Source organism: Pseudomonas sp. 1 (genome assembly GCF_056626735.1).
Genome location: NZ_JBWXMQ010000018.1, coordinates 57,672 through 115,342 on the forward strand (window position 1 = coordinate 57,672; position 57,671 = coordinate 115,342).

Here is a 57,671-nt window from a genome sequence, read left to right on the forward strand (position 1 = left end):
CTGAGCCCGGAACAGATGGGCGAATGGGGCTGGCGCGTGCCGTTCCTGATCGGCTGCATGATCGTCCCGGTGATTTTCGTCATCCGTCGCTCGCTGGAGGAAACCCCGGAGTTCCAGGCGCGCAAACATCGCCCTACCGTGCAGGAAATCGTCCGTTCGATCGGTCAGAACTTTGGCATCGTCATCGCCGGCATGGCGCTGGTGGTCATGACGACGGTGTCGTTCTACCTGATCACGGCGTACACGCCGACGTTCGGCAAGGCGGAATTGCACCTGTCTGACTTCGATGCGTTGCTGGTGACCGTGTGCATCGGTCTGTCGAACTTCTTCTGGCTGCCGGTGATGGGCGCAGTGTCTGACAAGGTGGGGCGCAAACCCCTACTGTTGGCGGCGACGATTCTGGCGATCCTGACCGCTTATCCGGCGTTGTCGTGGCTGGTAGCGAACCCGAGCTTCAGCCATCTCCTGGTTGTCGAATTGTGGCTGTCGTTTCTGTACGGCTCATACAACGGGGCAATGGTGGTGGCGCTCACCGAGATCATGCCGGTAGAAGTTCGTACGACCGGCTTCTCGCTGGCCTACAGCCTGGCCACCGCAACCTTTGGTGGTTTTACGCCGGCGGCCTGCACTTATCTGATCCATGTGCTGGACAACAAGGCGGCACCGGGGATCTGGCTCAGTGGTGCAGCGGTACTGGGCCTGATCGCCACACTGGTGCTGTTCCGTGGCAACAAGCACGAATTGCGCACGGCACAAGCCGCTATCCCCCGCTAAGGCAAATCGCGCACAAACAAAAACGCCCCGACCAGAGTCGGGGCGTTTTCATTTGCGGCTAAGGCTTAGCGCGGGAACGCTGGCGGATTTACACCGGCCATGTCTTCCATCACGCGAACCACCTGGCAGCTGTAACCGAACTCGTTGTCGTACCAGACATACAGAACAACGCGGTTGTCCTGGGTAATGGTTGCCTCGGCATCCACGACACCAGCGTGACGCGAGCCCACGAAGTCAGTGGAAACCACTTCCTGCGAGCTGACGTAGTCGATCTGCTTGTGCAAATCCGAGTGCATGGCCATCTGGCGCAGGTACTCGTTGATTTCTTCGCGAGTGGTGGCCTTTTCCAGGTTCAGATTCAGAATGGCCATCGACACGTTTGGCGTAGGAACGCGAATCGCGTTACCGGTCAGCTTGCCCTTGAGCACTGGCAACGCCTTGGCGGCTGCAGTGGCAGCACCGGTCTCGGTGATTACCATGTTCAGCGGCGCGGCGCGGCCACGACGGCTGCCCTTGTGGAAGTTGTCGATCAGGTTCTGGTCGTTGGTGAACGAGTGAACGGTTTCAACGTGGCCGTTGACGATGCCGTACTGGTCGTTGACAGCCTTGAGCACCGGCACGATGGCGTTGGTGGTGCAGGACGCCGCCGAGATGATCTTGTCGTCAGGCGTGATGTCGCCATGGTTGATGCCGTGAACGATGTTCTTCAACGCGCCTTTACCCGGAGCGGTGAGAATCACGCGGGCAGCGCCCGGGCAGGCCAGGTGCTGTCCCAGACCGTCGGCATCACGCCATACACCTGTGTTGTCCACGATCAGAGCGTTTTCGATGCCGTACTGGGTATAGTCGACTTCGCTCGGGCTCTTGGCGTAGATCACCTGAATCAGGTTGCCGTTGGCGGTAATGGTGTTGTTTTCTTCGTCGATGGTGATGGTGCCATCGAACGGGCCGTGAACCGAATCACGACGCAGCAGGCTGGCACGTTTGACCAGGTCGTTTTCAGAGCCCTTGCGTACCACGATGGCGCGCAGACGCAAGCCGTCGCCACCACCGGTTTTTTCGATCAGGATGCGCGCCAGCAGACGGCCGATACGACCGAAGCCGTACAGCACGACGTCAGTGCCTTTACGCGCCGAAGCGTTCTGCTGACCAACGACATCGGCCAGTTCTTCGCGAACGAATTGTTCAGCGGTGCGGCCATTGCCTTCAGCGCGGAACTTGAACGCCAACTTGCCCATATCCACCGAAGCCGCGCCGAGCTTCAGCTCGCTCATGGCCTTGAGAAGAGGGAATGTTTCGTGGACGGAGAGTTCGCTGTCGTCGGAAGAGCGGTGGCGAGCAAAGCGGTGGGCTTTGAGAATCGCGATGACAGACTGGTTGATCAGGCTGCGGCCATAGATCGAGCTCACCACGTTGTTGTTGCGGTAGAGCTGACCGATAAGCGGAATCATCGCTTCTGCGAGTGCTTCACGGTCGATCCATTCACCAAGACACTGGTCGGGCTTCTGAGTCACGGTAACCTTCCACATGTAGGGGCAGAAAAAAGGGGCTACATTATGCCGCCGAGAACCTCTCGTAGCAATGCGCGCCTGTCGCGCAATCGGTAACAAAATCCCGTCCAAAAAAATAACGCTCTGCGCCAGCCCAGTAAAACCGGGGCTTCCAGCGCAGTCAGTTTTTCGACGACTGTTAGACGATGTCTGTAACCCTCCGTAACACCTCCGACTTTTGGCACTACATAACCGTAAAAAAAGCGCTGGTTTTTATGGTTACCACTACATTTTTCCCAAACAGCGCAGATAGACGCATCCTGCAACTGACAGGCGGCACCGGACGCCGCTACAATTACCGACTTTGTCGCAACGCCTGGAGCTCAACCTTCCGTGCCTGTTCTGCGTCTACCGCTTCTCCCTGCCGCGGCAGGTAAACAGCACTGGGGCAACCTCCCCGGTGCCGCCCTGAGCCTGGCAATTGCCGAGGCTGCCAGCGCTGCCAAGCGCTTCACGCTGCTTTTGACCGCCGACAGCCAGAGTGCCGAACGGCTGGAACAGGAGCTGAGCTTCTTCGCCCCGGATTTGCCAGTGCTGCATTTCCCGGACTGGGAAACCCTGCCCTACGACCTGTTCTCGCCACACCAGGACATCATCTCCCAGCGCATTGCCAGCCTTTATAGACTGCCTGAACTGGAACATGGCGTGCTGGTGGTGCCGATCACCACCGCCCTGCATCGTCTGGCGCCGACCAAATTCCTGCTCGGCAGCAGTCTGGTGCTGGATGTCGGGCAGAAGCTCGATGTCGAGCAAATGCGCTCGCGCCTGGAAGCCAGCGGCTATCGCTACGTCGACACAGTTTACGAACACGGCGAGTTCACGGTGCGTGGCGCGTTGATCGACCTGTTCCCGATGGGCAGCAAACTGCCGTATCGCATCGATCTGTTCGACGATGAAATCGAAACCCTGCGCACCTTCGATCCGGAAACCCAGCGTTCCATCGACAAGGTCGATTCGGTCAAGCTGCTGCCGGCCAAGGAATTCCCGCTGCAGAAAGAAGCGGTCACTCGCTTCAAGGCACGCTTTCGCGAGCGTTTCGACGTCGACTTCCGTCGCTGCCCGATCTTTCAGGACCTGAGCAGCGGCATCACGCCGGCCGGCATCGAGTACTACCTGCCGCTGTTCTTCGAAGAAACCTCGACCCTGTTCGATTACTTGCCGCAGGACACTCAAGTGTTCTCGCTGCCAGGCATCGAGCAAGCGGCGGAAAATTTCTGGAACGACGTACGCAATCGTTATGAAGAGCGCCGCGTCGACCCATCGCGTCCTTTACTGCCGCCGGCCGAACTTTTCCTGCCGGTGGAAGACTGTTTCGCCCGCCTGAAGAACTGGCCGCGCGTGGTCGCCAGTCAGCAGGATGTGGAAACCGGTGCCGGCCGGGAGCGCTTCCCGGCGCAGGCATTGCCGAATCTGGCGATCGAAGCCAAGGCCACGCAACCTCTGGCCGCGCTTTCGGCATTCCTCGACGAATTCCCGGGGCGCGTGCTGTTTACCGCCGAATCCGCAGGCCGTCGCGAAGTGTTGCTGGAGTTGCTGGATCGCCTGAAGCTGCGCCCGAAAACCGTCGACAGCTGGCCGGACTTCGTTGCAAGCAAGGATCGCCTGGCGATCACCATCGCCCCGCTCGACGAAGGCTTGATGCTGGATGACCCGGCGTTGGCACTGGTCGCGGAAAGCCCGCTGTTCGGCCAACGGGTGATGCAGCGTCGTCGCCGCGAAAAACGCGCCGACGCCAACAACGATGCGGTGATCAAGAACCTCACCGAGCTGCGCGAAGGCGCGCCGGTGGTGCACATCGACCACGGTGTCGGTCGCTATCTCGGCCTGACGATTCTGGAAATCGACAATCAGGCTGCCGAATTCCTGACCCTCGAATACGCCGAGAACGCCAAGCTCTATGTGCCGGTGGCCAACCTGCATCTGATCGCCCGTTACACCGGTAGCGACGATGCGCTGGCCCCGCTGCACCGCCTCGGCTCCGAGACCTGGCAGAAAGCCAAGCGCAAGGCCGCCGAGCAAGTGCGTGACGTCGCTGCCGAATTGCTTGACATCTATGCCCGCCGCGCCGCCCGCGAAGGTTATGCCTTTGCCGACCCGAAGGCCGATTACGCGACTTTCAGCGCCGGCTTCCCGTTCGAGGAGACTCCGGACCAGCAATCCACCATCGAAGCCGTGCGTGAAGACATGCTTGCGCCGAAACCGATGGATCGCCTGGTCTGCGGCGACGTCGGTTTCGGCAAGACCGAAGTGGCCATGCGCGCCGCGTTCATCGCTGTACACGGCGGCAAACAAGTGGCGATCCTGGTGCCGACCACCCTGCTCGCCCAGCAGCATTACAACAGCTTCCGCGACCGCTTCGCCGACTGGCCGGTGACCGTGGAAGTGATGAGCCGCTTCAAGTCGGCCAAGGAAGTGAACGCTGCGGTGGCCGAGCTGGCCGAAGGCAATATCGACATCGTCATCGGCACCCACAAGTTGCTGCAGGACGACGTCAAAATCAAAAACCTCGGGCTGGTGATCATCGACGAAGAGCACCGCTTCGGTGTCCGTCAGAAGGAACAGCTCAAGGCCCTGCGCAGCGAAGTCGACATTCTTACGCTGACGGCCACGCCGATTCCGCGCACGCTGAACATGGCAGTGTCGGGCATGCGCGACCTGTCGATCATCGCCACGCCGCCGGCGCGACGCCTGTCGGTGCGCACGTTCGTCATGGAGCAGAACAAGAGCACAGTCAAAGAGGCTTTGCTGCGTGAGCTGCTGCGTGGCGGCCAGGTTTACTACCTGCACAACGACGTGAAGACCATCGAGAAGTGCGCCGCCGAACTCGCCGAACTGGTGCCGGAAGCGCGGATCGGCATCGGCCACGGGCAGATGCGCGAACGCGAACTCGAACAGGTGATGAGCGACTTCTACCACAAGCGCTTCAACGTGCTGATCGCCTCGACCATCATCGAGACCGGCATCGACGTGCCGAGCGCCAACACCATCATCATCGAGCGTGCCGACAAGTTCGGCCTGGCGCAGTTGCACCAGTTGCGCGGTCGTGTTGGTCGTAGTCACCACCAGGCTTACGCCTACCTGCTGACCCCGCCACGCCAGCAAATTACCGGTGATGCGGAAAAACGTCTGGAGGCGATTGCCAATACTCAGGATCTGGGTGCCGGCTTCGTACTGGCCACCAACGATCTGGAAATCCGTGGCGCCGGCGAATTGCTAGGCGACGGTCAGAGCGGGCAGATTCAGGCTGTCGGCTTCACGCTGTACATGGAAATGCTTGAGCGCGCAGTGAAGTCGATCCGCAAGGGCGAGCAGCCGAACCTCGATCAACCGCTCGGCGGCGGCCCGGAGGTCAACCTGCGGGTGCCGGCGCTGATTCCGGAAGATTATCTGCCGGATGTTCACGCGCGCCTGATCCTGTACAAGCGCATCGCTTCGGCCACCGACGAGGAAGGCCTGAAGGATCTGCAAGTCGAGATGATCGATCGCTTCGGTCTGCTGCCGGAGCCGACCAAGAATCTGATGCGCATCACGGCGCTGAAATTGCAGGCCGAGCAGCTGGGCATCAAGAAAGTCGATGGCGGCCCGCAAGGTGGGCGCATCGAGTTCGCGGCGCAGACGCCGGTCGACCCGATGACCCTGATCAAACTGATCCAGAGCCAGCCAAAACGCTACAAATTCGAAGGCGCCACCGTGTTCAAGTTCCAGGTGCCGATGGAGCGCCCGGAAGAGCGCTTTAATACTGTGGAGGCGCTGTTCGAGCGCCTCATCCCGAAAACTGCTTGAAGGACGCCGCATGCGCCTGTTTCGCTCATTGACCTTGCTACTGACACTTGTAGCACCGACGGCGTTTGCCGATGACCTGTATCAGGTCGAAATGATTCTGGTACGTCAGAACGCCGTGCCGGCGATAGTCAGCCGCGCCGCACCGGAAGACTGGGCAGCCGGCGCCCAACGCTTAGGCGATGACAGCAAACGCACCCCGGCATTGAACGATGTTGTGAGCAAACTCAACGCCAGCGGCGAGTACAGCGTGCTGATGCACAAAGCCTGGCAGCAGACGCTGGGCGAGACTCCAGCCAAGGTCGCAGTCAGCGAAGGTCAGGAGCAGTTCGGCCAATTCCCTATCGAAGGCACCATAGAAATGAAGCTCGGGCGCTTTACCGACGTGAACGCCGACTTCTGGGTCAACCAGATCGACGCCAACGGCATGGTCACCGCCAGCGAGCGCCTGAAACAGAACAGCCACACCAAGAACGGCCAACTCAACTACCTCGACAACGGCCACCTGGCCCTGCTGATCAAGATCACTTCACTGACGGCACCCGCGCCTCGGGAAGCGCCTGAAGTCGTTCCGGACTGATCGAAGTCCTTATGCCCCCGCCCCTGAGTAAACCGCTGGCCTCCTCCTGGGTCAGCCGATTCAAGGAACAGAGCCTGGAGCGTGGCCGCCGCTACGCGCTGGAAAACCGGGTGCGATTCGTGCAGGTCGGCGACGCGACCATCACCGCCCGTTGCGAAGGCTCTGGCGGTAACGTCTATCGTCAGACGATTCACCTGCGTGAGTCGGCCAAAGGCACCCTGCTGATGGTCGACGCGACCTGCACCTGCCCGGTACACAGCAACTGCAAACATTGCGCGGCGGTGTTGCTGCAAGTGCAGGAAACCCTCGAATACCCAGCCGCCGCCAAAGACGCCGAACTGCTGGAAAAACTCCAGGCCGTGCTGGAAAACCGCAGCCCGAAGGCACCGCCGCAAGTGCTGGTGGATAACGTGCAACCGGTGCCACGCCTGTGGCTGGCGAGTGTCGAGTTCAGCGCGTTCGAACCACGCAACGGCAAGATGCAGCGCTACATCCAGCATCGCGCAGCGCTGTCCTTCAGTTACCTCGACGAATACGTCAGCGGCCAGAAGAACAGCGACATCCTGATTCGCCAGGAAGCCCAGACCCTGCGGGTGAAACGCCATCCGGACATTGAACAAAGCTACCGCGAGCAGCTGCGAATCCTCGGCTTTCGCATCGCCACCCGGCAGAGCAAGGCTCTGCCGGAAAGCGCCGGCGAACTTTATGAGATGGTCAACGACAGCGCCTGGCTGACGTTCACTCTCAATGATCTGCCGAAGCTGCGCACCCAGGGCTGGGAGCTGTTGGTCGACGATGAGTTCGGCTTCGACCTGACCGCCGTCGACGACTGGTACGCCACCGTCGAGCAGGCGCCGGAGCGGGACTGGTTCGATCTGGAGCTGGGAATCATCGTCAACGGTGAGCGCCTGAGCCTGCTGCCGATCCTGCTCAACCTGATGCGCTCGCATACGGAAATCCTCAATCCGGAACGTCTCGCCCGCCGTCGCGATGATGAGCTGATTCTGGTGAACATCCCGCAACGCAACAGCGAGCATGGACCGCTGCAAGTCGCCCTGCCCCTCGGCCGGCTTAAGCCGGTGCTGGCGACCCTTGGCGAGTTCTATTTGCAGGAGCCGGGCGAAACCACCCTGCGCCTGAGCAAGGCCGACGCCACGCGCCTGAATTCGCTGGAAGGCATTCCGCTGCTGTGGGAGGGTGGCGAGCAGATTCGCAGCTTCGCCCAGCGCTTGCGTGACATCCGCGGTTACAGCGCCAAGCCACCCAAGGGGCTGAATGCGACACTGCGTCCTTATCAGCTCGAAGGCTTGAGCTGGATGCAGTCGCTGCGGCAACTGGAAGTCGGCGGGATTCTCGCGGATGACATGGGACTGGGCAAAACCCTACAGACTCTGGCGCACATTCTCAGCGAGAAGAACGCCGGGCGCCTGGATCGGCCGTGCATGGTGGCGATGCCTACCAGCCTGATTCCCAACTGGCTGGACGAAGCGGCGCACTTCACGCCGCAACTCAAGGTTGTCGCCCTGTACGGTGCCAGCCGTAAAAAGCATTTCGAGCATCTGGCCGAATACGACCTGATCCTCACGACCTATGCATTGCTTCCCAAGGATGTCGAACGTCTGGCGCAACAGCCGCTGCATGTACTGGTGCTGGATGAAGCGCAGTACATCAAGAACCCGAACAGCAAAGCCGCGCAGGCAGCCCGAGAATTGAACGCTCGTCAGCGCCTGTGCCTGAGCGGGACGCCGCTGGAAAATCACCTGGGCGAACTGTGGTCGCTGTTTCACTTTCTGCTGCCTGGCTGGCTCGGCGACGTCAAAAGCTTCAACGCCGATTACCGCGTGCCGATCGAAAAGCGCGCGAGCGAAGTCAGACTTCAGCACCTCAACGGTCGGATCAAACCGTTCCTGTTGCGCCGCACCAAGGAACAGGTCGCGACCGAGTTGCCGCCAAAAACCGAGATCATCCATTGGGTCGAGCTCAACGAGGCTCAGCGCGACGTGTACGAAACCATGCGTCTGGCCATGGACAAGAAGGTGCGCGACGAGATCACCCGCAAAGGCGTGGCGCGCAGTCAGATCATCATTCTGGAAGCACTGCTCAAACTCCGGCAGGTCTGCTGCGATTTGCGCCTGGTCAACGACGCCACCCTGCCCGCTCGCGGCAGCACCTCGGGCAAGCTCGACAGCCTGATGGAGATGCTTGAGGAATTGTTTGAGGAAGGCCGGCGGATTCTGCTGTTTTCGCAGTTCACTTCGATGCTGTCACTGATTGAGGACGAGCTGAAAAAACGCAATATCTCCTATGCGCTGCTGACGGGACAGACCCGGGATCGGCGCACACCAGTGAAGGAATTCCAGAGCGGCAAGCGTCAGATCTTTCTCATCAGCCTGAAGGCTGGCGGTGTGGGTCTGAACCTGACGGAAGCGGACACGGTGATTCATTACGATCCGTGGTGGAACCCGGCGACCGAGAATCAGGCAACTGACCGCGCGTATCGCATTGGCCAGGAGAAACCGGTTTTCGTCTACAAGATGATTGCCCGAGGCACGGTCGAGGAGAAAATTCAGCATCTGCAGCGGGAAAAATCCGACTTGGCGGCTGGCGTGCTGGACGGGCGAAAGGCCGGGGACTGGAAGTTGCAGAGTGATGATATCGAGGCGCTGTTTGCGCCGTTGCCGGACAAGTTCGACAAGCGCTGAGATCCATGTCGGCTTGCAGATCGATTCGCGGGCAAGCCCGCTCCCACAGAGATAGCGCTCAACCTGTGGGAGCGGGCTTGCCCGCAAATGACTCGACTCGGTTTTGAGCCCGAATCAGCCCTTGAGCACCCGCGCCAACGTCGACTTCACCTTGCCCATGCCGTCGTGCAACGCCTGTTCGATTTCAGCCATGGTAATCACTTCAGTGGTCTTGCCCGCTGCCGGATTCACCACCAGCGACAAGCAGGCGTAATCCAGATCCAGTTCGCGAGCCAGCGCCGCTTCCGGCATGCCGGTCATGCCGACGATGTCGCAGCCGTCACGCTCCAGTCGTACGATCTCGGCCACGGTTTCCAGACGCGGGCCCTGAGTGCAAGCGTAAACGCCTTGATCGCTGTACTCGCAACCTTCGGCAGCCAATGCAGCAATCAGTTGCTGACGCAGCGGTTCGCTGTAGGGAAAGCTGAAGTCGATGTGTGTGACATGTTCCAGGTCATCGGCGAAATAGGTGTGCTCACGACCACTGGTGTAGTCCACGATCTGATGCGGTACGCAGAAATGTCCGGTGCCCATTGCAGGATGAATCCCGCCCACGGCATTGACCGCGATGATCGCCTCGGCCCCGGCCTGCTTCAACGCCCACAGGTTGGCGCGGTAATTGACTTTGTGTGGTGGAAAGCGATGCGGATGGCCGTGGCGAGCGAGGAACAGCACTTCCTTGCCGGCGTATTCACCAATCTGAACCTCGGCCGATGGCGCACCATAAGGCGTATCCACCGCCAGCGACTGACGAATGCTCAGGCCTTCCAGCTGGGTCAGGCCAGTGCCGCCGATGATTGCGTAAACCGTCATAGCGAAAAAATCCTTAATCGATCAGTTGAGCGTCTTTGAGCGCGCCGACAGCGGTCAGCCAGCGCGGATCCTGACGGTATTCGGTGCTGGCGAACGCCTGACCGCGCATGCGCGCGATACGCGGCGACGGCTTGACCTTCATGCGCTGCGCGGCGCTAAGGGCCAGCTCGGCGGCCGCGCGGTCATTGCAAACCAGACCCATGTCGCAACCGGCACTCAGCGCCGCCTCGATACGACTGGCAGCATCGCCGACCACATGCGCGCCAGCCATCGACAGATCATCGCTAAAGATCACGCCGTCGAACTGCAACTCGCCACGCAGGATGTCCTGCAACCAGCGCCGGGAGAATCCGGCGGGCTGTGCGTCGACTTGCGGATAAATAACGTGGGCCGGCATGACGGCGGCCAAATGCTTGCTGAGCCTGGCGAACGGCACGAGGTCGTTGGCGCGGATCTCTTCAAGACTGCGCTCGTCGTTGGGGATTGCGACGTGGGAATCGGCTTCCGCCCAGCCATGGCCAGGAAAATGCTTACCGGTGGCGGCCATGCCGGCGCTGTTCATGCCTTTTATAAACGCACCGGCGAGCAGCGCGGCGCGCTCCGGATCGCCTTCGAATGAACGGGTACCGACGACGGCACTGCGCTGGTAATCCAGATCCAGCACCGGCGCGAAGCTCAAGTCGAGGCCAACGGCCAGAACCTCAGTAGCCATGATCCAGCCGCATTGCTCGGCCAGGTATTCGGCATTTGGATTGTCAGCGATGGCGCGCATGGCCGGCAGGCGTACGAAGCCCTGACGCAGACGTTGGACGCGGCCGCCTTCCTGATCCACCGCCAATAGCAAGTCCGGACGAATGGCACGGATTGCGGCGCTCAGCTCGCGCACCTGGCGCGGATGCTCGATATTGCGGGCAAAAATGATCAAGCCGCCCACTTCGGGCTGGCGCAACAATTGGCGATCTTCGGCCGTCAGCCAGGTACCGGCGACGTCCACCATCAACGAGCCTTGCAGGCCAGCAGTCATAGAAATTCCTTGAAAACGAAAAACCCGTCTCCCACAAAATCACCGCCAGAGGCATGGCCCGGCGGATCGGTGATTTCAATGAGAAACGGGTTCAGGACGAGAGTCGACATGGGCGGCTAGCTTAGCGGATGTCAGCTGCCGCGCCCACCCATGGACGATTAAACCTTGGCAGGTGTCGGCGCAGACTTGCTGCGTGGTCGCAACTGCGCGGTAGCCATTGCAGTGTCAGTGACGCCGGTTTCGGCACGCATGCCGGCTGCCAGGAACGGCACCATCAGACGCATCACCTGCTCGATGGAAGTGTTGACACCGAAATCGGTCTCGGCAATCGCGCGCAAGGCCTTGATCCCCGACATGCTGAATGCTGCGGCACCGAGCATGAAGTGCACGCGCCAGAACAGTTCGATCGGAGGAATACGCGGGGCAGCTTCGTTTACCAGCAACATGTAGCGACGGAAAACCTTTCCGTACATGTCTTCCAGATACCGACGCAAGTGGCCTTGACTCTGACTGAATGCAAGCCCCAGCAAACGCATGAAAATCGACAGATCGTTGCCGCTGCGTGGCTGTACCACCAGTGCTTGCTCGACGAGGATTTCCAGCAGCTCTTCGAGCGAAGGCTTGTTCTCTGGCTTGGCCTGGCGGCGTTCCAGCTCTTTGTCGAGGCTGATGCAGAACGGACCGAGGAAGCGCGAGAAAACCGCCTGAATCAGCGCCTTCTTCGACCCAAAGTGATAGTTCACCGCAGCGAGGTTGACCCCTGCCTTGCTGGTGATCAGACGCAATGAGGTTTCAGCGAAACCTTTTTCCGCGAACAGCTGTTCTGCAGCATCAAGAATGCGTTCAACGGTTTCCGACTGGGCCATGGCTACTCCGCCTGACAAACACTTGTTTGAAACATACGTTTCAGCCTATGCCTTGTCAAGCCTGCCAGTTCGTTTTGGGAATGGTCGGTCAGATATTTAACCACAACAAGGACGCCACATTAATCAGCGTCGTCACTGACCGTCCGGCGGCATGGCAAAAAAGGATCATTGCCAAGCCCGCTTCACTGTATATAATCCCAGTCACTGTATAAAAAGACAGAGCGATCAATATGCTTAAGCTGACGCCACGCCAAGCCGAGATTCTGGCCTTTATCAAACGCTGCCTCGAAGACAACGGCTACCCGCCGACCCGCGCGGAAATCGCTCAGGAACTGGGTTTCAAATCGCCGAACGCGGCAGAAGAGCACCTCAAGGCGCTCGCCCGCAAAGGCGCGATCGAGATGACACCAGGCGCCTCTCGCGGTATTCGCATCCCCGGCTTCGAAGCCAAGGTCGACGAATCCACCCTGCCGATCATCGGCCGAGTGGCTGCCGGTGCCCCGATTCTTGCCCAGCAACACATCGAAGAATCCTGCAACATCAATCCGGCCTTCTTTCATCCACGCGCCGACTATCTGTTGCGCGTCCATGGCATGAGCATGAAGGACATCGGCATTTTCGACGGTGACCTGCTGGCGGTTCACGCCACCCGCGAGGCACGCAACGGTCAGATCGTGGTTGCACGGATCGGCGACGAAGTCACCGTCAAACGCTTCAAGCGTGACGGCAGCAAAGTCTGGCTGATTGCCGAAAACCCCGAGTTTGCCCCTATCGAAGTCAACCTGAAAGACCAGGAACTGGTCATCGAAGGCTTGAGTGTCGGCGTCATCCGCCGCTAAAGGAGGCTTTATGCAGTTCCCACACGCACCTCAGCAAACACAACTGCCGTTGTTCGAAGCTTTTCTGGCGCAACCGCTCGCCCCCATCCTCAAGGATGTCGTCGAACGTCCGTGGAATACCGAACCCGAAGCGTTCAGCGAGCTTTCACTGCGCGGCGCGGCCGGGAACTGCCTGAGCCTGCTGGCCCCGATTCTTCGCGAACTGAGCGACGATCAGGACGCACGCTGGCTGACCCTGATTGCACCGCCTGCCAGCCTGACCCAGACTTGGCTGCGGGATGCCGGATTGAATCGCGAACGCATCCTGCTGTTACAACCCCGTGGCGCTCAAAGCGCTCAGCAGCTGGCCTGTGAAGCATTACGCCTGGGTCGCAGCCACACGGTCGTCACATGGTTGAATCCACTGAGCGCAGGCGCACGGCAACAGTTGATCAGCGCCGCCCGCACCGGTGACGCTCAAAGCCTGAATATTCGCTTGGGGTGATTCAGCAACAACGCGCGCCACGTAAAGCGCAGGGCTTCTCCAAGGATAGAGAAGCCGATCTGTAGCAGTAACTGACAGACAGCAGATCAGTGAAGAACGCGCGGTCCCTCATCCTTGTCGAATTCGCCTTCAACCATACGCCCCGCCATTTGCACACCGACGCTCAACATCGCCTTGGCAATTTCAACGTGCTGGCCCTGCAGAAACGCCTTGGCATCCTCGGAGAAATCCAGAGTCACCAGAGAACCCTCGTCCTCAGCCCTGCGCAGTTCGATTCGGCCGTCTGGTAGCTCGACAATTTCTAGAAAGGACGTTGGCATATAGGTCTGTTCTCCACGAAAGGCAGGGATTATATAGACATCATTCAGGCTTCGCTCGGGATCTTGACCAGCAGCACGCCTCTCGTCGCCGCCAGTCCAGAGCCCCTCAGCACTCGTTCAAGCCTTCACGGAAACGGATCGCCAGCCCCTTGAGGTTCTGCCGCCAGCTCTCGAGCTCTTCGCGGCTCAGCTCTTCAACTGCCTCTTCCTCATCCAGATTCACCGCCTGAATCAACGGCTGCGTCACATCACCTTTCGGTTTATGTGGAACTCGAGGTGGCTGAAACAGCGCCGAGTGCGCAGCCAGCAATTTAGCCAGCCAGGTCTCTGAATTGCTTGCCAGCTCAATCATCTCTGCCAGCTCAGGGATGGCAATCGACTCCAGCACTTCGCGGGTCAACAAGGCTTCCGCCCGCGACGAATTGGCTTGCGGCAGACGATAGAAGCCCGCGATTTCATGACACAACCCCAACAATGCACCATAGAGATGAAACAGTGCGGACTCGCGCCCGGCCTGAATCAGCGCCAGCGAATTCATCGCCCGCCCCTCTTCGGCCCTGGTCAGCGCTTCCAGCGACAAACCCGCGAAATAGATCTTCTGATTGGTACGGGTATAGAGTTCGTGGGCCATGTCGGCACTCTCCACAACGAAATAATTGCTTCACACAGGCCGGACAGTGTCATGGATCAGCCGATCCGACCGCAAGCATTAAACAAAAAGGCCGCATGAAAACCCGAAGGTTGTCATGCGGCCTTTTGAATTGAAGATGCCCGATCAGCGCACCTTCAGTTCAGCGTTTGCTCAAGCCTTGGCTTTTGCCGGACGCTTGTCTTCGACCGTCCACTTGCCACCATCGAAGAACGCTTTCCAGCCTGTTGGCTTGCCGTCGACTTCGGTCTGAACGTATTGTTCCTTGGTCTTGCGGCTGTAGCGGATCACGGCTGGCAAGCCATCCGGATCCTTCTGCGGCGCTTCGCACAGGAAGTGGTACTTCGGATCGATTTCGTCCTTGTGCGGCAGAATCTCGATCACCAGCGGAGCACGGGTCTCGCGGTTTTTCGGGAACTGGCTGGCCGCCAGGAACAGGCCGGACGCACCGTCGCGCAGAATGTAGGTGTCATTGACCTTCTCGCATTTCAGCTCGGGCATCTTCACCGGATCCATCTTCGGCGGCGCCGCATCACCGCTTTTCAGCAGTTTCCGGGTGTTCTTGCACGTCGGGTTGGTACAACCGAAGAACTTGCCGAAACGGCCGGTCTTGAGCTGCATCTCGCTGCCGCACTTGTCGCATTCCAGGCTCGGGCCTTCGTAGCCCTTGATGCGATAGCTGCCTTCTTCGATTTCGTAGCCGGCGCAATCCGGGTTGTTACCGCAGATGTGCAGCTTGCGTTTCTCGTCGAGCAGGTAGGCGTCCATTGCTGTACTGCAGATCGGGCAACGATGCTTGCCGCGCAGTACCAGGGATTCCGACTCACCCTCGTCATCCGCAGCGATTTCATCGCCCGGCACCAGGTTGACGGTGGCCTTGCAGCGCTCTTTCGGCGGCAGGCTGTAACCCGAGCAGCCGAGGAACACGCCAGTCGACGCAGTACGAATCTGCATCGGACGGCCGCAGGTGGTGCACGGAATATCGGTCATCACCGGCTGGTTGGCACGCATGCCGGCTTCCGGATTCTCCGCCACTTCAAGTTTTTTCTTGAAGTCGCCGTAGAACTCGTCCAGCACGTTCTTCCAATCGCGCTCGCCCTGCGCCACGTCATCGAGGTTCTCTTCCATGCCGGCGGTGAAACCGTAGTCCATGAGGTTCGAGAAGCTTTCAGACAGACGCTCGGTAACGATATCGCCCATCTTTTCCGAATAGAAACGACGGTTGTGCAGGGTCACATAGCCGCGATCCTGAATGGTCGAGATGATCGCTGCGTAAGTCGAAGGACGACCGATGCCGCGCTTTTCCATTTCCTTCACCAGGCTGGCTTCCGAATAACGGGCCGGCGGCTTGGTGAAGTGCTGGGACGGATCGAGCTTGATCAGCTTCATCACGTCGCCCTGCGCCATGTCCGGCAGAACGTCATCGTCACCAGGCTTGGTGATTTGCGGCAGCACGCGGGTGTAACCATCGAACTTTAGAATGCGGCCCTTGGCGCGCAGCTCGAAGTCGCCGGCAGCGACGCTGACGGTGGTCGACAGGTATTGCGCCGGCAGCATCTGGCAAGCCAGGAACTGGCGCCAGATCAGCTCGTAAAGGCGCTCAGCGTCGCGCTCCATGCCGGCCAGCTTGGCTGGCGTGGTGTTGGCGTCAGATGGACGAATCGCTTCGTGAGCCTCTTGTGCGCCTTCCTTGCTGCTATAGACGTTCGGCGACTCCGGCAGGTATTTTTTGCCGAACTCGGTTTCGATGTAATCGCGCGCCATCGCCACGGCATCGGCCGAGAGGTTGGTCGAGTCGGTACGCATATAGGTGATGTAGCCGGCTTCGTAGAGACGCTGGGCCATCATCATGGTTTTCTTCACACCGAAGCCCAGTCGATTGCTCGCGGCCTGCTGCAGTGTGGAAGTAATGAACGGTGCCGACGGCTTGCTGCTGGTCGGTTTGTCTTCACGCTTGACGATGCTGTAGCTAGAGGACTTGAGCTTCTCCAGCGCGGCCGTCGCCTGCGCTTCGTTCAACGGCTTGAAGGCTTCGCCTTTCTCGCGAGCGACTTCGAAACGCACGGTCGAACCTTTGGCAGTGCCAAGGTCGGCATGCACTTCCCAGTACTCTTCCGGGTTGAACGCGCGGATCTCACGCTCACGCTCGACCACCAGTTTCACGGCAACCGATTGCACGCGACCGGCGGACAGGCCACGGGCGATCTTCGCCCACAACAGCGGCGAGACCATGTAGCCGACGACGCGGTCGAGGAAGCGACGAGCCTGCTGTGCATTCACTCGATCGATGTCGAGTTCGCCCGGCTCCGAGAAGGCTTCCTGAATCGCCTTCTTGGTGATTTCGTTGAACACCACACGCTTGTAGCGGCTGTCATCACCACCGATGGCTTCGCGCAGGTGCCAGGCAATGGCTTCCCCCTCGCGATCCAAGTCGGTTGCGAGATAGATGGTGTCAGCATCCTTGGCGAGCCGGCGCAGCTCTTCGATGACTTTTTCCTTGCCCGGGAGGATCTCGTACTTGGCTTTCCAGCCGTGCTCGGGATCGACGCCCATGCGCGAGACCAGCTGCTTGCGTGCCTTCTCTTTCGGCGACAGCGCTGGCGCTTCGCCCGCAGCAGCCTTGCCGCGCTTGGCGGCTGGCTCCTTGCTGGCGCTAGCCGAACCGCTGGTGGGCAGGTCTCGGATATGGCCGATACTCGACTTCACCACGTATTGGTTGCCCAGATACTTGTTGATGGTCTTGGCCTTAGCCGGGGATTCCACAATGACCAGCGATTTGCCCATGGATCAGAAAATTCCTGAATTCTAGAAGTGAAAGGCGGTTGGCGCCTGACGCGGCACCGCTATATATAGTGGCTACAAGGTGAGGTCAAGCGCAGGGTTTTGCGCGCACTCGCCTTACGGCTTCGAAAAAAGGCTCGGTTCGGCTTGCACCAAAGCAAAGCGTGGGACCTGCTCCCCGTCAACCTCGACCGACTCCAGGAACATGCTCAAGGGACGTACCCAGAAGCCGTAATCGCCATACAGGGCTTGGTAAAAGACCACTTCTTCTTCGGTCTCGGAATGCCGCGCGACACTGAATACGCGGTACTGCGGACCTTTGTAATGTTGGTAGAGCCCAGGTTGTATCGGCATGCTTCGGCCCTCACTCAAATTTTTTCAAAATAAAAACAAAAATAAATCCGCAAAAACAAAAACCGGGGCACTTGGCCCCGGCTTCCATCGACGAGACGCTTAAACGCGTTCGAAGACGGTGGAAATGCCCTGGCCGAGGCCAATGCACATGGTGGACACCCCGAAGGTGCCGCCATTCTGCTTCATCACATTCAGCAAGGTGCCGGAAATACGGGCACCGGAGCAACCGAACGGATGACCCAGGGCGATCGCGCCGCCGTGCAGGTTAACCTTCTCATTCATCTTGTCGAGCACTTTCAGGTCTTTCAGCACTGGCAGGGCCTGTGCGGCGAACGCTTCGTTGAGCTCGAAGAAGTCGATATCGTTGATACCCAGGCCCGCACGTTTCAGTGCTTTCTGAGTTGCCGGTACCGGACCATAACCCATGATGGCCGGGTCGACACCAGCTACCGCCATCGAACGAATCACCGCCATAGGCTGGATGCCCAGGTCCTGTGCACGCTGCGCCGACATCACGATCATGCACGAAGCACCATCGGTGATCTGCGATGAAGTACCAGCAGTCACGGTGCCGCCCTTTGGATTGAACGCCGGCTTGAGAGCCGCCAGACTTTCCAGGGTGGTTTCCGGACGAATGGTTTCGTCGTAGTCGAAGGTTTTCAGGAAACCGTTCTCGTCGTAACCCTGCATCGGGATGATTTCGTCCTTGAACTTGCCTTCCACAGTCGCCTTGTGGGCCAACTGATGGGAACGCACGCCAAAGGCGTCCTGCTGTTCGCGAGTGATGCCGTGCATTTTGCCCAGCATTTCGGCGGTCAGGCCCATCATGCCCGAGGCTTTCGCCGCGTACAGGGACATGTGCGGGTTCGGATCGACACCGTGCATCATGCTCACGTGACCCATATGCTCGACGCCGCCAACCACGAAAACGTCACCGTTGCCGGTCATGATCGCTTGCGCAGCGGTGTGCAGGGCGCTCATCGACGACCCACACAGACGGCTGACGGTCTGGCCGGCCGAAGTGTGCGGGATCTGGGTCATCAGCGACGCCATGCGCGCGATGTTCCAGCCCTGCTCCAGGGTCTGGTTCACACAGCCCCAGATCACGTCCTCGACTTCTGCAGGATCGACCTTGGTGTTGCGTTCCAGCAGTTTGCTGATCAGGTGCGCCGACATGTCTTCGGCGCGGGTGTTGCGGTGCATGCCGCCCTTGGAGCGGCCCATCGGAGTACGACCGAAGTCGACAATCACGACGTCTCTAGGATTCAAGCTCATAAGTTCACTCTCACTCTAGTTGGGGGCGCTTAACCGAAGAAGCTCTGGCCGTTCTTGGCCATTTCGCGCAGCTTCGCGGTCGGGTGGTACAGCGCGCCCAAATCAGCGTACTGGTCGGCCAGGGCAACGAACTCGGCAACACCGATCGAGTCGATGTAGCGCAGCGCACCGCCACGGAATGGAGGGAAACCAATACCGTAAACCAGACCCATGTCGGCTTCGGCGGCGGTTTCGACGATGCCGTCTTCCAGGCAACGCACGGTTTCCAGGCACAGCGGGATCATCATCCAGTTGATGATGTCTTCGTCAGTGACTTCGCGCTGCTCGTAGATGATCGGCTTGAGCACTTCCAGCACCGACGGATCGGCGACTTTCTTCTGCTTGCCTTTCTTGTCGGCCTCGTAGGCATAGAAGCCCTTGCCGTTCTTCTGGCCCAGACGCTTGGCTTCGTAAAGCACGTCGATGGCCGAACGACGGTCATCCTTCATGCGATCCGGGAAGCCTTCGGCCATCACGTCACGACCATGGTGACCGGTGTCGATGCCGACCACGTCCATCAGGTACGCCGGGCCCATCGGCCAGCCGAATTTTTCCATGATCTTGTCGATACGGACGAAGTCCACACCGGCGCTGACCAGCTTGGCGAAACCACCAAAGTACGGGAACAGTACGCGGTTGACCAGGAAGCCCGGGCAGTCGTTGACGACGATCGGGTTCTTGCCCATTTTCTTGGCGTAGGCAACGGTGGTGGCAATCGCCTGCTCGCTGGACTTCTCGCCGCGGATCACTTCCACCAGCGGCATCATGTGCACCGGGTTGAAGAAGTGCATGCCGACGAAGTTTTCCGGACGCTTGAGCGCCTTGGCCAGCAGGCTGATGGAAATGGTCGAGGTGTTGGACGCGAGGATGGTGTCCTCTTTGACCTTCTCTTCGACTTCCGCCAGAACGGCTTGCTTGACCTTCGGATTCTCGACCACGGCTTCAACAACCAGGTCGACGTGCCCAAAATCGCCGTAGGACAGGGTCGGACGAATGCCGTTGAGCACTTCAGCCATTTTCGCGGCGGTCATGCGGCCTTTATCAACGCGGCCAACCAGCAGCTTGGCGGCTTCAGCCAGACCTTGCTCGATGCCGTGCTCGTTGATGTCCTTCATCAGGATCGGCGTACCTTTGGAAGCCGACTGATAGGCGATACCTCCACCCATGATGCCGGCGCCCAGTACGGCAGCCTGCTTCACGTCCTTGGCGATTTCGTCGTAGGCCTTGGCCTTTTTCTTCAGCTCCTGATCGTTCAGGAACAGACCGATCAAACTCTGCGCGGCAGAGGTCTTGGCCAGTTTCACGAAACCTGCAGCTTCGACTTCCAGCGCCTTGTCACGGCCGAAATTCGCGGCTTTCTGGATGGTCTTGATCGCTTCAACCGGGGCCGGGTAGTTCGGACCCGCCTGGCCAGCCACGAAACCTTTGGCAGTTTCGAAGGCCATCATTTGTTCAATGGCGTTCAGCTTGAGCTTTTCCAGCTTAGGCTGGCGCTTGGCCTTAAAGTCGAACTCGCCGGAGACGGCGCGCTTGATCAGCTCAAGGGCGGCATCGTGCAGTTTTTCAGGAGCAACCACGGCATCGACGGCGCCGACCTTCAGCGCGTCCTCAGGACGGTTTTCCTTGCCGGCGGCAATCCACTCGATGGCGTTGTCGGCACCGATCAGGCGCGGCAGACGAACGGTACCACCGAAGCCCGGGTAGATGCCCAGCTTGACTTCCGGCAGACCGATCTTGGCCTTGGTCGACATGACGCGGTAGTCCGCTGCCAGGCACATTTCCAGACCGCCACCCAGGGCGATGCCGTTGATCGCGGCCACGGTCGGAACGTTGAGGTCTTCGAAATCGCTGAAGATCTTGTTGGCTTCGAGATTGCCAGCAACCAGCTCGGCATCCGGCAGCTTGAAGTTGTCGACAAATTCGGTGATGTCGGCGCCGACGATGAACACGTCCTTGCCACTGCTGACGATCACGCCCTTGATCGAAGCATCTGCCTTGATGGTGTCTACGGCCTGACGCAGTTCGTTCAGGGTAAGACGGTTGAACTTGTTGACGGACTCACCCTTGAGGTCGAATTTCAATTCGACGATGCCACTTTCAAGAGCTTTAACCGTGATGGCTTTACCTTCGTAAATCATCAACTGATCTCCACGATATGGAAGCTGAACAGTACACGTCGGACGCAGGCAAATGGCTCGGCAGGACGTTTTTTCGTCGATGCTGACACCCATCCACCCGGCACACCCGCCAACGCGATAGTCGGGATTCTGTAGGAGCAGTCTGCAATACAAACGCTCAATTCATACGCCCGTTTGATTTGGGTACGCCACCTTCACGGAATTTCCGACAATTGTCAATCGCCCAAAATACGGGTTGAAATGCGACTTTACGGTCATTTCTGTAGGACGCAGCCCGGCCACACACGCTCGCATGTGAGGGCATTCATAAGATTAATAGTTAGAAAATTCGCCCTAATTCACCGCAAGCCTTGTTTAACAGGCTACGCTGGCTGGACTACGAAGGAAAACGGGCGCACGTTTGCTGACCGGATCACACCGGATCAACGCCAAAAAGAATTTCCGGCCTGCCTGGCCAACCCCGCCCGATGAATCATGTCGGGCTTTTTATTGCGCGTCTGCCAGACGTTTCGCACCGTTGCAGCGCGAAAAGTCCGAGAGTCATGCCAGCGCTTTGAGCGTTGCATCGATTTCCAGCAAAACCGACGCGTCACCCTTCTCGCCCCAATAGAGCGCAATCATCTGCTTGTCGGCTTCGACCTTGAAAACGTTGCCCGGCAATTTTTCGAAATGATTCATCAGCAGCGGATCTTCACAGACTTCCTGCCACTGATTGACCCACACGCCCGGAGATTTCTGCCAATAGGTCCAGCACACCGGCTGCTTGCCGCGCCGTGGCCGATGGTATTGCGCACACGGGTTTGGCGGCTCCTGGCTCAGCCAATGTGGCCACTCCTGCGGCGCCAGTTGCATGGCCAGCCCGATACGTCGGGCCTCCGTGCGCAAGGCTATCCGTCCACTTTGTGCACGGGACGGACGCAACCACGCCAGCGGACTCAACACCACCAGCAGGATTGACACCACCAGCCAGACCGTCATATCTCTACTCCCGAATTTGAACGAGCCCATTGCGTCACTTTGGAACCAATGCGCTTGAAACCAGCCATACTTAACAATATTGATCCCTCACGAGGAGCACCTCATGCCCTACCACCATATTCTGGTCGCCGTAGATCTGACCGAAGAGTGCGACCCTGTGATCCACCGCGCCCGAGAGCTGTCGGTGAGCAATGGCGCCAAGCTGTCGCTGGTGCATATCGTCGAACCGATGGCCATGGCCTTTGGTGGCGACGTGCCGATGGATCTGTCACAACTGCAACAACAGCAGTTCGATCAAGCCAAGGAACGCCTGGAACGCCTGAAACACAAGTACACCGAGCTCGAAGGCGCCAACTGCCACCTGACCTACGGCCAGCCACGTCAGGAGATCCACCACTTCGCCAAGGAACAGGGCTGCGACCTGATCGTGGTCGGCAGCCATGGCCGACACGGTCTGGCACTGCTGCTGGGTTCGACCGCCAATGACGTGCTGCACGGCGCACCTTGCGACGTGTTGGCGGTGCATCTGGTCAAACGCTGATCCCACTCACTTATGAAAAACCAAAAAAGCCCGGCGCCCATCACTGGACGCCGGGCTTTTTAATGCCTGGAAACAATCAGGCGTCCAGCTCCGCCCAACGCTCCACCAGCGCATCCAGCTCAGCCTGCATCTGCTCCAGGGAGGCAATCACCTTGGCCGTCTCGGCTGGCGGGCGCTGGTAGAAGCCAGCTTCAGCCATTTCAGCCTCAACAGCAGCAATCTGCTGCTCTTTGGCGTCGATGTCTCCCGGCAAGGCTTCCAGCTCGCGCTGAAGCTTGTAGCTCAGCTTCTTCTTCGCAGCAGGAGCCGCAGCAACCGGCGCGGCAACCGGAGCCGGTTCGGCAGTGACTACCGCCGAGTTCAGGTCGGCCTTGCCGGATTTGCTTTCGGTCACGCCCAGCAGACGCGGCGAACCGCCCTGGCGGATCCAGTCCTGATAGCCGCCGACATATTCGCGAACCTTGCCCTCGCCTTCGAAGACCAGGGTGCTGGTAACCACGTTATCGAGGAATGCCCGGTCGTGGCTGACCATCAGTACGGTGCCGTTGAAAGTCAGCAGCACCTCTTCGAGCAACTCGAGGGTTTCCACGTCGAGGTCGTTGGTCGGTTCGTCGAGCACCAGCAGGTTTGCAGGCTTGCTGAACAGCTTGGCCAGCAGCAGGCGCGCACGCTCACCACCGGACAACGCCTTCACCGGCGTGCGGGCACGCTGCGGGCTGAACAGGAAGTCGCCGAGATAGCTCAGCACGTGGCGGCTCTGGCCATTGATATCGATGAAATCGCGACCTTCGGCAACGTTGTCGACCACGGTTTTTTCCAGATCCAGCTGATGGCGCAACTGGTCGAAGTAGGCCACGTCGATCTTGGTGCCCTCCTCCACTTTGCCGCTGGTCGGTTGCAGACCGCTGAGCATCAGTTTCAGCAGGGTGGTCTTGCCGGTGCCGTTGGCGCCGAGCAGGCCGATGCGATCGCCGCGCTGCAGCACCATGGAGAAATCGCGGATCAGGAACGGACCGCCCGGGTGGGCGAAGCTCACGTTATCCAGCACCATCACCTGCTTGCCGGACTTCTCCGCTGTTTCGAGCTGGATGTTGGCCTTGCCGGTGCGCTCACGTCGCTCGCTGCGTTCGACACGCAGGGCCTTCAGCGCACGCACGCGGCCTTCGTTACGGGTACGACGGGCCTTGATGCCCTGACGAATCCATACTTCTTCCTGAGCCAGACGCTTGTCGAACAGCGCGTTGGCGGTTTCTTCAGCGGCCAGCTCGGCTTCTTTGTGCACCAGGAAACTGGCGTAGTCGCCGTTCCAGTCGATCAGGCCACCGCGATCCAGTTCGAGGATGCGGGTAGCAAGGTTTTGCAGGAAGGAACGGTCGTGCGTGATGAACAGTACGGCGCCCTGGAAATCCTTCAGCGCTTCTTCGAGCCAGGCGATCGCACCGATGTCCAGGTGGTTGGTCGGTTCGTCGAGCAGCAGCAGATCCGGCTCGGACACCAGCGCCTGCGCCAGCAGCACGCGACGACGCCAGCCACCGGACAACTCGGCGAGGGTCTTGTCGGCCGGCAGTTGCAAACGGCTCAGGGTGCTGTCGACCAGGGTCTGCAGGCGCCAGCCGTCACGGGCTTCGAGATCGTGCTGGACGTGCATCAGCTTTTCCAGATCAGCGTCGGTGACAATGTTCTGGCTCAGGTGATGGTATTCGGCAAGCAGTGCACCCACGCCGTCGAGGCCTTCGGCCACCACATCGAACACTGTCCGCTCGTCGGCCAGCGGCAATTCCTGCGGCAATTCACCGATTTTCAGACCGGGGGCACGCCACACCGAGCCGTCATCGGGCTTCTGGTCGCCCTTGACCAGTTTCATCATGCTGGATTTGCCAGTGCCGTTGCGGCCGATGATGCACACCCGCTCACCACGGGCGATCTGCCAGGACACCTTGTCCAACAACGGCATCGCGCCGAATGCAAGGGACACATCGCTGAATTTGAGCAGGGTCATGAGCTTCTCCAAAAACCGGGCGCGCATTCTACCTGAATCGGGACCCGAGCAGGCCGGCAATTTCGCCGCTGACGCACTCTGCACAACAATTGTTGCGAACTTGTGCTGCAAGGCCGGCAAAGCTTTCGCCCCTTGCTGGCAAAAGGCTAAGCTACAGGCAATTCAGTGCAGGTTTAGGGCCGGCACTTGTCATGATTTCTCTGCCCGGATGTCTCATGCGCAGTCGCCTCTTCAGTGTTTTGTCATGTTTGCTGCTTTCCGCCGCTGCCGTTCAATCCGCCCAGGCGGTGGACCTGTCCACCCAACGCCAGTATTACGATGAAGCCAAGCGCGCCCTCGCCAAGGGCGACACCGGCCCGTATTTCCGTTACAGCCAGGCTCTGGCCGACTATCCGCTGGAGCCATACCTGGCTTATGACGAGCTGACCGCCCGGCTGAAAACCGCCAGCAACGCGGAGATCGAAAAATTCCTGGCCGAACACGGTGACCTGCCCCAAGCCAACTGGATGAAGTTGCGCTGGCTGCGGTGGCTGGCCGATCGCGGCGACTGGGCGACGTTCGTCAAGTATTACGACCCCAAACTGAATTTCACCGAACTGGACTGCCTGAACGCGCAGTACCAGATCAGCCACGACAAGAAGGCCGAGGGCTATGCCAACGCCGAGAAGCTGTGGCTGACCGGCAAATCCCAACCCGCCGCCTGCGATGCGTTGTTTGGCATGTGGGCCGCCGAAGGTCAGTTGACCGAGCAGAAACGCTGGGAACGCGCCAAACTCGCCGCCCAGCACCGCAACTATCCGCTGGCCAACAGCCTGGTCAACGGCCTGACCACCCTCGCCCCGCGTGGCCGCCTGCTGGTGGATGTGGCGCAAAAACCGGAACTGCTCAACCAGCCGTCGCGTTTCACGCCAGCCGATGAGCCGATGTCGGACGTGGTCAGCCTCGGCCTGCGCCGCCTCGCGCGCCAGGACCCGGACAAGGCCATGGCCCTGCTCGACGGATATGCCAGCAGCATGCATTTCTCCCGCGATGAAAAAGTCGCGATCGCACGGGAAATCGGTCTGACTCTGGCCCGCCGCTTCGACAGCCGCGCGCTGGATGTGATGACCAAGTACGACCCGGAACTGCGCGACAACACCGTGTCCGAATGGCGCCTGCGCCTGCTGCTGCGTCTGGCGCGCTGGGACGACGCCTATCAACTGACCCGCCGTCTGCCGCAGGATCTGGCCACCACCAACCGCTGGCGTTACTGGCAGGCCCGCAGTCTGGAACTGGCGCAACCGCAAAACCCGGAAGCGCAGACGCTGTACAAGAATCTGTCGCGGGAGCGTGATTTCTACGGCTTCCTCGCCGCCGACCGCTCGCAATCGCCGTATTCGCTGAACAACAAACCGCTGGTGCTCAGTCAGGCGCTGATCAACAAGGTGCGCAACACCCCCGGCGTGCGCCGCGCACTGGAGTTCCACGCCCGTGGGCAGATCGTCGACGGACGTCGCGAGTGGTACCACGTCAGCCGGCATTTCAACCGTGACGAAATGGTCGCCCAGGCCAAACTGGCCTACGACCTGAAATGGTACTTCCCGGCCATCCGCACCATCAGTCAGGCGCAGTACTGGGACGACCTGGACATCCGTTTCCCGATGGCCCACCGCGACACCCTGGTACGCGAAGCCAAGGTGCGCGGCCTGCATTCCAGCTGGGTATTCGCCATCACCCGTCAGGAAAGTGCGTTCATGGACGATGCCCGTTCCAGCGTCGGCGCCAGCGGCCTGATGCAACTGATGCCCGGCACCGCCAAGGAAACCGCGCGCAAGTTCAGCATTCCATTGGCCTCGCCGCAGCAGGTGCTCGATCCGGATAAAAACATCCAGCTCGGCGCCGCCTACCTGAGCCAAGTGCACAGCCAGTTCAACGGCAACCGCGTGCTCGCCTCCGCCGCCTACAACGCCGGCCCCGGCCGCGTGCGTCAGTGGCTGCGCGGTGCCGACCACCTGAGCTTCGATGTGTGGGTGGAAAGCATCCCGTTCGACGAAACCCGCCAGTACGTGCAGAACGTGCTGTCCTACTCAGTGATATACGGTCAGAAACTCAACTCGCCGCAACCGCTGGTGGATTGGCATGAGCGGTATTTCGACGATCAGTGATTGAAGCTCGTATCGCCGATAGATCGACGTAAACAAAAATGCCCGCATCGAGAGATGCGGGCATTTTTATTGCGCCTTTGAACCTTCCGTCACATCAACTTTGCAACTGCCGCGCTGCCAAGATCGGTCAATCGATACTTTTGTGTCGGACTGTTTGGCGTTTCGGGAACTGTCATTTCAATCATTCCACCGGCCAGCGCAGGATTAAGGTAGTTGGCCCGGAAGGTTGCCTTGTGCAACAAGTCCATTTCAGCCATCAACTCGCTGATTCTCAGTGACCGACCTCGAAGAACACGCAAGAGCTTCGCTACTGGGTCGCTTACTGGGTCGCTTACTAGGTCGGTAGAAGGCTCGCTTTCGATAGCCTCACGCAACGCCAGATTCAACGCATTCAACATGTACTCCACGAACGGTGTTGACTCTGCCAGTCGGTCAGCGCCCGACAACGCCGCATAGTAATTATCCTGCTGCTCACGAATCACCGCCTCAACGGGCAAATACGCCAACACCGGCCGCCACTGGCTGAGGATCAACGTTTGCCAGAGCCGTCCCATTCGCCCGTTGCCATCAGCGAAAGGATGGATGAACTCGAACTCATAGTGGAAAACACAACTGGTAATCAACGGATGCCAGTCCGAAGCATCGAGCCACGCCAGCAAGTCGTCCACCAATTGGGCAATCCGGCTCGGCGGCGGCGCCATGTGGACCAGTTGCTCACCTCGATAGATACCGACACCTGCTCGCCGAAAGCGCCCACTCTCGTCAATCAGCCCCTGCATCAAAAGCTCGTGAGCGCGCAGCAAATCGGATCGATTACCGGGTTTCCAGTCAATCAGGCATTCATAAGCGGCAAAAGCATTGCGCACTTCCTGAATTTCTCGAGGCAAACCCAGCACCCGTTGCCCGGCCAATACAGCAGTCACCTGCTCGACGCTGAGCGTGTTGTTTTCAATTGCCAGAGAAGCCTGGATCGTTCGAATACGATTCCCACGACGCAACTGGGGTGTCTGTCGCCCGCTGTCGGCAGCCGAAAGCCGACCGATCTGCTCACTGATCTCCGCGATCAGTCCGAGCATTCGAGGCGTCAGGGTCAATGGGGGCTGGTAGCGGCTCATATCCCTTCCGAAGGCATCTCAATGGTCGCCATAGTGCCCGATGCCATCGAGCTTGGCAGCCTTATTCAATGTGTTTTCTGACCATCACTGAACTGCAACGCCGCCAACCGCGCATACAGCGGATTACTGGCAATCAACTCCTGATGCGTGCCGATCGCCACCAGTTTTCCCTGATCCATCACCGCGATCCGATCGGCGTTTTTCACTGTGGCCAACCGGTGGGCGATGACCAGTGTGGTGCGGTTTTGCATCAGGCTCGGCAGCGCTTGCTGGATCAGATGTTCACTCTGGGCGTCGAGGGCGCTGGTGGCTTCGTCGAGCAGCAGGATCGGCGCGTCGACCAGCAGCGCCCGGGCGATGGCCAGGCGCTGGCGTTGTCCGCCTGACAGGCCGAGGCCGCCGTCACCCAGATGGGTCTGGTAACCGTCGGGCATTTGTTCGATGAAGTCGTGGGCATAAGCGATTTTCGCAGCTTCTTGGACCTGCTCCAGCGTGGCGGTCGGGCAGCCGTAACGGATGTTCTCTTGAACACTGCCGAAGAACAGCGCCGGGGTTTGCGAGACCAGCGCGAAGCAGCGACGCAGGTCCAGCGGATCAAGGCTCGTCAGCGGCACGCCGTCAATCAGGATCCGTCCTTCCCGGGGATCGTAGAAACGCAGCAGCAAGTCATACACCGTGGACTTGCCCGCGCCGGACGGGCCCACGAGGGCGAGGGTTTCGCCGGCGTTGATCGTCAGACTCAAGCCATCGACGGCAAGGCTTTCGGGACGCGAAGGGTAGGAAAAACGCACATCCTGCAGTTCCAGTTCACCTTTGACCCGCTCCGGCAGCGTCACCAATCCCGTGGTCGGTGGCTGAATGATATTCTCCGAACGCAGCAATTCGGCGATGCGCTCGGCAGCGCCGGCCGCTCGCTGCAACTCGCCAATCACTTCGCTCAAAGTACCAAAAGCACTACCGACGATCAGGCTGTAGAAAACGAACGCTGCCAGTTCACCCGCAGAAATCCTCCCGGCAATCACATCCATACCGCCGACCCACAACATTACCGCAACGGCGCCAAGCACCAGCACGATGACCAGGGTGATCAGCCAGGCTCGCTGGAAAATCCGTTTGCGTGCGGTTTCGAACGCCTGCTCGACGGTGCTGGCGAAACGCTGTTCGTCCTGCACCTGATGGTTGTAGGCCTGCACGGTCTTGATCTGGCCGAGGGTCTCCGAAACGTAGCTGCCAATGTCAGCGATCCGGTCCTGACTCAGCCGGGAGAGGTTACGCACGCGGCGGCCGAAGATCAGGATCGGCGCAATCACCAGCGGCAGCGCGATCACCACGATGCTGGTGAGTTTGGCGTTGGTGATAAACAGCAGCACCACACCGCCAATGACCATCAGCAAATTACGCAGGAACAGCGACAGTGACGAGCCGATCACCGATTGCAGCAACGTGGTGTCAGCGGTCAGCCGCGACTGGATTTCCGAGCTGCGGTTGTCCTCGTAAAACCCGGGATGCAGGTACACCAGATGGTTGAACACCTGCCGACGGATGTCCGCCACCACGCGCTCACCGATCCAGGACACCAGATAAAACCGCGCAAAGGTGCCGAGCGCCAGGCCTAACACCAGCAGCATGAACAGGCCGATGGATTGGTTGAGCAAGTGCGGCGACTGGGTCATGAAACCCTGATCGACCAGCAACTTGATGCCCTGCCCCATCGACAGGGTGATGCCCGCCGTGACGATCAGTGCGAGCAGTGCGCCGAATGCCGGCCAGCGATAGGGGGCAAGGAAATGACTGGTCAGGCGCAGGGCCCGGCGGTGGCGCGAGGAGAGCATCGGGATCATTCAGGTTCACGTCGTGTGCTGATGGATAGGGCCAGCCTACAGAGTCAAATGGGGTGGAACTCTGCAAATCACAATGAGTCAGGTTAATTATGACCGGCAAGACTACCCCCTAGAGGCTATTGGTCTAAGGTCCGGGTTGAGGCAGACGGTCATTTCTGTTTGAGTGGAGATGCCGTTCCGGACCGACCGCAGGGAGTTGTCACAGCCTGGTCACCTGACGGATTTAACTTAGGCGCACAACCTGATGAGGAGACAGGCCATGTCCTTGCAAAACAGCAGCGATGACAAGATTGAAGTGATCCGCACCAAGCCCGGCCAACCTCTGGGTTGCTCGATCATCGACGAAAACGGGCGTGAAATTGAGATCACTGAAGACATGATCCAGGACGCATGCCGCGAACTGGAACAGCGATTGGTCAAGCCTGCCGAACAAAAGTGATATCGCCACCGTCTTCCTGACCCGGCCCCTGCAGGCCGGGTTTTTTCTGCCCGTTTTTTATACGACCACAGCACCCAGCGCCGTCACGATCTGGCGCAAGGTCGGCGAGTCTCCTTCGATTCGCACCTTCAAGCCTTCGATCTCGCGCCTTACCGGATACTGTTTGCGCAACACATCGAACGCGGCGCGTTGCTCACCGACACTGCCCAGCAGGGTGCGACGGAAATCCGCGTCGTCCCGGCGCGGGTCGTACACGCCACGGCACAACATCGCCAGCGCCCAGGCCGGATCGCTGTCGGCATGCAGGGAAACTTCCGAAAGCCAAGGTGCTGGAAGCAGATCACCGAGCTGAATGCTGGCGGGCTCACCGATAAATTCGCAGTACGCCTGATAGATCTGCGCCGTGCCGCGCTGTTTGCCATCGAGGCTGTAACCGGCGATATGCGGCGTCGCCAGTACGCAAAGTTCTGCCAGCGCCACATCGACTTGCGGTTCGGCTTCCCAGACATCAAGCACTGCTTGCAGGTCCTCACGCTCCAGCAGCACTTCGCGCAACGCGGTGTTATCCACCACCGGACCGCGAGCCGCGTTGATCAGCCAGGCGCCGGGCTTGAGCTGCTGCAAACGCTGCTCGTCGAACAAATGCCAGGTCGCGCCATCACCGCTGCGGGTCAGCGGGGTGTGCAGGCTGATCACGTCGCACTGCGCGATGATCTGCTCCAGGCTGACATAATCGCCGCCCTCCGCCGCCTGACGCGGCGGGTCGCAGACTTTCACGTTCCAGCCCAGGCCTTTGAGCACCTTGATCAGGCGCCCGCCGACTTCACCGGCACCGACCACGCCGTAAGTGCGCTCACTCAATTCGACGCCTTCGATTTCGGCCAGGGTCATCAGGCTGCCGAGCACGTAATCGACCACGCCCCGGGCATTGCAGCCGGGCGCGCTGGACCAGGTGATGCCGGCCTCGTTGAAGTAATCGAGATCCAGGTGATCGGTGCCGATGGTGCAGGTGCCGACAAAACGCACCTTGCTGCCTTCCAGCAGTGCGCGGTTGACGTTGGTCACCGAGCGCACCAGCAATACATCGGCCTGTTCGACCGAGGCCCGGTCGATGGAGCGGCCCGGCACCCGGCGGATCTCGCCGAAACCGGCAAAAAAGGCATCGAGCAGCGGGATATTTTCGTCGGCAACAATCAGCATGGCGGGGCTCCTTGGGCGGATCGGCAGTGTAGGCGCTGGGGCTGCGATGAGCCAGCAGGCTTTGACTTCTTGATGAGGCGGGGCGATTACAAATCCGCAACAGAGGATTTTTCCTGACCATAACGTCAACGGCGTAGAATGCCCGGCCTTGCGCATCAACCCCTGTGGACGCTTTGCCTGTGAATTCCGTGACTGACCGCCCCGCTGCCGTTTCCCTCAACCGCCCTGCCCGGGTTCGCCTGGAGCTGAAAAATCTGCTCGGCCTGGCCCTGCCAATCATGATCGCGCAACTGGCGACCACCGCCATGGGCTTCGTCGATGCGGTGATGGCCGGGCGCGTCGGGCCCAAGGATCTGGCGGCCGTGGCGTTGGGCAACTCGATCTGGGTGCCGGTGTTCCTGCTGATGACCGGCACTCTGCTGGCCACCACACCGAAAGTCGCCCAGCGCTTCGGCGCCGGCACCCACAGCGAAATCGGCCCGATCGTGCGTCAGGCCTTGTGGCTGGCGCTGGTGGTTGGCCTGATGGCGACCACGATGCTGTTCAGCGCCGAACCGATCCTGCACCTGATGAAAGTCGATCCCGAGCTGATCGGCCCGTGCATGCAGTACCTGCACGGCATCGCCAGCGGTCTGCCGGCCGTGGCCTTCTACCATGTGCTGCGCTGCACCAGTGACGGTCTCGGTCGCACCCGCCCGGCGATGGTGCTGGGCCTGTGCGGTCTGGCTCTGAATATTCCGCTGAACTACGTGTTCATTTACGGTCACCTCGGCGTACCGGCCATGGGCGGCGTCGGTTGCGGCTGGGCCACGGCGATCGTGATGTGGGTGATGGCACTGGGTCTGGCCGGTTACGAGCGCTGGGCGCCGGCCTACAAGTCGAGCGAACTGTTCAGCCGTTTCGACTGGCCGCAATGGGCGGTGATCAAGCGCTTGCTGGCCATCGGTCTGCCGATCGGCGTCGCGGTGTTTGCCGAGTCGAGCATCTTTGCGGTGATTGCGTTGTTGATCGGCAGCCTCGGCGCCACGGTGGTGGCCGGGCACCAGATAGCGCTGAACGTCAGCTCGCTGGTGTTCATGATTCCGTACTCGCTGGGCATGGCCGTGACCGTGCGGGTCGGCCAGGCTCTGGGCCGTGAAGAGCCCCGCGAAGCGCGTTTCGCGGCAGGTGTCGGCATGGGCACCGCGCTGGCTTACGCTTGCCTGTCGGCGAGCATGATGCTGCTGATGCGCGAACACATTGCGGCAATCTACACGTCGGATCCGATGGTGATTCACATCGCCGCGATGCTGATCGTGTACTCGGCGCTGTTCCAGTTTTCCGACGCGATCCAGGTCACCGCCGCCGGCGCACTGCGTGGGTATCAGGACACCCGGGTGACGATGATCCTGACCCTGTTCGCCTACTGGGGCATCGGCCTGCCGGTGGGTTACGCCCTCGGCCTGACCGACTGGCTCGGCGAACCACGCGGCCCGAGCGGCTTGTGGGAAGGCCTGATCGTCGGCCTCAGCTGCGCGGCGCTGATGCTATCGATCCGCCTGACGCGCAGTGCACGCACACGCATTCGCATCAGCCGCTCGATGGGCTGACCGGGCATAAAAAAAGACCTGCACATGCAGGTCTTTTTTTTGCTTTCCGATCAACCGGACTTCTTGCGGATCCAGTACAGAAAGGTCCCGGCCTCTTCGTGCTGCCCCACCAGTTCATGGTCAAGAAACACGCAGAACTTGGGGATGTCGCGGCGGGTCGACGGGTCGGTGGCGATCACCTTGAGCAGGCCACCGGGCACCAGGTCGCGGATGTGCTGGTGCAGCATCATCACCGGCTCCGGGCAGTTGAGGCCCGTAGCGTCGAGGGTGCCGTCGACCGGCATATTGATCATTTCACTCATGATTCACTCCTGAAACTGGCCGGCATTGTCGCCCAAGGCCGGGTGTTCGGTCACCTGTCGCGCGCTCAGCGGGCTTTGGCTTTCTTCACATCATGGCGGCGCAAATGGCAGGTCACTTCCTCGCGGTCGTGATACAGCTGCTTGCAGCCGATGTCGACCTTGATCCCGCGGGCCTTGAACCCGTCGGCGATGCGCTCGAGCAAGCGCTTCACCTCCGCGTAACGCTGCTTCATCGGCAACTTGAGGTTGACCACCGCTTCCCGGCAATGCCCCTCGCCGATCCACTCTTCGAGCATCGCGGCGTTGCGTGCCGGCTTCTCGACGATGTCGCAGACCATCCAGTCCACCGGTTGCTTCGGTTTGAAGGTGAAACCATCGGCCATCAAGTGCTGCACCAGACCGGTGTCCATCAGACTTTCGGCCATCGGGCCGTTGTCGATGGCAGTCACCAGCATGCCGCGATTGACCAGTTGCCAGGTCCAGCCGCCCGGCGCCGCGCCGAGATCGACGCCGGTCATGTCGCTGTGCAGGCGATCTTCCCACTGATCGCGGGGGATGAAATGGTGCCAGGCCTCCTCCAGCTTCAGGGTCGAACGGCTTGGCGCCTCGCGCGGGAACTTCAGGCGCGGAATGCCCATCGGCCACATCGCCGAGTTACCGGCATCGGCCAGACCGAGGAACACCTCACGACCGCTTTTGAAGGTCAGCAGCAAGCGCGGCTTGCCGGCGTCCTCCACCAACTTGCCGGCGCCGGTCAGGGCCTTGCGCAGCGGGCCTTCGAACTTCTTGCAGAAATTCGACAGTTCCTTGCCGTCGTTGGTGTCGACGACTTCCAGCCACAAGCTGCCACAGACCGGGAATGCAGCCATGTGCGCGAGGATCACGCTGATGCGGTCGTTTTCCGGCAGATCGATGAAAAACCCGCGCGCCCACTGGCGCGGGAAAATCAGCTCGGCGAAACGCTGACCGCGCATCAGGCGCTCGGCGCCGTCTTCTTCGGTGCAGACAAACTCGGCACAGGCGGTGGCCGGTTTGGCCTTGGCGTAGCCAGCCACGTTCAGCTGAGCTGCGAGGTCGGAAATTTCCGAGCAGACTTCGCCTTCGAAGCCTGGCCGGCAATGCATGAATAGGGTGTTCATTCTTACTCCTGGGCAGAGGGCGATCATTCATCCCCTGCGCGATGCCCAGACCCTGCGTTGAAGCAAAGCCTGTCACGAAAACCGGCGCATGATAGCCGATGTCGGAACCTTGGTTCCTGTCATAGAGTCCAGTTATTAGCCAGCTACCTAAAACAGGGCTAAGTTTTAAGCTCTATTCGTCCCCTCAATCCGTAGCCGTGCGGATTCAAAGGAGTGATCGTAATGCCGTCCCTCGATAGCCTGCACACCCTTAAGACCCTGAAAGTCGATGACAAGACTTACCACTATTTCAGCCTGCCGGATGCCGCCAAGTCCTTGGGCGATCTCGCCAGGCTGCCGATGTCGCTGAAAGTCCTGCTGGAAAACCTGCTGCGCTGGGAAGATGAAAAAACCGTTACCGGCGCCGACCTCAAGGCGATTGCCGCGTGGCTCAAAGAGCGCCGCTCCGACCGAGAAATCCAGTACCGCCCTGCCCGTGTGCTGATGCAGGACTTTACCGGCGTTCCTGCCGTGGTCGATCTGGCCGCGATGCGCGCCGCCATGGCCAGGGCCGGCGGTGATCCGCAGCGAATCAACCCGCTGTCGCCAGTGGATCTGGTGATCGACCACTCGGTGATGGTCGACAAGTTCGCCAGCGCCAGCGCCTTCGAACAGAACGTCGACATCGAAATGCAGCGCAACGGCGAACGCTACGCCTTCCTGCGCTGGGGCCAGAGCGCCTTCGACAATTTCAGCGTGGTGCCGCCGGGCACCGGGATCTGCCACCAGGTCAACCTCGAATACCTTGGCCGCACCGTTTGGACCAAGGATGAAGACGGCCGCACCTACGCCTTCCCCGACACGCTGGTCGGCACCGACTCCCACACCACCATGATCAACGGCCTCGGTGTACTCGGCTGGGGCGTCGGCGGGATCGAGGCGGAAGCGGCGATGCTCGGGCAACCGGTGTCGATGCTGATTCCGGAAGTGATCGGCTTCAAACTCACCGGCAAGCTCAAGGAAGGCATCACGGCCACCGACCTGGTGCTGACCGTGACCCAGATGCTGCGCAAGAAAGGCGTGGTCGGCAAATTCGTCGAGTTCTACGGTGACGGCCTCGCCGACCTGCCGCTGGCCGACCGCGCCACCATCGCCAACATGGCCCCGGAATATGGCGCGACCTGCGGCTTCTTCCCGGTCGATGACGTGACGCTGGAATACCTGCGCCTGTCCGGTCGTCCGCCAGAAGTGGTCAAACTGGTCGAGGCCTACACCAAAGCTCAAGGGCTGTGGCGCCTGCCCGGTCAGGAGCCGGTGTTCACCGACAGTCTGGCGCTGGACATGGGCAGCGTCGAAGCCAGCCTCGCCGGGCCGAAACGTCCGCAGGACCGGGTGTCTCTGCCGAATGTCGGTCAGGCGTTCAGCGACTTCCTCGACTTGCAATTCAAACCCACCAGCAAGGAAGAAGGACGCCTCGAAAGCGAAGGCGGCGGCGGTGTCGCTGTGGGCAATGCCGATCTGGTCGGCGAAACCGATTACGAGTACGACGGCCACACCTATCGCCTGAAAAACGGCGCGGTGGTGATTGCCGCGATCACTTCCTGCACCAACACCTCCAACCCCAGCGTGATGATGGCTGCCGGCCTGCTGGCGAAAAAAGCCGTGGAAAAAGGCCTGACCCGCAAGCCGTGGGTGAAAAGTTCGCTGGCACCGGGTTCAAAAGTGGTCACTGATTACTACAAAGCCGCCGGACTGACGCAATACCTCGATCAGCTCGGTTTTTCGCTGGTCGGATACGGCTGCACCACTTGTATCGGCAACTCCGGCCCGCTGCCGGAACCGATCGAAAAAGCTATCCAGAAAGCCGATTTGACCGTGGCGTCGGTGCTGTCCGGCAACCGCAACTTCGAAGGCCGGGTGCATCCGCTGGTAAAAACCAACTGGCTGGCCTCGCCGCCGCTGGTGGTCGCCTATGCCCTGGCCGGCAGTGTGCGCACCGACATCAGCAGCGAACCGCTGGGCAATGACCAGCAGGGCAATCCGGTGTACCTGCGCGACATCTGGCCGAGCAGCAAGGAAATCGCTGACGCTGTGAATCAGGTCAACACGGCGATGTTCCACAAGGAGTACGCCGAAGTGTTTGCCGGCGACGAACAGTGGCAAGCCATCGAAGTACCGCAAGCTGCGACGTATGTCTGGCAGGCGGATTCGACCTACATCCAGCACCCGCCGTTCTTCGACGACATTGCCGGGCCTTTGCCGGTGATCGCCGATGTGAAAGGCGCGCGAGTGCTCGCGCTATTGGGCGATTCGGTGACCACCGACCACATCTCCCCCGCCGGCAACATCAAGGCCGACAGCCCGGCCGGGCGCTATCTGCGCGAGCAAGGCGTTGAGCCACGGGACTTCAACTCCTACGGCTCACGCCGGGGTAACCACGAAGTCATGATGCGCGGCACGTTTGCCAACATCCGTATCCGCAACGAAATGCTTGGCGGCGAAGAAGGTGGCAACACGATCTACATTCCGACCGGCGAGAAACTGGCGATCTACGACGCGGCCATGCGTTATCAGGCCTCGGGCACGCCGCTGGTGGTGATTGCCGGGCAAGAATACGGCACCGGTTCCAGCCGTGACTGGGCCGCCAAGGGCACCAACCTGCTGGGGGTAAAAGCGGTGATCGCCGAAAGCTTCGAGCGGATCCACCGTTCCAATCTGGTGGGCATGGGCGTGCTGCCGTTGCAGTTCAAACTGGATCAGAACCGCAAGAGCCTGAACCTCACCGGCAAGGAAACCCTGGATATTCAGGGCCTGAGCGGCGTCGAGCTGACACCACGGATGAACCTGGCGCTGGTTATCACCCGTGAAGACGGACGTCAGGAAAAAATCGAAGTGCTGTGCCGCATCGACACCTTGAACGAGGTGGAGTACTTCAAGTCCGGCGGGATCCTGCATTACGTGTTGCGGCAGTTGATCGCCTCGTAACACCTGCAGATGCAGAAACACCGCCAGATCGGCGGTGTTTCTGTGTGGGCAGCGCACTTTTCTGCGGGCGAAAAAAAACCCGCCGAAGCGGGTTTTTCCCAAGACCATTATCGACTCCCTGTCGGCAGCGATCCTTGCTAATGGTCGATCATCCGTGATCCTGAAACACTCCCTGTGTTTCAGTTGATGAGGCTAGGTTACGCTCTGGATCCAATCGGCAATAGTCGAAATAGCTACCATCGCGTGTAAGACATTCGCCATAGCAGGCCTTCCGAAAACCCTTAGGCGTGTCAGACATCGAGTGCAGAAGCCGCCAATCCGGCGAATTTCAGCTGTCCGGCGGCGGCTTTTTGCTCGTCATCCTCCATGAACCACGCGGCAGACAGTCCGGCGAATACCAGCGCACAGCGTCCCAGCCACGGCGTGAACAGGTCGAGATCAGCTACCTTCACGCTCGCGGGAACGGTCGCTTTCCGTCAGGAAGTGCTCAAGTCGACTCAACTGCTCCTCCCAGCCCCGACTGTCCATGTAGTAGGCCTCTTTCTGGCGCACGTCGGGAATGTGCGCAAAACCTGATTCGGAGACCTTCAGCAACGTGCCGTTCTCGTAGTCCTGCAGTTCGAATTTGACCAGCGTGGTCGGTTCCTGGGAGTAGTCGATTTTCGGGTTCACCGCGTACGGGTGCCAGCGGAAGGAGAACAGCTGTTGCGGCTCGACCCGCTCCACCAACACATTCCAGAGCACATGTTCATAACCGCGGTACGTGACCTGCCCTTGCGTCCATTCGCCCGGTATAAACCGCCGGCCTTCCAGCGCAACGCCGAACCACTGGCCGAACGCCTCGGCATCGACCAGGGCACGCCAGACATGCGAGCGCGGCGACTTGAGCATGATTTTACGTTCAAAGCTGTTGGGTACTGGTTTCATACGTCACCTCCTGTTTTGAACAGTAGGCTTGTATGACCACATGTCCAATCCGAAGTTGTATCAATCCGGTGCAACGGTCGGGCTGATTGAAATATCCGGCAGTATTTTGGGGCACCGGTTCGTCAGAATGCGGACGGATCAGCACCGTGAAACTGATAACGTTCGCAACGAATTGAACGACACAAGGACGTCATCATGCAGCCCTCCCTCCCCGAACGTTACCGTGGAGCCCTGCTCGGTCTGGCCTGTGGCGATGCCATGGGAACCACCGTCGAATTCCAGCCTCGCGGCAGCTTCCAGCCCCTGACCGAGATGATGGGTGGCGGGCCGTTTCACTTGAAGCCCGGCCAATGGACCGACGACACCTCGATGGCGTTGTGCCTGGCGGAAAGTCTGCTGAACAAAAACGGCTTCGATGCCGCTGACCAGATGGGCCGCTATCTGAACTGGTGGCAATGGGGTTATTTGAGTTCGACCGGCGAATGTTTCGATATCGGCATGACCGTGAGTCAGGCGCTGGATCGTTTTCAACAAACCGGTGAGCCGTTTGCCGGCTCCACCGATCCCCACAGCGCCGGGAACGGGTCGCTGATGCGTCTGGTGCCCGTTGTACTGTTCTACTTCCCGGATGCCCGGCAAATCAGGCGATTCGCCGCCGACAGTTCACGCACTACGCATTCGGCGCCCGAATCCATCGAATGCTGCCAGCTGTTTGCCGAACTGCTCTGCAGGGCTCTGGAAGGCGAGTCGAAAGCGCAACTGCGCATTCAGCCGCAAACAATCTTCAGCCAGCCCAAGGTGGCGGCGATTGCCCGGGGCGGGTACCTGCACAAGACCGAGCGCGACATTCGCGGCAGTGGCTACTGCGTCGAATCCCTGGAAGCGGCGTTATGGTGCTTCCAGAACACCGACAGTTTTGCCGCCGCCGTCCTGCAAGCGGCGAATCTGGGCGATGACGCGGACACCACGGCTGCCATCGTCGGCCAGTTGGCCGGCGCCCACTACGGCGTGCAGGGAATCCCGTTCGGGTGGCTGGAAAAGCTGCATGACGGAGAGGAAATTGCCGCGACAGCGGAGCGGTTGCTCAACGCCTCCAGACACCGTGCACCTTGTTAGCGCCACGAAGTCGCTAAACTGCCCGGCACGTTCACTCATCAAAGCGAGATGACTCATGTCCCCACGCCTGCTTCTGGCCCTGACACCCTTTCTTTTCACTTCTGTTGCTCACGCTGCCGTGGACTGCGCCAATGCCAGCGATCAAGCGACGATGAATCAGTGCGCCGCACAAGAGAACAAGGCGGCGGACAAGGAGTTGAATACGGTTTATCAACAGATCACCGCCCGGTTGAAGAACAACCCTGATGGCAAAAAACTGCTGGTCAGCGCGCAACGGGCGTGGATCGGCTTTCGCGATGCCGAGTGCAAGTTTTCCGCATCCGGAATGGCAAGCGGGAGTGTTTATCCGCTGATCTACAACAATTGCATCGCCTCAATAACCAAGACGCGAACCGAAGCGCTCAAACAGTATTTGAAATGTGAGGAAGGTGACATGAGTTGCCCGGTGCCGGGGGCCTGACTTTTCAGGGATTTGGAGAGCCTCTTCGCGAGCAGGCCTGCTCCCCCATTTGAACTGCATTTCAATGGGGGAGCAGGCTTGCTCGCGAGGGCGTCATCCCTGACGTCGCTAATTACCGGACGAAGATCTGTGCCGTAGTAATCGCCATATCCCCACCCGGCAGTTTGATGCTGCCGGTCTGCTTCATGGTCTCGGCATCAAAGATCGCCACATCGTTGAAGGTCCCGGCCAGGTAGATCTTGCTCCCGTCCTTGTTGAACGAAATGCAGTAGTAGGAATGATCCAGTGTCGCCGCCTGAATCAGCTTTTTCTGCTTGATGTCGTACTTGGCCAGACGATTGAGTACACCGAACATCAGGTTCGGATCCTTCGGCGAGCGCATGCCGCTGAAGTAGATCTCGGTCAACGGGCCGAAGTCAGTGGTCTCGGTCTTGCCCGTTTTCAGATCGACGCTGAACAAGCCATAAAGGTATTCGGCGGTGGCCGGGTCCTGTTTTTTGTCCTTGAACTTCGCCGCCGTGTACAGCAGCGAGAAATCGTGGCGATAGGTTTGCTGGTTCCATACGTAAAGCACGTCCGGCGCGCTGTAGTTCGGGCGTTTCCAGTGGCGGCTGGGGATCAGAACGTCGAACTTGCCGCTCTTTACATCGACCTTGTACACATCGGCGCCGGCCACATAGAGCGTACCGTCATCGCCGCTCTGCATGATCGTCAACTGCCGTGGAGCCGGAAAGCTGCGCAACGGTTTGGCGTCCATCCCGGCATCGGTGGCGTAGACGTCCAGCCGCGGCTGTTTGACCTCATAGCGGTCATTGAGCATCTGGGTCGGGTTGGCGATGGTGTACAACTCCTTGCCGTCATGGCTGACGGTAAAGGCGAACATCGACCGCGCCTTCTCCCCAGGCTGCTGGGTGATGCTGGCGTGGAATACCTGCTTGCAGCTGTCCAGCTCGACACCGTAGACATCGGCGTAATGGTTGTTCAATACGTACGCGGTCTTGCGATCCGGCGAAAGCTGTACGGTGCCGGGGCCAAAGGCATCGGGCATCTTGCAGGTCTTGTACAGGCTGTCGGTCGCCAGGTCGATGACGTGCAGGTTGTTCGGGTAATTGGTGGTCAACATGTACTCGTGACCGTCTTGCAGCGCGGCGTTTTCATCGGCCAGAACCGGGAGCGAACAGGCGCTCAGAACCGCGAGTGCGGCAAGGCCGCAGGCTTTGTTGAGGCTAGGCATGTTGGAATCCTTCTTCTTGTCCGGGCAGTTACTTGTCTTTCGGGAAGACAGTGCCGAGGTTGCGCCAGTTGTCGTTGGACGCCTGGGCATCCTTGTTCCAGTCCGGGTAGGTGCTCATCATGTCCGGCACCTGGGCTGGCCACCAGCACGGGTCGGAGCAGCCATACAGGTCGGCTTCCATCGGCTGACAAAGCGACGACACCCCGCCGAACGCATCGATTTCCCAGCCCGGGTCGGTGGTCGAGGCGCAGCCAGCGACGGAGCTCATCGCCACCACTTCTTCGATGCGGTTCTCGTCCGCGGCCTGATCCAGCTTCAACGCTTTGTTATTGATTGCCTTGAGATGTTTCATATCAGTGAGCCTTGCGCGGAGTGATGTAGCTGCTGATGAACGCAGGGTTGGCGGCCATGATCCGGGTGTAGACCTCAATGCCGAAGTCGACCCAGTCACGCATCAATTCGCAGTAGTGATACGTCGGGTGGGCCGGGTCACCGTAGCGGGCATAGCTCTCGTGGTAGCAACCGCCGGAGCACAGGTTGCGAATCTGACAGTCATGGCAACCGGTGTTGGTGCGATCCAGGCGCTGGGACAGGAAGTCATTCAACTCGACCTGCTTGACGCCGCTGTGGACGTTGCCGAAGGTCGGCAGCGAGGAGCCGGTGAAGCGATGGCACAGGTTCAGTTCGCCTTTGTGATCGACCGCCAGCATCTTCAGCCCGGCGCCGCACGGCAGGGCCTTTTTGTGGCCTTCATGAATGTCGGTGATCAACTGATGCAGGTTGGAGAACCCGATATTGCGGTGTTCCAGCGCAGCCTCCAGATAACGCCGACCGAGGCGTTTCATGCTGGCGAACACTTCGATCAACTCGTCGTTGGTCAGATTGAAGCTGCTGATATCGCCGGACGTTACCGGAGCAAATCCAACCTCGGCAAAACCCAGTTCGTTAAACAGGTGATCCCAGATGGTTTCAACGTCGGTGACACCGGTGGTCAGGGTCACCCGCGCGCCGACCGGACGGCTGTTGTAGCGAGAGAGCAACATTTCGGCCTTGCGCCGCACCACGTCATAAGTGCCCTGCCCGCCCACGGTGATGCGGTTGCGGTCGTGCACGGTTTTCGGCCCGTCGATGCTCACTGACAAGCCAAAACGGTGGGCATTCAGGTAGTCCACGGTTTCTTCGGTGAGCAGCGTGGCGTTGGTGGTCATCACGAACTCGACGAACTTGCCGGCCTGGGCAAACCGCTTCTCGCAGTAATCGACCATGTACTCGATCAGCTTGCGGTTGCTCAGCGGTTCGCCGCCGAAAAACACCACGGTGAAGCGCTCTTCGTCGGGGGATTCGCGTAGCAGCATTTCGACCGAGGCGATGGCAGTTTCGACGTCCATCTTCTTGCCGGCGGACGGCTTGTCGAGGTCTTCCTTGTAGCAGTAGGTGCAGCTCAGGTTGCAGCCGGTGTTGACGTTGAGCACCACGGTGTTGATCGCCGTGCGTTCGACGCGTTTTACGGCGATGTCCGGCGTCAGCGGCGAGCCGTCGCTGACCAGTTCCAGCGAGATCAGCTCGCGCAGTGTCTCGTTGATTTCCTCGCCATTGAACCGCGCGCCGAGGCGCTGGACCAGGTCCTCTGAGGAGCACCCAGGGCCGCGCAGTGCATCAATGATGGTGCCGGTCAGTTCATCGCTGGCGAACAGCGAACTGCTGGGGATATGAAACAGCATGCGGTCGGCGTCGACGTGCACTTCGTGCAGATTACGTTCGACCAGATTCAAGATAGCGCCCATTGCAAACCTCCTGTGCAAGCCCCCCGCCTGGCGGGACTTGCGGTCATTCCGAAAAGTGTCTGAATCGCTGTCGCTCAGCTCAACTCACGTTTCAACATCAGGGAATGGGTGGATTGTTCCAGCGTTGCACGGTGACGATCAGGTGGCCTTCGCCGGTCAGGGATTTCCCTGCGTCGTCGACGGCGGCAATCACCTTGAGGTTGCCGGCATTGTTGGTGGACATCTTGCGAGCCGGATTCGGCCCGGCATCGCCCGGTGTGAACACGCCCGCGTCGGCCTGCATGGTGCCGGCGAACTTGACGTCCTCGTCCTCTTTGGCGCGCTCGTCGAAGGCTTCGACTTTCCATTGCGCCGGGAACACGCCGATGCGATATGGCTTGCCGTCGGCACCCTTGCCCCACGCTTCGGCGTCGAAGCGGCCCTGGACTTTCGGCGTCGAACCACCGCCCTCGCCGATCCGTGCCACCGAGAACTCGGGCACCACTTTGACCGCGGCAATCTTGCTGTACACCGACAGGCTCGGGCCTTTCAGGCTGCCGACGCTGACCGCGCGCAGCCCCGGTCGGGCATTGGCTGCCGCTTTGACTTTGACCTTGATCCGATCGGCGCTCTGCTCGACCACTTCGACCACGTCCACGCCTTTGCCGAAATTCGGCTTGCCGCTCAGACCGCTGCCGATCAGGGTCACTTCAGTTTCGCTGCCGGCCTTCACATAACCAGGCTGTACCGCCAGCAGGCGCTGGGAACCCTGTTTGGCCGCAACGAAATCCAGACCGCGCTCATCGTGCTCGGCCTCGAACATCCGGCCCTGCATGGCGTTGCCTTGCGCGGCGAACACCTGACGCATGGTCACGCCATCGACGGTCACGTTGCCGCGCCATTCGTAGCCGCTGTAGAGGATTGCGCTGCCGTCGCCGTTGAACGGGCTGCCGTCGGCGTACTGACCTTTGACGGTAACTTTGAAGGTGTCACTGCCATCGGCGGTGACGCTCATGGTGCCGGCCAGTTCACCCTTGCCCGGCAGGTGACCGCTGAAACTCCAGTCGCCCACCAGCGCCTCGGCTTTCGGTGCGGTTTTGACCCACGTCTGCCACGCCGGATTATCCAGCGGATAACGTTTGGCCAGCAGGGGGACCATTTCCTTGCGGGCGATATCGAACCAGTCACGATCACGGGCCAGTGCCTGATACTCCAGCGACGGCCATTGGCCGAGGTGGAAATTCACCAGACGTTCCCACTCCTGGGCCGGACGCCGTTGCAGAGCGACCCTGGCACCGGAATGGCAGCGACCACACATCTGCGCGGTTTTCTCGTCGAACTGCTCAACGGTGTTCAACCGCCGTTCCAGCGCGTAACGCACACCATCGGTTTCGCTGGGCGCCAGGCCCTGGGTGTCGGCGAGGTATTTGACCAGTGTGCGTCGATCGTCATCGCTGATCTGCAGACCGTGCATGGTCTGCATCCGGGCAATGCTCATCAGCCAGCCTTCGGGGGTCTTGCGCTGGTGGCTGATACGGCTCAACTGGTCGCCGGCTTCAGGGGTGTGACAGCCCTGGCAGGTTTCCTTGAGGATGGTCTGGGCATCGCGGGCTGCCAGGCTGTACGGCGAATGCAGGGCCACGCAAGCGGCCACGGCCAGCAGGCTGGCGCTCATGCCTGATCGGAGTCTTCTCTTCATCAACGTCGAACCTCGCACGGTGCTTTCTTATTGTTGTGGCTTATCGTTTTTTATGGTTTCTGCCGTTCGTGGCGCTGCACGAACGGAGGCAAGCGAAACGTCTGCTGTGAGCAATACACGGAGCGTGCCAGCTTGCCGATAAGCTTTTCAATCAAGCAGTTACGTGAAGATCATGGCGAAATGGCGGTGCCGGCGGTGCTGGCCGGCGTCCCATTTCGCGACAGCTGTTGCAGTCTGAGACAAGCATAGTTGTTACGGCGTCGGCGACATTGCGTCGCGCGACAGTTCGTCCGGAACCGACAGCATCACCTGCGATGAAATCTCCAGGTGACTGATAAACAAGCCCCGCACATGACGGGGCCCTGTATTGGATTGTTGACATGATCCTAGCGAACGGAATTGTCCGGGTGAACCTTGTAACGCCCACAAAACTCGCAAACCGTCGAACATTCAGCTTGCGTGTCGGCCTTGGCTGCCAATGACCCGGAATCACGCAGGGCAGCTTGAATTCGACGCTCGCGGTAAAACGCATACGTGATCAGCAAACTAAAGCCCAATGACCAAAAACACAGAATTAAAGCCGTCATGATTTATCCTCGAGCATGGCAACTGCGAAAGAGGTGGCGATCAAGAAAATACTGCTTGTAGCCATCAAGGCACCTGCCCGAATCGTATCAATATCGGTCAGATCGCCGATCAACAGCGCCGCAAACCCTGTCACCAGAAATCCAGTCCCCACGCCTATCATGAAATTGGTTAGCCATCGAATGGTTAAGTTGTTCATCGACATCCCTGTGAAGACACTGACCCGCCAAATCCATGGCAGGAAAACCCTATACACCAAGCAACTTAGCTCGTACCTCATGCCTCCACCAGTCGGTAGAAACTGTCAGACGCGCGACTTTTCCTACTCCAGAAAAGGCCCGATTTTGCTCAGGCCCCGTCGCAGCGGCATTGGCTTTGTAGGACGCGTATCTTGCTTCTCAATGGGTGTCGCGTTTTGAGACAAATTCACCCTCACTTCCACTGAAACTCTTCCTCCTTCCCCCCGTGCAACCGGGCTGTACGCCACCCTCCAGCATTTGGCACAACCATTGCGAAAGCCCCTCTCGATCCCCATCGAACAACAAGAGGTTTCGCCATGCCCCTGCCCTACCTGCTTCCTGCCACCTCGGCCTTTATCCAGCGTCCGCCGCGCATGCTGATCGGCGGCGACTGGGTCGAAGCCGCCGACGGCCAGACCATGCCGCTGCACAACCCGGCCACCGGAGAAGTACTGTGCGTAGTGCCACGCGCCACGCCGGAAGATGTCGACCGCGCGGTGCTCGCCGCCCGACAAGCTTTCGATGATTCAACCTGGAGCCGCACCCGCCCGCGCGAGCGGCAGAATCTGTTGTGGAAACTCGCCGACCTGATGCAGCGCGACGCCGAACTGCTGGCGCAACTGGAATGCCTGAACAACGGCAAGAGCGCGGCGGTGGCGCAAGTGATGGACGTACAACTGGCCATCGACTTCCTGCGTTATATGGCCGGTTGGGCGACCAAGATTGAAGGTTCCAGCGTGGATGTCTCGTTGCCGCTGATGCCCGGCGATCAGTTCCACAGTTTCATCCGTCGCGAAGCGGTGGGGGTGGTCGGCGCCATCGTCGCCTGGAACTTCCCGCTGCTGCTGGCCTGCTGGAAGCTCGGCCCGGCGCTGGCCACCGGTTGCACCGTGGTACTCAAGCCCGCCGACGAGACCCCGCTGACCGCGCTGAAACTGGCGGAGCTGGTGCTGGAGGCGGGTTATCCGGAAGGGGTCTTCAACGTGGTCACCGGCACCGGGATCACGGCTGGCTCCGCCCTGACCCACAACCCGCTGGTCGACAAGCTGACCTTCACCGGCTCCACCGCTGTCGGCAAGCAGATCGGCAAGATCGCGATGGATTCGATGACCCGGGTCACCCTGGAACTGGGCGGCAAATCCCCGACCATCGTCATGGCCGACGCCGACCTGAAAACCGCTGCGGCGGGTGCGGCCAGTGCGATTTTCTTCAACCAGGGCCAGGTGTGCTGCGCCGGTTCGCGCCTGTACGTGCAGCGCAAGCATTTCGACAATGTGGTGGCCGACATCAGCGATATCGCCAACGCGATGAAACTCGGCAACGGACTCGACCCGAGCATCGATATGGGCCCGCTGATTTCCGCGCGCCAGCAGGAGCGGGTCTACAACTACATCGAAATGGGCCGCGAAAGCGGCGCGACCATTGCCTGCGGCGGCGAGCAGTTCGGGCCGGGATTCTTCGTCAAGCCGACGGTGATTGTCGATCTCGATCAACAGCATTCGCTGGTGCAGGAAGAGATCTTCGGGCCAGTGCTGGTGGCGATTCCGTTCGATGACGAAGCCGATGCGCTGCGCATGGCCAATGACAGCCCTTACGGTTTGGGTGCCAGCATCTGGTCGAACGATCTGGCGGCGGTGCACCGGATGATTCCGCGGATCAAGTCAGGGTCGGTGTGGGTGAACTGCCACAGCGCGCTGGATCCGGCGCTGCCGTTTGGCGGCTACAAGATGTCCGGCGTCGGGCGCGAGATGGGGTATGCGGCGATCGAGCATTACACCGAGTTGAAGTCGGTGTTGATCAAGTTGTAATGACTGGGCTCATGGCTCAGGGTCTGAAACCCTGAGCCAACAGCCACCCGCGAACCGCTCGCCCCTGCTCGAGCGTCAACCCCGCCAGCACCTGATCCGCCGGCTCATCGCGCAAGCGCCGCACCAGCGGAGCCAGCTCTACGCCTTGCACATGCCAGATCCCCAGCGGCTGATCCGCCGTAATCACCACCTCGGCCTCATCGACAAACCCGTCACGCAGCACCGGCATCCGCTCGATCCGCAACGCGGAAAAATCCACCGCAGCATGGGCCGCTTCGGCGTCGGGCCACTGCCGCCGCGCCTGCCAAAACGGCTGATCGAGCCAGCGCTGTTCATCGGCATAAAAGTCCCGACCGATCCGCGCAAAACGCAGGAACAACTGCTCCACTCGCTGACGGTGAAAACGCTGGGCCAGTGCCGTCCGTTCAGGTTTGCGCAACAACGTGTTGATCACCACCGGCGCCTGCAACGCGGAGGACAGAGACTGAAAAATCCCATTGCCTGACAGCGGGTCCACCGCCATCGCGGCATCGCCGACACGAATCCAGTTATCGCCACAAACCTGCGCCGCCAGAATCGCCGTGCTGCTGCGGGCATGCAGTTGCAACGCCGATTCCTGCCCGCCGGCAAAGAACGCTTGAGCAAAATCCGAGGCCTGCCGTCGCGCGCGGCAGTGATCGAGCAACTGCGCCTTGCTCGGCAACGCGGCACTGGCGACGTCCACGGTCCATTGCCAACAACACTGGCCGTCGTCCTGCCGCGCCATCCACGCCCAACCGTATTCAAGGCTTTCCACGGCACTGGCCGTCACCCCCGGCGCGCCTTGCCAGCGATTGAGCAGGCTGACCGTCTCCGGCCCGCGCAGCCCCTTGCCAGACGCCGGCGCCTGTCGGCCCCGGGCTTCTACCAGAAAATCCGCCGTTAGCGTCCGACCGCCATCAAGTTCAACCCGATGACCGTCCGCCCAAGGCTGAACATTCAGGACTCGCCCTTCAATCACCTCGACCCCGGCCATCCGCAAGTTTTCCCGCAAACCGCGATCAAAGGTCGGGCGATCCAACAAAAACTCGATGTTCTGCGTATGCTGTTGGCCGTTCCATGAAACCTGTCGCTGGGACGGCAACGTGGCATCCGCCAGCGCGTGATTCAACCCGGCACCGCGCAACGCCTCCAGTACCCGTTGCGACACGCCTTCGAGCGCCGCAAACCGGCGCCATTCGCTGATCAGCGTCACGGTGTAACCCAGCCGTCGCAGCCCCAACGCCACCGCCGCGCCGGCCGGCCCGGCACCGAGAATCAGGATCGGTGTCATGGGCCGAAACGCCGTTCAGGGCCACGATAACGAGCGTGTTGTTTCAGCCAGTCGATCACTTCGGCATTGCTTGCCTGCGGATGCTCCAGCAGATAGCCAGCAATATGCCCGCTCAACGCTGCACACCCCAGACTGGCCCCCGACTGTCCCGGATAAGTGCCGCGTACACACGCCGCAAAATCCGCCTGCGCACTGTCGAGCCATGACCATTGCTCATCCGTGCAACGCGCGTCGCCAGTTACCCGGAGCACCTGCGGATAACTCGCCGGAAACACCGCCGCCCCCTGCGCCGGGCTCGACGCACACAGCAACACACCGCGGGCCACCGCCGCTGCGCAGGCCTCGCGCAACAGGCTGCGATCCTGGCGTAAACCCAGGCTCAGATTGATCTGCCGCACGTTCTGCGTCACCAGCCAATCGATGGCCGCAGAAATCTGCAAGGCACTGGTGACGCCGCGCTGATCGAACACCTGAGCCACGCAGATTCGCGCCGCCGGTGCCCGACGGCTGATCGCCTCGATCACCGCGCTGCCATGCCCGAGTGGATCATCGCGCAACTCCGATTCCGCCAGTCCGTCCTCCAGCAATGAGAATCGCCGCCCGGCAATCACCTGAACCCGTTGCGCTGCCGAGTGCCCGCTATCGACCACACCGATTCGCAACTCAGGCTTCATGCAGCACCGTTTTCGAAATGAGCACACCATCGAGCAATTCAAAGCGCAGGTCGGCATCGGCCAGGGTCGACGGACGATGGCTGATCAGAATCCGCGTGCGTCCGGCAAACAAGCGGTCGATGGCTTCGATCACCTCGCGTTCAGTGGTTTCGTCGACTGCCGAGGTGGCTTCGTCCAGCACCAGAATCAGCGGATCCTGCAACAGCGCCCGGGCAATCGCGATGCGCTGTTTCTGCCCGCCGGACAACTGCTGACCGCGCTCGCCCAACGGGCTGTCGAGACCTTCGGGCAATGACGCGATCAGGCTGTCGAGTTGCGCCAGCCGTGCGACTTCGGCGATGGCTTCGCGGCTGGCGTCCGGCACCGCGTAAGCCAGGTTGTCGGCGAGGCTTCCACGAAACAGCACGATGTCCTGACTGACCACGGCGATGCGTCGACGCAGTTCGAACAACTCCAGTTCACGCAGATCCACTTCGCCGAGCAGCACTCGTCCGGATTGCGGATCGTGATGCCGTTGCAGCAGATCGATCAGCGTCGATTTGCCGACGCCGGAGCCGCCACTCAAGGCGACTTTCAAACCGTAGGGAATCGTCGCCTCGATGCCACTCAACGTGCTTGGACGGCCCGGATGGCTGAAGTGCACCGCATCGAAACGCAGCGCCCCCGAAGTCGGAAACGGTTTCGGCGTGACCGGTGAAAACACCGTGGGTTCTTCGCCGCGCAACTCCATGACCCGACCGAGGCTGACGGTCATGCGCTGGATCGCCACGTACAGTCCCAACAGGCTCTGCACCGGTCCGACCGCCATTCCCAGATAGGTGGAAAACGCGATCAGCGCGCCAAGTTGCCAAGTACCCTGCACCACCCAATAACCACCGATCAAAAACGCGCAGGCACGGGACAGCGAGGTCAACGTGCCGGGCACGGCCTGGGTGAAAAACTCGGTGACTTGCAGGCGCAACAACTGATTCATATAGCCCTGCCCGAGGTTTTCCAGGCGCCGCGCTTCACGCTGCTGCTGGCCGGCGGACTGGATGAATTTCATCACCGGCAGGGTCTCGACCATAAATGACGACATGTCTGCCGAACGCTCACGCAACTGCCGCACATCACGCTCGACCTTGCGCCGCATCCAGCGCAGCCACAGCACGTCGAGCGGAATCAGCACCAGCGCCAGCAGCGACAGTTTCCACGACAGGGTGAACAGCATCGCGATCGCCACCACCAGGCCGATCACACTCGATACCGCCGAGAACAACGAGTCCACGGCGAAGCGTTGAATCTCCGCCACATCGCCGTCGAGCCGCGACATCAAATCACCGATCCGCCGCTGGCCGTAGAAGCTCGGCGACAGCTTCTGCAAATGCCGGTAAAGGTCATCGCGCAGGGCAAACAGAATCCGCCCGGACAGCCGCGTGTGCAGATAGCGGTTGATCCCTGATAACGCCGTGCCGAGCAGGCCGGCGATGATCATCAGCACCGCGATCATGACCAGCATCGGAAAGTTGCGCGCCAGCAAGCCGTCGTCGATCAGCAGTTTGACCAGCCACGGCTGCACCAGCACCAGCAGCGACGCGCACACCGACAGTCCGAGCAGGCCGACAATCGCAAGCCGCTGCGGCCGCACAAACCCATACAACCAACGCAACGCCGCTTGCAGCGCGGCGGGGTTGTGGCTGTCGATCAGCCGCACGAACAGGCGCTGCATCACGGGCGCAACTGTTTGAGTTTGCGGTACAGGGTCGCGCGGCTGATGCCCAGAGCGTTGGCCGCAGCCGAGACATTGCCCCGATGGGTGTCGAGGGACTGGCGGATCATCTCCAGTTCGTTCTCGCGAATGCTGCCGGTCTGGGGTTTCTCGGTGGCGCAGAGTTCGTCGAGCATGCTGTCGGGCAGGTGATCGAGGGTCAGCAGCGTTTCCCCCGGCTCGCGCATCGCCAGCGCGGTACGCAGCACCATTTCCAGTTGGCGGATGTTGCCCGGCCAGTGATACGCGCCGAGCAGGCGATTGAGGTCGTCGTGCAGCACGGCGTTCGGTGCGTCGAGCTTGCTCAGCAGCCGAGTGACCAGCGCGCTGAAGTCATCGCGCTCGCGCAGGGCCGGAAGCATCACGCTGATGCCGTTGACCCGGTAGAACAGGTCTTCGCGAAACTGTTTGTCCTCGACCTGACGCTTGAGGTCGCGGTGGGTGGCGCAGATCAGCGCGACGTCGATATCCTGCTCTTCCCCGGCCCCCAGCGGCGCGACTTTACGATCCTGCAAAACGCGCAGCAGCCGCGCTTGCAGGGCCAGCGGCATGTCGCCGATTTCATCGAGAAATAGCGTGCCGCCATGGGCCTGTTGCAGACGTCCGATCATGCCGCCCCGACGCGATCCGGTGAAGGCACCTTCGCGATAGCCGAACAGTTCCGACTCGATCAGGCCTTCGGGAATTGCTGCGCAGTTCACGGCCACAAACGGTTTGTCGCTGCGGCTGCCGGCCAGGTGCAGGGCGCGGGCGATCACTTCCTTACCGGTGCCGGTCTCGCCAAGCAGCAACACCGGCAATTCATTGGCCAGACCTTGGCGGGCCATGCGCAGGGCACGGGCATAACGGACGTTGTTGCCGGCCAGTGCTTCCAGATCGGGTTGCGCCTTGGCGGTTTTCGCCACGCTGCGCGGCGGGCCGCCGAGGTTGACCGAACGCGCCGGGGCTCGCAGGGTCTTGTAGAAAAATTCGCCCTTGGCGGTCTGCACACTGCCGACACCGCCCTGTTGCAGACGGGTCAGCAACTGCACGCCATCGACCCCGAGAAATTCCTCGCAGCGCTTGCCGACCAGTGCCGAACGCTCGGCCCGCAGCAACTGGCAGGCCTGGGCGCTGACCGCCAGAATCTGCCCGCCGAGACTGACTGCGAGCAGGCCTTGCCACGGCGATTCCAGATACTGCCGGCGACTGTGAAAGGCGAGGACGATCTGATCGGGAAAGCTGTTGTTGAACACCCGGCTCTCGATCTGGCTGACCGCCATGCTCAGCAGCGCGGTGCTGTCGTGAACGCGGCCCAAGGGGCCTTCGCGGGTCAGGTCGAGGACGCCAAGAATTTCGCCCTGAGGGCAATGGATCGGCACCGAGGTGCAGGAAAAATCGGTGAGACGGTCGAGGTAATGTTCGCCGCAATCGATCAGGGTGGGGCGCGCCTCGACCAGCGCCGTGCCGAGGGCGTTGGTGCCACGGGCGGCTTCGCTCCAGCAGGCGCCGAGGGTGATGTCCTGCAGACCGCTGCCCTTGAGCCGGTCGGCCCGTCCCTCGACGGCGAGGATGGTGGCGTCGGAATTGGCGAGGATGATCAGGCCTTCCTTGCCCTGACGTTCGGCCAGGTAATCGATGGCCGGTATCGCCGCATCGATCAGCAGGCGATTGCTCGCCAGCAATACATCGAGACTGGCGCTCGATTCCAGCGCCAGCTCATGCTTGCCATTGAAATGCACGCCGTGGCTCAGGCTGCGCCGCCACGAAGCATCGATCTCCGCACGCAACACGCCATCCGGGACTTGCCCTTCGAGATGGAGTTTTTCCCGGGCCAGCCGGGCTTCGTGGTGAGACTTGGGATCGGTTGTTTTTATAAGAGTCATCAAGCGCTCCGGAGCGGTCCGCTTTGCGCTTCTTTACTTCAGCGCCCTGACGCCAATGTTTACGTTAACGTCAGGGAGATGGCAAGCACCGTAGGGCGCTAGTGTTCCAGCAGGCGGACCGGCTCAACATTCTTCGCGAGCAAGCTCGCTCCGACAGGGACTGGCATTGAACACAAATACTGAATTCAAATCGGTCATCTGTGGGAGCGAGCTTGCTCGCGAAAGCGATTGATCAATCAACTCGACTATCAGGGTTGCCAAACCTCGCCACTTACGAAAAATGCCCGGGCATTGTCTTCGAGACTTTCCAGGTGATAACCGCCCTCCTGCACGATCAGGCATGGCAGGCCCAGGCTGCGGATTCGCTCACCCAATGCTGCAAAGCCTTCACGGGTGACGGCGACTTTGCTTTGCGGATCCAGCTCATAGATATCAAAACCCAGCGACAGCACCAGCACCTCGGCGCCGAACTCACGTACCGCGTTCAATGCGACGTCCAGTTGCCCGAGGAAATCCGCTTCGCTTGATCCATGAGCCATCGGCAGGTTGAGGTTAAAACCCGCTCCTGCGCCGCTGCCGCGTTCGTCGGCGAACCCGGCGACGCCCGGATAGAAGTTGGTCGGATCGCCATGCACCGAGACGTAAAGGACGTCATCGCGGTCGTAGAAAATTTCCTGGATGCCTTGGCCGTGGTGCATGTCGGTGTCGAGCACGGCGACTTTATCGAACTTGTCGCGCAACACCTGCGCCGCCACCGCCGCGTTGTTCACGTAGCAAAAACCGCCCGCTGCTTCGGCCCGGGCGTGATGCCCCGGTGGACGGCACAGCGCATAAGCCGCCGGCTCGCCATCGATCAATGCCTGAGCCCCCGCCACTGCGCTTTGCGCCGACCAGTAGGCCGAGCGCCAGGTCTGTTCGCCGACCGGGCAACTGCCGTCCGCCAGATAGCACGCCGCCTGGGCGAGGATGCCGCGCAGGGCGTTGGGCTCACGGACGAAAATGTTCGACATCACCTCGTCGCCCCAGTCTTCGGGGATTTCCTTCCAGCGTGCATGGGCTTCCTGAAGGAACGTCAGATAAGGCGCGCCATGCACCGCCAGCAACGGCGCGAGGCCGGCATCGGCGGGCTGCTCGACACTGAAGCCCAGACCGTGGGCCGCCTGCACCAGGCGCTGCGCACGCTCGGGGACTTCCTGCGGCGTACGCATCTGCCCGCGCGAGTAATAGCTGCGTGGATGGTGGAGCAATTGTTCGGGATGGAAAAAACTGCGCATGGTTCAGGCTCCCTGTTCGATTCGTCCGGCGCGGGCCAGCACGGCGTTGAGCAATACATCAGTGCCCTGCTTCACGTCTTCGGGCAACACATCTTCGGCTTCGTTGTGGCTCAGGCCACCCACGCACGGGATGAACACCATTGCCGTCGGGCAGTAACGCGCCAGGTGAATCGCGTCATGCCCGGCGCCGCTGACAATCGACTGCTGAGCGTAGCCCAGCGCATCCACCGCCTCTTGCACCGCCGCGACGCATTCGGCGTCGAACGGCGTGGCCGGGCTGGTCCAGTGCGGGGTAATCGTCAGGTTCAGGCCTCGGCCATCGGCAATCGCCTGCAAGCGGGCGCGCACTTGTTGCTCCATGGCAGCAATCGCTTCGTCACGGTGATGACGCAGATCGACGGTGAAATTCACCAGCCCCGGAATGGTGTTGCGCGAGGACTTGTTGATGCTCAACTCGCCGACCGTGGTCAGGCCCTCCGGCGCAAAATCCGTGGCCAGACCTTCGATTGCCTGGATCATCCGCGCAACACCGTACAACGCATCTTTGCGCAACGGCATTGGCGTGGTGCCGGCGTGGGCGGCCATGCCCTCCACGCGCACGTCGAGCCAGCGGATCGCCTGACCGCCCGTGACCACGCCGATGCTTTTGGCGTTGTCTTCAAGGATCGGACCTTGCTCGATGTGCGCCTCAAAATACGCATCCACCGCGCCGCCCAACGGACGCTCACCGGCGTAACCGGTACGCTGCAAAGCCTCGGCAACGCTGATGCCATCGATATCGCGCACCGCCAGCGCGGCGTTCAGATCCATGATCCCGGTGAACACTGCCGAGCCGAACATGGCCGGAGTGAAGCGTGCGCCTTCCTCGTTGGTCCACACCGCCACTTCCAGCGGTTTGCGGGTCTGGATGTTGAGGTCGTTGAGGCAACGCACCACTTCCAGCCCGGCGAGCACGCCGTAGACACCGTCGAAACGTCCGCCTTCGGGCTGGGTGTCGAGGTGGCTGCCCATCATCACCGGCGCGGCGTCCGGATCGGTGCCGGCGCGTCGGGCGAACAAGTTGCCGATGGCATCCACACTCAAGGTCATGCCGGCTTCGCGGCACCAGTGGGCGAACAGTTCGCGGCCGGCCTTGTCTTCATCGCTCAACGCCAGACGGCAGCTGCCGCCTCGGGCTGTCGCACCGATTTCGGCCATGGCCATCAGGCTCGCCCACAGGCGTTCGCCATTGATTTTCAACATAAGGTTCTCCTGAAATTCCGGGTCAGGCACGGGCCATTTCCGCGCGATGGGCACTGGCGTGACGACGGGCGAGAGACAGCACGCAGACCAGCGAAATACCGGCGATCAGGCTGTAGAACACCGCCATCGGCCACCATTGCCCGGTGAACTTGTGCGCGAGCATCGTGCCGATCAGCGGCGTCAGACCACCGGCCACCGCGCCGCAGATCTGATAGGCCAGCGAGATTGCGGTGTAGCGCACGCGGGTCTCGAACATGCCGCTGACGTAACCGGCGATCACCGCGTAGAACGACGCCATGCACACCACCGCCAGCGCGATGCCGAGGATGATCAGCGGCGCCTGGGCCGAACTGACGAGCACGAACATCGGATACGGCGAGGCCATCGCCAGCAGCGAAACCAGGCACAGGAAACGCGTCGCGCCGATCTTCTGCGCCGTCCATGCGGCCAGCGGCTGAATGCAGAACTGGATGATCGCGACGAAGAACAGGCATTCGAGAATCAGCGAACGTGGCAGCGCCAGTTGCTGAGTGGTGTAGGCGATCATGAAGGTATTGGTGAAATACACCCCGGCGATGCCCAGCGTGTTGGCACCGATGCACAGCAACAGCGGACGCCACGCGGTGCGCAAGACTTCCATCACGGGGGCCTGTTCTTTCTTGATCTGTTTCGTGGCCTGCTCGCGGCTGGCGAGGAATTCCGGCGACTCGTTCACGCCCAGACGAATCGCCAGGCCTACCAGCAGCAACAGCGCACTGGCGAGGAACGGCAGACGCCAGCCCCAGCTCATCAGGTCTGCTTCGGGCAAGCGGGTCACCGCGCTGAAGGCCAGCAGCGACAGAATCAAACCCGCCGGGCTGCCCAGTTGCGCGAACGACGCGAAGAAGTTGCGCCGGCCCTTCGGCGCATGCTCGCCGGCCATCAACACCGCCCCGCCCCACTCGCCGCCGACGGCGATGCCCTGGACGATGCGCAGCAGAATCAGCAGCACCGGCGCCGTCGCGCCAATCTGCGCGTAAGTCGGCAACAGACCGATGCACACCGTGACCACGCCCATCATCAGCAGCGTGATGATCAGCGATTTCTTGCGGCCGATGCGGTCGCCGATATGGCCGAAAATGATCCCGCCCAATGGCCGGGCAAAGAAGCCCACGGCGAAGGTCCCGAACGCGGCCATGGTGCTGAACAGCGGATCGTCGGAGGGAAAGAACAGCGCGCCGAACACCAGTGCGGCGGCGGTGGCGTAGATGTAAAAGTCGTACCACTCGATCATGGTGCCGATGAAGGCTGCGGCCGCCGCACGGCGCGGCTGGTTCGAAGCGTGGGGCTTCATGGGGTCGGGCTCCTTTGATTGTTTTTTTGGCAGGAGGAAAACGCTGATTCCAGGGCACTCTGGCGGTGCCTGTCGTGGGGTGATTTATCGTCCCGGGGCTATGATTAGTCAATTTTCTATTTATTATTCCGATTATTACCTCACCTTATAATCGAGAATCGCCATGGCCGAACGCGACGTACAACGCCTGCTTAACGACCGCTTGGACTGGAATCTTTTGCGCACCTTCCGGGTGATCGGCCAGGAGCTGAGCATCAGCCGCGCCGCCGCGCGCCTGCACTTGACCCAACCGGCGGTGAGCCAGGCGCTCAAGCGCCTGGAGGAGCAACTGGGTCGCCAGTTGATCGCCCGGCGCGGCCCGCGATTTGCCCTCACTGAAGTCGGCGAGCAGATCTTCGAACTGGCCGGCGAGATCTACGGGCAAATGTCCCAGGTCAGCAGCCTGCTGGAACAACCGGCCGATGAAGTGATCGGCAAGGTTCGACTGCTGATCATCAGCCGGATCTTTTCCGAGCGCTTCGATGACTTCCTCGCTGACTTTCATCGGCAGTATCCACGGGTAGATCTGGAGGTGGACGTGATGCGCAGTTCGGACATCGTCAGTGCCCTTCAGGAGAAAACCGCGACCCTCGGCCTGAGCCTTAATCGCCGCCCGCAACCGCGTCTGGAACAGCGTCTGTTCCTGCGTCAGCGTTATGCATTTTTCTGCGGCAAACACCACGCGCTGTTCGGCCGAAAGGACATCGGCGAAGGCGATTTGCAGCGGGAAAATTTCGTCAGTTTCACCAGTGACCAAATTGGCGGGATGCTTTCGCCGCTGACGATTTTCCGCGATCAACAGGGCTTCAGCGGACGCATCGTTGCTTCATCGCCGAGCCTGGAAGAAGTGCGGCGACTGGTGATCGCCGGGTTCGGAATCGGTTGTTTGCCGGAGCACGTGGTAGCGGCAGACGTCGAGGCCGGATTGCTCTGGCGCCTGCCGCCCCACGAGGGGATTGCCGATGTCGACATTCATCTGTTGTGGAACCGCGACCAGCGCATGAGCCGCGCCGAGACGCTGTTCATCGAGCGATTGCAGGCCTGTCTGGCGGATCAGTAACCGAGCAGTCGATCCACGCGGTTGAGCAGCGGTTCA

At 60.5% G+C, this 57,671-nt stretch carries 47 protein-coding genes (2 of these 47 cut by a window edge); 15 read left to right on the forward strand and 32 right to left on the reverse strand.

Annotation, left to right across the window (positions count from 1 at the left end; genetic code table 11):
- Positions 1–774, forward strand: the 3' portion of a protein-coding gene (gene tcuC, locus AC1MDC_RS23905; protein ID WP_480393807.1) for a tricarballylate/proton symporter TcuC. It extends 519 nt beyond the left edge of the window; the window shows 774 of its 1,293 coding nt (coding positions 520–1,293); the start codon falls outside the window, past its left edge; its stop codon occupies positions 772–774.
- A 65-nt stretch (positions 775–839) separates the two neighbouring features.
- Here tcuC and AC1MDC_RS23910 read toward each other — a convergent pair whose 3' ends face one another.
- Positions 840–2,303 (reverse strand): glyceraldehyde-3-phosphate dehydrogenase, encoded by a 1,464-nt coding sequence (locus AC1MDC_RS23910; RefSeq protein ID WP_262196206.1) that lies wholly within the window; start codon positions 2,301–2,303, stop codon positions 840–842.
- A 354-nt stretch (positions 2,304–2,657) separates the two neighbouring features.
- On the opposite strand from AC1MDC_RS23910, the gene mfd reads away from it, so the two are divergent.
- Genes mfd through AC1MDC_RS23925 form a run of 3 tightly spaced genes read left to right on the forward strand, consistent with a single transcriptional unit; the run spans position 2,658 to position 9,386 of the window.
- Positions 2,658–6,107, forward strand: coding sequence for a transcription-repair coupling factor (gene mfd, locus AC1MDC_RS23915; RefSeq protein WP_085700502.1), 3,450 nt, complete (start codon positions 2,658–2,660; stop codon positions 6,105–6,107).
- A 10-nt stretch (positions 6,108–6,117) separates the two neighbouring features.
- The gene (locus tag AC1MDC_RS23920; protein WP_085700503.1) at positions 6,118–6,684 is read left to right on the forward strand and encodes a CsiV family protein; all 567 of its coding nucleotides are present in this window, start codon (positions 6,118–6,120) and stop codon (positions 6,682–6,684) included.
- 11 nt (positions 6,685–6,695) lie between these two features.
- Positions 6,696–9,386, forward strand: coding sequence for an SNF2-related protein (locus tag AC1MDC_RS23925; protein WP_480393808.1), 2,691 nt, complete (start codon positions 6,696–6,698; stop codon positions 9,384–9,386).
- Positions 9,387–9,500: 114 nt separating this feature from the next.
- Here the strand turns inward: AC1MDC_RS23925 and AC1MDC_RS23930 are convergent, their stop codons facing one another.
- The 3 genes from AC1MDC_RS23930 to AC1MDC_RS23940 all read right to left on the reverse strand — a co-directional run bounded on the left by AC1MDC_RS23930 (position 9,501) and on the right by AC1MDC_RS23940 (position 12,128).
- Positions 9,501–10,238, reverse strand: coding sequence for an S-methyl-5'-thioinosine phosphorylase (locus AC1MDC_RS23930; RefSeq protein WP_007953033.1), 738 nt, complete (start codon positions 10,236–10,238; stop codon positions 9,501–9,503).
- A 13-nt stretch (positions 10,239–10,251) separates the two neighbouring features.
- Complete coding sequence (gene nagZ / locus AC1MDC_RS23935) at positions 10,252–11,262, reverse strand: beta-N-acetylhexosaminidase (RefSeq protein ID WP_227233066.1); 1,011 nt, start codon at positions 11,260–11,262, stop codon at positions 10,252–10,254.
- A 158-nt stretch (positions 11,263–11,420) separates the two neighbouring features.
- Positions 11,421–12,128, reverse strand: a complete 708-nt coding sequence (locus tag AC1MDC_RS23940) for a TetR/AcrR family transcriptional regulator (protein WP_085686822.1) — start codon at positions 12,126–12,128, stop codon at positions 11,421–11,423.
- 230 nt (positions 12,129–12,358) lie between these two features.
- Between AC1MDC_RS23940 and lexA the strand changes: the two genes are divergently transcribed.
- Together lexA and sulA are read left to right on the forward strand one after the other, a co-directional pair.
- A complete protein-coding gene (lexA, locus tag AC1MDC_RS23945) occupies positions 12,359–12,967 on the forward strand; it encodes a transcriptional repressor LexA (protein WP_480393809.1) in 609 nt (202 codons plus the stop codon).
- Between the two features lie 10 nt (positions 12,968–12,977).
- Complete coding sequence (gene sulA / locus AC1MDC_RS23950) at positions 12,978–13,451, forward strand: SOS-induced cell division inhibitor SulA (RefSeq protein WP_480393810.1); 474 nt, start codon at positions 12,978–12,980, stop codon at positions 13,449–13,451.
- 86 nt (positions 13,452–13,537) lie between these two features.
- Here the strand turns inward: sulA and AC1MDC_RS23955 are convergent, their stop codons facing one another.
- The 7 genes from AC1MDC_RS23955 to AC1MDC_RS23985 form a co-directional block, all read right to left on the reverse strand.
- Complete coding sequence (locus AC1MDC_RS23955) at positions 13,538–13,771, reverse strand: hypothetical protein (RefSeq protein WP_007953047.1); 234 nt, start codon at positions 13,769–13,771, stop codon at positions 13,538–13,540.
- 106 nt (positions 13,772–13,877) lie between these two features.
- Complete coding sequence (locus AC1MDC_RS23960; RefSeq protein ID WP_480393811.1) at positions 13,878–14,402, reverse strand: DUF6586 family protein; 525 nt, start codon at positions 14,400–14,402, stop codon at positions 13,878–13,880.
- A gap of 171 nt (positions 14,403–14,573) precedes the next feature.
- The gene (gene topA, locus AC1MDC_RS23965; protein ID WP_007953057.1) at positions 14,574–17,204 is read right to left on the reverse strand and encodes a type I DNA topoisomerase; all 2,631 of its coding nucleotides are present in this window, start codon (positions 17,202–17,204) and stop codon (positions 14,574–14,576) included.
- A gap of 114 nt (positions 17,205–17,318) precedes the next feature.
- Positions 17,319–17,555, reverse strand: a complete 237-nt coding sequence (locus AC1MDC_RS23970; protein WP_007953059.1) for a DUF1653 domain-containing protein — start codon at positions 17,553–17,555, stop codon at positions 17,319–17,321.
- A gap of 99 nt (positions 17,556–17,654) precedes the next feature.
- Entirely contained in the window at positions 17,655–18,830 is a 1,176-nt protein-coding gene (fadA, locus tag AC1MDC_RS23975) for an acetyl-CoA C-acyltransferase FadA (RefSeq protein WP_085700510.1), read from the reverse strand.
- Between the two features lie 29 nt (positions 18,831–18,859).
- Positions 18,860–21,007, reverse strand: coding sequence for a fatty acid oxidation complex subunit alpha FadB (fadB, locus tag AC1MDC_RS23980; protein ID WP_085700511.1), 2,148 nt, complete (start codon positions 21,005–21,007; stop codon positions 18,860–18,862).
- Positions 21,008–21,547: 540 nt separating this feature from the next.
- Entirely contained in the window at positions 21,548–21,985 is a 438-nt protein-coding gene (locus AC1MDC_RS23985) for a hypothetical protein (RefSeq protein ID WP_085700512.1), read from the reverse strand.
- Positions 21,986–22,088: 103 nt separating this feature from the next.
- Here AC1MDC_RS23985 and AC1MDC_RS23990 point away from each other — a divergent pair, with 103 nt between their 5' ends.
- On the forward strand, positions 22,089–22,526 hold the full coding sequence (locus AC1MDC_RS23990; RefSeq protein ID WP_085700513.1) for a universal stress protein: 438 nt from the start codon (positions 22,089–22,091) through the stop codon (positions 22,524–22,526).
- Between the two features lie 76 nt (positions 22,527–22,602).
- Here the strand turns inward: AC1MDC_RS23990 and AC1MDC_RS23995 are convergent, their stop codons facing one another.
- The gene (locus tag AC1MDC_RS23995; RefSeq protein WP_085700514.1) at positions 22,603–24,525 is read right to left on the reverse strand and encodes an ATP-binding cassette domain-containing protein; all 1,923 of its coding nucleotides are present in this window, start codon (positions 24,523–24,525) and stop codon (positions 22,603–22,605) included.
- Between the two features lie 215 nt (positions 24,526–24,740).
- On the opposite strand from AC1MDC_RS23995, the gene AC1MDC_RS24000 reads away from it, so the two are divergent.
- Positions 24,741–26,669 (forward strand): transglycosylase SLT domain-containing protein, encoded by a 1,929-nt coding sequence (locus AC1MDC_RS24000; RefSeq protein ID WP_227233068.1) that lies wholly within the window; start codon positions 24,741–24,743, stop codon positions 26,667–26,669.
- An 89-nt stretch (positions 26,670–26,758) separates the two neighbouring features.
- Here AC1MDC_RS24000 and AC1MDC_RS24005 read toward each other — a convergent pair whose 3' ends face one another.
- Positions 26,759–27,784 (reverse strand): Fic family protein, encoded by a 1,026-nt coding sequence (locus AC1MDC_RS24005; protein ID WP_480393812.1) that lies wholly within the window; start codon positions 27,782–27,784, stop codon positions 26,759–26,761.
- 65 nt (positions 27,785–27,849) lie between these two features.
- Positions 27,850–29,625, reverse strand: a complete 1,776-nt coding sequence (locus AC1MDC_RS24010; RefSeq protein WP_480393813.1) for an ABC transporter transmembrane domain-containing protein — start codon at positions 29,623–29,625, stop codon at positions 27,850–27,852.
- A 259-nt stretch (positions 29,626–29,884) separates the two neighbouring features.
- Between AC1MDC_RS24010 and AC1MDC_RS24015 the strand changes: the two genes are divergently transcribed.
- Positions 29,885–30,064 carry a PA1571 family protein gene (locus AC1MDC_RS24015; RefSeq protein WP_085613114.1) on the forward strand — a complete coding sequence of 60 codons (180 nt, stop codon included), beginning with the start codon at positions 29,885–29,887 and terminating at the stop codon, positions 30,062–30,064.
- Positions 30,065–30,121: 57 nt separating this feature from the next.
- Here AC1MDC_RS24015 and pdxB read toward each other — a convergent pair whose 3' ends face one another.
- Entirely contained in the window at positions 30,122–31,264 is a 1,143-nt protein-coding gene (pdxB, locus tag AC1MDC_RS24020) for a 4-phosphoerythronate dehydrogenase PdxB (protein ID WP_480393814.1), read from the reverse strand.
- A gap of 179 nt (positions 31,265–31,443) precedes the next feature.
- Here pdxB and AC1MDC_RS24025 point away from each other — a divergent pair, with 179 nt between their 5' ends.
- The gene (locus AC1MDC_RS24025) at positions 31,444–32,853 is read left to right on the forward strand and encodes an MATE family efflux transporter (protein WP_480393815.1); all 1,410 of its coding nucleotides are present in this window, start codon (positions 31,444–31,446) and stop codon (positions 32,851–32,853) included.
- 50 nt (positions 32,854–32,903) lie between these two features.
- Here the strand turns inward: AC1MDC_RS24025 and tusA are convergent, their stop codons facing one another.
- Both tusA and rlmM read right to left on the reverse strand, forming a co-directional pair.
- Positions 32,904–33,155, reverse strand: coding sequence for a sulfurtransferase TusA (tusA, locus tag AC1MDC_RS24030; protein WP_085700519.1), 252 nt, complete (start codon positions 33,153–33,155; stop codon positions 32,904–32,906).
- 65 nt (positions 33,156–33,220) lie between these two features.
- The gene (rlmM, locus tag AC1MDC_RS24035; protein ID WP_480393816.1) at positions 33,221–34,294 is read right to left on the reverse strand and encodes a 23S rRNA (cytidine(2498)-2'-O)-methyltransferase RlmM; all 1,074 of its coding nucleotides are present in this window, start codon (positions 34,292–34,294) and stop codon (positions 33,221–33,223) included.
- Positions 34,295–34,516: 222 nt separating this feature from the next.
- Here rlmM and acnA point away from each other — a divergent pair, with 222 nt between their 5' ends.
- Positions 34,517–37,258, forward strand: coding sequence for an aconitate hydratase AcnA (gene acnA, locus AC1MDC_RS24040; protein ID WP_480393817.1), 2,742 nt, complete (start codon positions 34,517–34,519; stop codon positions 37,256–37,258).
- A gap of 290 nt (positions 37,259–37,548) precedes the next feature.
- Here the strand turns inward: acnA and AC1MDC_RS24045 are convergent, their stop codons facing one another.
- Positions 37,549–37,710, reverse strand: a complete 162-nt coding sequence (locus AC1MDC_RS24045; RefSeq protein WP_227233070.1) for a hypothetical protein — start codon at positions 37,708–37,710, stop codon at positions 37,549–37,551.
- Entirely contained in the window at positions 37,697–38,185 is a 489-nt protein-coding gene (locus AC1MDC_RS24050) for an SRPBCC family protein (RefSeq protein ID WP_085700522.1), read from the reverse strand. Before AC1MDC_RS24050 ends, AC1MDC_RS24045 begins: the two co-directional genes overlap by 14 nt.
- A gap of 195 nt (positions 38,186–38,380) precedes the next feature.
- On the opposite strand from AC1MDC_RS24050, the gene AC1MDC_RS24055 reads away from it, so the two are divergent.
- Positions 38,381–39,301, forward strand: a complete 921-nt coding sequence (locus AC1MDC_RS24055) for an ADP-ribosylglycohydrolase family protein (protein ID WP_480393818.1) — start codon at positions 38,381–38,383, stop codon at positions 39,299–39,301.
- A 55-nt stretch (positions 39,302–39,356) separates the two neighbouring features.
- Positions 39,357–39,761, forward strand: coding sequence for a lysozyme inhibitor LprI family protein (locus AC1MDC_RS24060; RefSeq protein ID WP_480393819.1), 405 nt, complete (start codon positions 39,357–39,359; stop codon positions 39,759–39,761).
- Between the two features lie 112 nt (positions 39,762–39,873).
- Here the strand turns inward: AC1MDC_RS24060 and peaD are convergent, their stop codons facing one another.
- The 5 genes from peaD to AC1MDC_RS24085 form a co-directional block, all read right to left on the reverse strand.
- Positions 39,874–40,995 (reverse strand): quinohemoprotein amine dehydrogenase subunit beta, encoded by a 1,122-nt coding sequence (gene peaD, locus AC1MDC_RS24065; protein ID WP_085704538.1) that lies wholly within the window; start codon positions 40,993–40,995, stop codon positions 39,874–39,876.
- A 28-nt stretch (positions 40,996–41,023) separates the two neighbouring features.
- The gene (qhpC, locus tag AC1MDC_RS24070; protein WP_008016081.1) at positions 41,024–41,347 is read right to left on the reverse strand and encodes a quinohemoprotein amine dehydrogenase subunit gamma; all 324 of its coding nucleotides are present in this window, start codon (positions 41,345–41,347) and stop codon (positions 41,024–41,026) included.
- 1 nt (position 41,348) lies between these two features.
- On the reverse strand, positions 41,349–42,779 hold the full coding sequence (gene peaB, locus AC1MDC_RS24075; RefSeq protein WP_480393820.1) for a quinohemoprotein amine dehydrogenase maturation protein: 1,431 nt from the start codon (positions 42,777–42,779) through the stop codon (positions 41,349–41,351).
- A 97-nt stretch (positions 42,780–42,876) separates the two neighbouring features.
- Entirely contained in the window at positions 42,877–44,457 is a 1,581-nt protein-coding gene (gene peaA, locus AC1MDC_RS24080; RefSeq protein ID WP_480393821.1) for a quinohemoprotein amine dehydrogenase subunit alpha, read from the reverse strand.
- Between the two features lie 583 nt (positions 44,458–45,040).
- Complete coding sequence (locus AC1MDC_RS24085; RefSeq protein ID WP_480393822.1) at positions 45,041–45,241, reverse strand: hypothetical protein; 201 nt, start codon at positions 45,239–45,241, stop codon at positions 45,041–45,043.
- A 357-nt stretch (positions 45,242–45,598) separates the two neighbouring features.
- Between AC1MDC_RS24085 and AC1MDC_RS24090 the strand changes: the two genes are divergently transcribed.
- Positions 45,599–47,089 carry an aldehyde dehydrogenase family protein gene (locus AC1MDC_RS24090; protein WP_085700529.1) on the forward strand — a complete coding sequence of 497 codons (1,491 nt, stop codon included), beginning with the start codon at positions 45,599–45,601 and terminating at the stop codon, positions 47,087–47,089.
- Positions 47,090–47,105: 16 nt separating this feature from the next.
- Here AC1MDC_RS24090 and qhpG read toward each other — a convergent pair whose 3' ends face one another.
- The 7 genes from qhpG to AC1MDC_RS24125 all read right to left on the reverse strand — a co-directional run bounded on the left by qhpG (position 47,106) and on the right by AC1MDC_RS24125 (position 56,536).
- Complete coding sequence (gene qhpG / locus AC1MDC_RS24095) at positions 47,106–48,401, reverse strand: flavin-dependent monooxygenase QhpG (RefSeq protein ID WP_480393823.1); 1,296 nt, start codon at positions 48,399–48,401, stop codon at positions 47,106–47,108.
- Positions 48,398–49,075, reverse strand: a complete 678-nt coding sequence (gene qhpE / locus AC1MDC_RS24100; protein ID WP_480393824.1) for a subtilisin-like serine protease QhpE — start codon at positions 49,073–49,075, stop codon at positions 48,398–48,400. The genes qhpG and qhpE overlap by 4 nt, the downstream gene beginning before the upstream one ends.
- A complete protein-coding gene (locus AC1MDC_RS24105) occupies positions 49,065–50,783 on the reverse strand; it encodes an ABC transporter ATP-binding protein (protein ID WP_480393825.1) in 1,719 nt (572 codons plus the stop codon). The genes qhpE and AC1MDC_RS24105 overlap by 11 nt, the downstream gene beginning before the upstream one ends.
- Positions 50,783–52,687, reverse strand: coding sequence for a sigma-54-dependent Fis family transcriptional regulator (locus AC1MDC_RS24110; RefSeq protein WP_480393826.1), 1,905 nt, complete (start codon positions 52,685–52,687; stop codon positions 50,783–50,785). The genes AC1MDC_RS24105 and AC1MDC_RS24110 overlap by 1 nt, the downstream gene beginning before the upstream one ends.
- Before the next feature lie 248 nt (positions 52,688–52,935).
- Complete coding sequence (locus tag AC1MDC_RS24115) at positions 52,936–53,961, reverse strand: histone deacetylase family protein (protein WP_480393827.1); 1,026 nt, start codon at positions 53,959–53,961, stop codon at positions 52,936–52,938.
- A gap of 3 nt (positions 53,962–53,964) precedes the next feature.
- Positions 53,965–55,203: a Zn-dependent hydrolase gene (locus tag AC1MDC_RS24120; protein WP_480393828.1), complete on the reverse strand. Its 1,239-nt coding sequence runs from the start codon at positions 55,201–55,203 to the stop codon at positions 53,965–53,967.
- 22 nt (positions 55,204–55,225) lie between these two features.
- The gene (locus AC1MDC_RS24125; RefSeq protein WP_480393829.1) at positions 55,226–56,536 is read right to left on the reverse strand and encodes an MFS transporter; all 1,311 of its coding nucleotides are present in this window, start codon (positions 56,534–56,536) and stop codon (positions 55,226–55,228) included.
- A gap of 163 nt (positions 56,537–56,699) precedes the next feature.
- Between AC1MDC_RS24125 and AC1MDC_RS24130 the strand changes: the two genes are divergently transcribed.
- Entirely contained in the window at positions 56,700–57,635 is a 936-nt protein-coding gene (locus AC1MDC_RS24130; RefSeq protein WP_085704518.1) for a LysR family transcriptional regulator, read from the forward strand.
- Here the strand turns inward: AC1MDC_RS24130 and AC1MDC_RS24135 are convergent.
- Positions 57,629–57,671, reverse strand: partial view of a 2-hydroxyacid dehydrogenase gene (locus AC1MDC_RS24135; RefSeq protein ID WP_480393830.1) — the 3' end only. Its footprint extends 887 nt past the window's final position; 43 of the gene's 930 nt are visible here — the last part of the coding sequence; the start codon falls outside the window, past its right edge; it ends in the stop codon at positions 57,629–57,631. The two genes, AC1MDC_RS24130 and AC1MDC_RS24135, sit on opposite strands and share 7 nt — an antisense overlap.

What these genes read in the sequence shown, in the direction of transcription:
- AC1MDC_RS24110 (WP_480393826.1), bottom strand. Translation starts at nt 52,687, where the DNA reads ATGACTCTTATAAAAACAACCGATCCCAAGTCTCACCACGAAGCCCGG.
- AC1MDC_RS23990 (WP_085700513.1), top strand. Translation starts at nt 22,089, where the DNA reads ATGCCCTACCACCATATTCTGGTCGCCGTAGATCTGACCGAAGAGTGC.
- AC1MDC_RS24000 (WP_227233068.1), top strand. Translation starts at nt 24,741, where the DNA reads ATGCGCAGTCGCCTCTTCAGTGTTTTGTCATGTTTGCTGCTTTCCGCC.
- AC1MDC_RS24090 (WP_085700529.1), top strand. Translation starts at nt 45,599, where the DNA reads ATGCCCCTGCCCTACCTGCTTCCTGCCACCTCGGCCTTTATCCAGCGT.
- sulA (WP_480393810.1), top strand. Translation starts at nt 12,978, where the DNA reads ATGCAGTTCCCACACGCACCTCAGCAAACACAACTGCCGTTGTTCGAA.
- lexA (WP_480393809.1), top strand. Translation starts at nt 12,359, where the DNA reads ATGCTTAAGCTGACGCCACGCCAAGCCGAGATTCTGGCCTTTATCAAA.
- qhpE (WP_480393824.1), bottom strand. Translation starts at nt 49,075, where the DNA reads ATGAAGCCTGAGTTGCGAATCGGTGTGGTCGATAGCGGGCACTCGGCA.
- AC1MDC_RS24130 (WP_085704518.1), top strand. Translation starts at nt 56,700, where the DNA reads ATGGCCGAACGCGACGTACAACGCCTGCTTAACGACCGCTTGGACTGG.
- AC1MDC_RS24115 (WP_480393827.1), bottom strand. Translation starts at nt 53,961, where the DNA reads ATGCGCAGTTTTTTCCATCCCGAACAATTGCTCCACCATCCACGCAGC.
- AC1MDC_RS23985 (WP_085700512.1), bottom strand. Translation starts at nt 21,985, where the DNA reads ATGACGGTCTGGCTGGTGGTGTCAATCCTGCTGGTGGTGTTGAGTCCG.
- AC1MDC_RS24085 (WP_480393822.1), bottom strand. Translation starts at nt 45,241, where the DNA reads ATGAACAACTTAACCATTCGATGGCTAACCAATTTCATGATAGGCGTG.
- AC1MDC_RS24125 (WP_480393829.1), bottom strand. Translation starts at nt 56,536, where the DNA reads ATGAAGCCCCACGCTTCGAACCAGCCGCGCCGTGCGGCGGCCGCAGCC.
- AC1MDC_RS24005 (WP_480393812.1), bottom strand. Translation starts at nt 27,784, where the DNA reads ATGAGCCGCTACCAGCCCCCATTGACCCTGACGCCTCGAATGCTCGGA.
- AC1MDC_RS23995 (WP_085700514.1), bottom strand. Translation starts at nt 24,525, where the DNA reads ATGACCCTGCTCAAATTCAGCGATGTGTCCCTTGCATTCGGCGCGATG.
- AC1MDC_RS23960 (WP_480393811.1), bottom strand. Translation starts at nt 14,402, where the DNA reads ATGGCCCACGAACTCTATACCCGTACCAATCAGAAGATCTATTTCGCG.
- rlmM (WP_480393816.1), bottom strand. Translation starts at nt 34,294, where the DNA reads ATGAACACCCTATTCATGCATTGCCGGCCAGGCTTCGAAGGCGAAGTC.
- peaA (WP_480393821.1), bottom strand. Translation starts at nt 44,457, where the DNA reads ATGAAGAGAAGACTCCGATCAGGCATGAGCGCCAGCCTGCTGGCCGTG.
- AC1MDC_RS24060 (WP_480393819.1), top strand. Translation starts at nt 39,357, where the DNA reads ATGTCCCCACGCCTGCTTCTGGCCCTGACACCCTTTCTTTTCACTTCT.
- AC1MDC_RS23930 (WP_007953033.1), bottom strand. Translation starts at nt 10,238, where the DNA reads ATGACGGTTTACGCAATCATCGGCGGCACTGGCCTGACCCAGCTGGAA.
- nagZ (WP_227233066.1), bottom strand. Translation starts at nt 11,262, where the DNA reads ATGACTGCTGGCCTGCAAGGCTCGTTGATGGTGGACGTCGCCGGTACC.
- peaD (WP_085704538.1), bottom strand. Translation starts at nt 40,995, where the DNA reads ATGCCTAGCCTCAACAAAGCCTGCGGCCTTGCCGCACTCGCGGTTCTG.
- qhpG (WP_480393823.1), bottom strand. Translation starts at nt 48,401, where the DNA reads ATGACACCGATCCTGATTCTCGGTGCCGGGCCGGCCGGCGCGGCGGTG.
- AC1MDC_RS24055 (WP_480393818.1), top strand. Translation starts at nt 38,381, where the DNA reads ATGCAGCCCTCCCTCCCCGAACGTTACCGTGGAGCCCTGCTCGGTCTG.
- acnA (WP_480393817.1), top strand. Translation starts at nt 34,517, where the DNA reads ATGCCGTCCCTCGATAGCCTGCACACCCTTAAGACCCTGAAAGTCGAT.
- AC1MDC_RS24010 (WP_480393813.1), bottom strand. Translation starts at nt 29,625, where the DNA reads ATGATCCCGATGCTCTCCTCGCGCCACCGCCGGGCCCTGCGCCTGACC.
- AC1MDC_RS23940 (WP_085686822.1), bottom strand. Translation starts at nt 12,128, where the DNA reads ATGGCCCAGTCGGAAACCGTTGAACGCATTCTTGATGCTGCAGAACAG.
- AC1MDC_RS23920 (WP_085700503.1), top strand. Translation starts at nt 6,118, where the DNA reads ATGCGCCTGTTTCGCTCATTGACCTTGCTACTGACACTTGTAGCACCG.
- AC1MDC_RS23955 (WP_007953047.1), bottom strand. Translation starts at nt 13,771, where the DNA reads ATGCCAACGTCCTTTCTAGAAATTGTCGAGCTACCAGACGGCCGAATC.
- peaB (WP_480393820.1), bottom strand. Translation starts at nt 42,779, where the DNA reads ATGGGCGCTATCTTGAATCTGGTCGAACGTAATCTGCACGAAGTGCAC.
- AC1MDC_RS24015 (WP_085613114.1), top strand. Translation starts at nt 29,885, where the DNA reads ATGTCCTTGCAAAACAGCAGCGATGACAAGATTGAAGTGATCCGCACC.
- AC1MDC_RS24050 (WP_085700522.1), bottom strand. Translation starts at nt 38,185, where the DNA reads ATGAAACCAGTACCCAACAGCTTTGAACGTAAAATCATGCTCAAGTCG.
- qhpC (WP_008016081.1), bottom strand. Translation starts at nt 41,347, where the DNA reads ATGAAACATCTCAAGGCAATCAATAACAAAGCGTTGAAGCTGGATCAG.
- AC1MDC_RS23970 (WP_007953059.1), bottom strand. Translation starts at nt 17,555, where the DNA reads ATGCCGATACAACCTGGGCTCTACCAACATTACAAAGGTCCGCAGTAC.
- AC1MDC_RS24120 (WP_480393828.1), bottom strand. Translation starts at nt 55,203, where the DNA reads ATGTTGAAAATCAATGGCGAACGCCTGTGGGCGAGCCTGATGGCCATG.
- fadA (WP_085700510.1), bottom strand. Translation starts at nt 18,830, where the DNA reads ATGAGCTTGAATCCTAGAGACGTCGTGATTGTCGACTTCGGTCGTACT.
- tusA (WP_085700519.1), bottom strand. Translation starts at nt 33,155, where the DNA reads ATGAGTGAAATGATCAATATGCCGGTCGACGGCACCCTCGACGCTACG.
- fadB (WP_085700511.1), bottom strand. Translation starts at nt 21,007, where the DNA reads ATGATTTACGAAGGTAAAGCCATCACGGTTAAAGCTCTTGAAAGTGGC.
- AC1MDC_RS24105 (WP_480393825.1), bottom strand. Translation starts at nt 50,783, where the DNA reads ATGCAGCGCCTGTTCGTGCGGCTGATCGACAGCCACAACCCCGCCGCG.
- topA (WP_007953057.1), bottom strand. Translation starts at nt 17,204, where the DNA reads ATGGGCAAATCGCTGGTCATTGTGGAATCCCCGGCTAAGGCCAAGACC.
- AC1MDC_RS23925 (WP_480393808.1), top strand. Translation starts at nt 6,696, where the DNA reads ATGCCCCCGCCCCTGAGTAAACCGCTGGCCTCCTCCTGGGTCAGCCGA.
- AC1MDC_RS23910 (WP_262196206.1), bottom strand. Translation starts at nt 2,303, where the DNA reads ATGTGGAAGGTTACCGTGACTCAGAAGCCCGACCAGTGTCTTGGTGAA.
- pdxB (WP_480393814.1), bottom strand. Translation starts at nt 31,264, where the DNA reads ATGCTGATTGTTGCCGACGAAAATATCCCGCTGCTCGATGCCTTTTTT.